Origin of the sequence: Mesorhizobium sp. B2-6-1 (assembly GCF_006440475.1) — a bacterium.
GTDB lineage: Bacteria > Pseudomonadota > Alphaproteobacteria > Rhizobiales > Rhizobiaceae > Mesorhizobium.
Genome location: NZ_VFUH01000002.1, coordinates 1 through 56,571, shown reverse-complemented (window position 1 = coordinate 56,571; position 56,571 = coordinate 1). Strand labels below are relative to the sequence as shown.

General features: G+C 63.5%; 51 protein-coding genes (1 of these 51 only partly in view). 26 read left to right on the top strand and 25 right to left on the bottom strand.

The window, feature by feature from the left end; all coding sequences use genetic code 11:
• The 6 genes from FJ443_RS05015 to FJ443_RS04985 all read right to left on the bottom strand — a co-directional run.
• A protein-coding gene (locus FJ443_RS05015) for a hypothetical protein (RefSeq protein WP_140663380.1) crosses the window boundary here: on the bottom strand, positions 1-8 show its 5' end (the start). Its footprint begins 1,024 nt before the window's first position; the window shows 8 of its 1,032 coding nt (coding positions 1-8); it begins with the start codon at positions 6-8; its stop codon lies off the left edge, out of view.
• A 450-nt stretch (positions 9-458) separates the two neighbouring features.
• On the bottom strand, positions 459-1,028 hold the full coding sequence (locus tag FJ443_RS05005; RefSeq protein ID WP_140658007.1) for a DUF1254 domain-containing protein: 570 nt from the start codon (positions 1,026-1,028) through the stop codon (positions 459-461).
• Positions 1,021-1,605 carry a DUF1214 domain-containing protein gene (locus FJ443_RS05000; RefSeq protein WP_140662978.1) on the bottom strand — a complete coding sequence of 195 codons (585 nt, stop codon included), beginning with the start codon at positions 1,603-1,605 and terminating at the stop codon, positions 1,021-1,023. The genes FJ443_RS05005 and FJ443_RS05000 overlap by 8 nt, the downstream gene beginning before the upstream one ends.
• A gap of 133 nt (positions 1,606-1,738) precedes the next feature.
• Positions 1,739-3,892 (bottom strand): penicillin-binding protein 1A, encoded by a 2,154-nt coding sequence (locus FJ443_RS04995; RefSeq protein ID WP_140662976.1) that lies wholly within the window; start codon positions 3,890-3,892, stop codon positions 1,739-1,741.
• 206 nt (positions 3,893-4,098) lie between these two features.
• A complete protein-coding gene (locus FJ443_RS04990) occupies positions 4,099-5,031 on the bottom strand; it encodes a dimethylarginine dimethylaminohydrolase family protein (protein WP_140517963.1) in 933 nt (310 codons plus the stop codon).
• A 28-nt stretch (positions 5,032-5,059) separates the two neighbouring features.
• Positions 5,060-6,649 (bottom strand): amidohydrolase, encoded by a 1,590-nt coding sequence (locus FJ443_RS04985; RefSeq protein WP_181167194.1) that lies wholly within the window; start codon positions 6,647-6,649, stop codon positions 5,060-5,062.
• A 75-nt stretch (positions 6,650-6,724) separates the two neighbouring features.
• Here FJ443_RS04985 and FJ443_RS04980 point away from each other — a divergent pair, with 75 nt between their 5' ends.
• The 5 genes from FJ443_RS04980 (at position 6,725) to FJ443_RS04960 (ending at position 11,717) form a co-directional block, all read left to right on the top strand.
• Complete coding sequence (locus FJ443_RS04980; RefSeq protein WP_140494716.1) at positions 6,725-7,621, top strand: LysR substrate-binding domain-containing protein; 897 nt, start codon at positions 6,725-6,727, stop codon at positions 7,619-7,621.
• Between the two features lie 159 nt (positions 7,622-7,780).
• On the top strand, positions 7,781-8,875 hold the full coding sequence (locus FJ443_RS04975; protein ID WP_140494713.1) for an ABC transporter ATP-binding protein: 1,095 nt from the start codon (positions 7,781-7,783) through the stop codon (positions 8,873-8,875).
• Between the two features lie 69 nt (positions 8,876-8,944).
• Positions 8,945-10,057, top strand: coding sequence for an ABC transporter substrate-binding protein (locus tag FJ443_RS04970; protein WP_140494711.1), 1,113 nt, complete (start codon positions 8,945-8,947; stop codon positions 10,055-10,057).
• A gap of 16 nt (positions 10,058-10,073) precedes the next feature.
• Positions 10,074-10,907 (top strand): ABC transporter permease, encoded by an 834-nt coding sequence (locus tag FJ443_RS04965; RefSeq protein ID WP_140517968.1) that lies wholly within the window; start codon positions 10,074-10,076, stop codon positions 10,905-10,907.
• 3 nt (positions 10,908-10,910) lie between these two features.
• Positions 10,911-11,717: an ABC transporter permease gene (locus FJ443_RS04960; RefSeq protein ID WP_140662972.1), complete on the top strand. Its 807-nt coding sequence runs from the start codon at positions 10,911-10,913 to the stop codon at positions 11,715-11,717.
• 45 nt (positions 11,718-11,762) lie between these two features.
• Here FJ443_RS04960 and FJ443_RS04955 read toward each other — a convergent pair whose 3' ends face one another.
• Positions 11,763-12,551, bottom strand: coding sequence for a fumarylacetoacetate hydrolase family protein (locus FJ443_RS04955; RefSeq protein ID WP_140517970.1), 789 nt, complete (start codon positions 12,549-12,551; stop codon positions 11,763-11,765).
• A 255-nt stretch (positions 12,552-12,806) separates the two neighbouring features.
• Here FJ443_RS04955 and FJ443_RS04950 point away from each other — a divergent pair, with 255 nt between their 5' ends.
• The 14 genes from FJ443_RS04950 (at position 12,807) to FJ443_RS04885 (ending at position 28,354) form a co-directional block, all read left to right on the top strand.
• Positions 12,807-13,214 (top strand): DUF3168 domain-containing protein, encoded by a 408-nt coding sequence (locus FJ443_RS04950; RefSeq protein WP_140494704.1) that lies wholly within the window; start codon positions 12,807-12,809, stop codon positions 13,212-13,214.
• A gap of 173 nt (positions 13,215-13,387) precedes the next feature.
• Positions 13,388-13,678, top strand: a complete 291-nt coding sequence (locus FJ443_RS04945) for a hypothetical protein (RefSeq protein ID WP_140494702.1) — start codon at positions 13,388-13,390, stop codon at positions 13,676-13,678.
• 71 nt (positions 13,679-13,749) lie between these two features.
• Positions 13,750-14,415 (top strand): response regulator transcription factor, encoded by a 666-nt coding sequence (locus FJ443_RS04940; protein WP_140494700.1) that lies wholly within the window; start codon positions 13,750-13,752, stop codon positions 14,413-14,415.
• 28 nt (positions 14,416-14,443) lie between these two features.
• Positions 14,444-15,832: an ATP-binding protein gene (locus FJ443_RS04935; RefSeq protein WP_281405523.1), complete on the top strand. Its 1,389-nt coding sequence runs from the start codon at positions 14,444-14,446 to the stop codon at positions 15,830-15,832.
• Positions 15,833-16,019: 187 nt separating this feature from the next.
• A complete protein-coding gene (locus tag FJ443_RS04930; protein WP_140520719.1) occupies positions 16,020-16,457 on the top strand; it encodes a hypothetical protein in 438 nt (145 codons plus the stop codon).
• A 127-nt stretch (positions 16,458-16,584) separates the two neighbouring features.
• Positions 16,585-17,739: a c-type cytochrome biogenesis protein CcmI gene (gene ccmI, locus FJ443_RS04925; protein WP_140567682.1), complete on the top strand. Its 1,155-nt coding sequence runs from the start codon at positions 16,585-16,587 to the stop codon at positions 17,737-17,739.
• 14 nt (positions 17,740-17,753) lie between these two features.
• Positions 17,754-18,197, top strand: coding sequence for a cytochrome c maturation protein CcmE (gene ccmE, locus FJ443_RS04920; protein WP_140494692.1), 444 nt, complete (start codon positions 17,754-17,756; stop codon positions 18,195-18,197).
• 29 nt (positions 18,198-18,226) lie between these two features.
• Complete coding sequence (locus FJ443_RS04915; protein ID WP_140520716.1) at positions 18,227-20,218, top strand: heme lyase CcmF/NrfE family subunit; 1,992 nt, start codon at positions 18,227-18,229, stop codon at positions 20,216-20,218.
• Entirely contained in the window at positions 20,215-20,682 is a 468-nt protein-coding gene (locus tag FJ443_RS04910; RefSeq protein WP_140517973.1) for a cytochrome c-type biogenesis protein, read from the top strand. Before FJ443_RS04915 ends, FJ443_RS04910 begins: the two co-directional genes overlap by 4 nt.
• Positions 20,683-20,817: 135 nt before the next feature.
• Positions 20,818-22,362, top strand: a complete 1,545-nt coding sequence (locus FJ443_RS04905; RefSeq protein WP_140517974.1) for a Do family serine endopeptidase — start codon at positions 20,818-20,820, stop codon at positions 22,360-22,362.
• 342 nt (positions 22,363-22,704) lie between these two features.
• On the top strand, positions 22,705-23,379 hold the full coding sequence (locus FJ443_RS04900) for a response regulator transcription factor (RefSeq protein ID WP_181175065.1): 675 nt from the start codon (positions 22,705-22,707) through the stop codon (positions 23,377-23,379).
• Positions 23,380-23,387: 8 nt separating this feature from the next.
• The gene (locus FJ443_RS04895; protein ID WP_140559439.1) at positions 23,388-24,863 is read left to right on the top strand and encodes an ATP-binding protein; all 1,476 of its coding nucleotides are present in this window, start codon (positions 23,388-23,390) and stop codon (positions 24,861-24,863) included.
• Positions 24,863-27,823: a bifunctional [glutamine synthetase] adenylyltransferase/[glutamine synthetase]-adenylyl-L-tyrosine phosphorylase gene (locus tag FJ443_RS04890; protein WP_140662966.1), complete on the top strand. Its 2,961-nt coding sequence runs from the start codon at positions 24,863-24,865 to the stop codon at positions 27,821-27,823. The genes FJ443_RS04895 and FJ443_RS04890 overlap by 1 nt, the downstream gene beginning before the upstream one ends.
• A 51-nt stretch (positions 27,824-27,874) precedes the next feature.
• Positions 27,875-28,354, top strand: a complete 480-nt coding sequence (locus FJ443_RS04885) for a DUF4179 domain-containing protein (protein WP_140567693.1) — start codon at positions 27,875-27,877, stop codon at positions 28,352-28,354.
• Between the two features lie 44 nt (positions 28,355-28,398).
• Here the strand turns inward: FJ443_RS04885 and FJ443_RS04880 are convergent, their stop codons facing one another.
• Positions 28,399-30,723, bottom strand: coding sequence for a PAS domain-containing sensor histidine kinase (locus tag FJ443_RS04880; RefSeq protein WP_140662964.1), 2,325 nt, complete (start codon positions 30,721-30,723; stop codon positions 28,399-28,401).
• Between the two features lie 243 nt (positions 30,724-30,966).
• Between FJ443_RS04880 and FJ443_RS04875 the strand changes: the two genes are divergently transcribed.
• The gene (locus tag FJ443_RS04875) at positions 30,967-31,380 is read left to right on the top strand and encodes a hypothetical protein (protein WP_140517978.1); all 414 of its coding nucleotides are present in this window, start codon (positions 30,967-30,969) and stop codon (positions 31,378-31,380) included.
• A gap of 101 nt (positions 31,381-31,481) precedes the next feature.
• On the opposite strand, the gene pepN is transcribed toward FJ443_RS04875, so the two are convergent.
• On the bottom strand, positions 31,482-34,127 hold the full coding sequence (gene pepN / locus FJ443_RS04870; RefSeq protein WP_140662962.1) for an aminopeptidase N: 2,646 nt from the start codon (positions 34,125-34,127) through the stop codon (positions 31,482-31,484).
• A 282-nt stretch (positions 34,128-34,409) separates the two neighbouring features.
• Here pepN and FJ443_RS04865 point away from each other — a divergent pair, with 282 nt between their 5' ends.
• On the top strand, positions 34,410-35,312 hold the full coding sequence (locus FJ443_RS04865; RefSeq protein WP_224617863.1) for a DMT family transporter: 903 nt from the start codon (positions 34,410-34,412) through the stop codon (positions 35,310-35,312).
• Positions 35,313-35,321: 9 nt separating this feature from the next.
• Here the strand turns inward: FJ443_RS04865 and FJ443_RS04860 are convergent, their stop codons facing one another.
• The 3 genes from FJ443_RS04860 to FJ443_RS04850 form a co-directional block, all read right to left on the bottom strand.
• Positions 35,322-36,125 carry a helix-turn-helix transcriptional regulator gene (locus tag FJ443_RS04860; protein ID WP_140662960.1) on the bottom strand — a complete coding sequence of 268 codons (804 nt, stop codon included), beginning with the start codon at positions 36,123-36,125 and terminating at the stop codon, positions 35,322-35,324.
• A gap of 48 nt (positions 36,126-36,173) precedes the next feature.
• Complete coding sequence (locus FJ443_RS04855) at positions 36,174-37,046, bottom strand: uracil-DNA glycosylase (RefSeq protein ID WP_140520708.1); 873 nt, start codon at positions 37,044-37,046, stop codon at positions 36,174-36,176.
• Between the two features lie 109 nt (positions 37,047-37,155).
• Complete coding sequence (locus FJ443_RS04850) at positions 37,156-37,800, bottom strand: hypothetical protein (protein WP_140517982.1); 645 nt, start codon at positions 37,798-37,800, stop codon at positions 37,156-37,158.
• Positions 37,801-38,020: 220 nt separating this feature from the next.
• On the opposite strand from FJ443_RS04850, the gene FJ443_RS04845 reads away from it, so the two are divergent.
• Positions 38,021-39,700 (top strand): electron transfer flavoprotein-ubiquinone oxidoreductase, encoded by a 1,680-nt coding sequence (locus FJ443_RS04845; RefSeq protein WP_140662958.1) that lies wholly within the window; start codon positions 38,021-38,023, stop codon positions 39,698-39,700.
• 139 nt (positions 39,701-39,839) lie between these two features.
• Positions 39,840-40,433 (top strand): DUF922 domain-containing protein, encoded by a 594-nt coding sequence (locus FJ443_RS04840; RefSeq protein WP_140662956.1) that lies wholly within the window; start codon positions 39,840-39,842, stop codon positions 40,431-40,433.
• Positions 40,434-40,446: 13 nt separating this feature from the next.
• On the opposite strand, the gene FJ443_RS04835 is transcribed toward FJ443_RS04840, so the two are convergent.
• From FJ443_RS04835 to FJ443_RS04820, 5 genes are all read right to left on the bottom strand, one after another.
• Complete coding sequence (locus tag FJ443_RS04835) at positions 40,447-41,457, bottom strand: endonuclease/exonuclease/phosphatase family protein (RefSeq protein ID WP_224680932.1); 1,011 nt, start codon at positions 41,455-41,457, stop codon at positions 40,447-40,449.
• 159 nt (positions 41,458-41,616) lie between these two features.
• Positions 41,617-43,077: an AMP nucleosidase gene (locus tag FJ443_RS04830; protein ID WP_224617604.1), complete on the bottom strand. Its 1,461-nt coding sequence runs from the start codon at positions 43,075-43,077 to the stop codon at positions 41,617-41,619.
• Positions 43,078-43,178: 101 nt separating this feature from the next.
• Entirely contained in the window at positions 43,179-43,373 is a 195-nt protein-coding gene (locus FJ443_RS04825) for a hypothetical protein (RefSeq protein ID WP_140494649.1), read from the bottom strand.
• 53 nt (positions 43,374-43,426) lie between these two features.
• Positions 43,427-43,585, bottom strand: coding sequence for a hypothetical protein (locus FJ443_RS31080; protein WP_181169517.1), 159 nt, complete (start codon positions 43,583-43,585; stop codon positions 43,427-43,429).
• A gap of 207 nt (positions 43,586-43,792) precedes the next feature.
• Entirely contained in the window at positions 43,793-44,134 is a 342-nt protein-coding gene (locus tag FJ443_RS04820) for a DUF2147 domain-containing protein (RefSeq protein WP_140494647.1), read from the bottom strand.
• Positions 44,135-44,579: 445 nt separating this feature from the next.
• On the opposite strand from FJ443_RS04820, the gene FJ443_RS04815 reads away from it, so the two are divergent.
• Positions 44,580-44,846, top strand: coding sequence for a sel1 repeat family protein (locus FJ443_RS04815; protein ID WP_010915070.1), 267 nt, complete (start codon positions 44,580-44,582; stop codon positions 44,844-44,846).
• 398 nt (positions 44,847-45,244) lie between these two features.
• Positions 45,245-46,366, top strand: coding sequence for a branched-chain amino acid ABC transporter substrate-binding protein (locus FJ443_RS04810; protein ID WP_140494645.1), 1,122 nt, complete (start codon positions 45,245-45,247; stop codon positions 46,364-46,366).
• 153 nt (positions 46,367-46,519) lie between these two features.
• Here the strand turns inward: FJ443_RS04810 and FJ443_RS04805 are convergent, their stop codons facing one another.
• The 6 genes from FJ443_RS04805 to FJ443_RS04780 all read right to left on the bottom strand — a co-directional run bounded on the left by FJ443_RS04805 (position 46,520) and on the right by FJ443_RS04780 (position 52,871).
• Positions 46,520-48,481: an acetyl/propionyl/methylcrotonyl-CoA carboxylase subunit alpha gene (locus tag FJ443_RS04805; protein WP_140662954.1), complete on the bottom strand. Its 1,962-nt coding sequence runs from the start codon at positions 48,479-48,481 to the stop codon at positions 46,520-46,522.
• A complete protein-coding gene (locus FJ443_RS04800; protein ID WP_140662952.1) occupies positions 48,463-49,026 on the bottom strand; it encodes an O-acetyl-ADP-ribose deacetylase in 564 nt (187 codons plus the stop codon). The genes FJ443_RS04805 and FJ443_RS04800 overlap by 19 nt, the downstream gene beginning before the upstream one ends.
• A 1-nt stretch (position 49,027) precedes the next feature.
• Positions 49,028-50,635 (bottom strand): carboxyl transferase domain-containing protein, encoded by a 1,608-nt coding sequence (locus FJ443_RS04795; protein ID WP_140517991.1) that lies wholly within the window; start codon positions 50,633-50,635, stop codon positions 49,028-49,030.
• Position 50,636: 1 nt separating this feature from the next.
• A complete protein-coding gene (locus tag FJ443_RS04790; RefSeq protein ID WP_140662950.1) occupies positions 50,637-51,800 on the bottom strand; it encodes an isovaleryl-CoA dehydrogenase in 1,164 nt (387 codons plus the stop codon).
• Between the two features lie 66 nt (positions 51,801-51,866).
• A complete protein-coding gene (locus FJ443_RS04785) occupies positions 51,867-52,517 on the bottom strand; it encodes a TetR/AcrR family transcriptional regulator (RefSeq protein WP_140520699.1) in 651 nt (216 codons plus the stop codon).
• A 69-nt stretch (positions 52,518-52,586) separates the two neighbouring features.
• Positions 52,587-52,871: an acylphosphatase gene (locus FJ443_RS04780; RefSeq protein ID WP_140494632.1), complete on the bottom strand. Its 285-nt coding sequence runs from the start codon at positions 52,869-52,871 to the stop codon at positions 52,587-52,589.
• 166 nt (positions 52,872-53,037) lie between these two features.
• Between FJ443_RS04780 and FJ443_RS04775 the strand changes: the two genes are divergently transcribed.
• A complete protein-coding gene (locus FJ443_RS04775) occupies positions 53,038-54,042 on the top strand; it encodes a bifunctional helix-turn-helix transcriptional regulator/GNAT family N-acetyltransferase (RefSeq protein WP_140520698.1) in 1,005 nt (334 codons plus the stop codon).
• Between the two features lie 36 nt (positions 54,043-54,078).
• Here FJ443_RS04775 and FJ443_RS04770 read toward each other — a convergent pair whose 3' ends face one another.
• On the bottom strand, positions 54,079-55,191 hold the full coding sequence (locus FJ443_RS04770) for a pyridoxal phosphate-dependent aminotransferase (protein ID WP_140520697.1): 1,113 nt from the start codon (positions 55,189-55,191) through the stop codon (positions 54,079-54,081).
• Between the two features lie 214 nt (positions 55,192-55,405).
• Entirely contained in the window at positions 55,406-56,554 is a 1,149-nt protein-coding gene (locus FJ443_RS04765) for a porin (RefSeq protein WP_140520696.1), read from the bottom strand.
• Positions 56,555-56,571: the final 17 nt, after the last annotated feature.

The window sequence follows — 56,571 nt, the reverse complement described above, 5'->3', positions numbered from 1 at the left end:
GATGACACGAGGGATACGCCCGATACTCTATACACGCTTGACCATGCTCGGAACCATGTCGGTTTCGCGATTGCCAAAAACAAAGATCAAGTTAGCTGGGATCCGTTAGCGCTCCGTTAACCCTCTGCCGGCCTTAATGATATTTGGAGGCGTTGCGTTGTGCTCCGGGGCAACCGAGAGGAATACGCGAACCATGGGCATGGTACTGTCTTTCGTGCCGAGAACGGCACCGACCAATCGAGCAAAGCAAACCACCGAAATACCGGCGGCGGTGATCATCTTTCCCGGTATCCGCTATGAGCGGTCCGCCGCGGGGGAAGCGCGGCCTGCCGGCCCTGACAAGCCGGGATCGCCACGCACGCCAGTGCCGCACCACTGAACGTTCTTGAGGCCGAGGCGGGAATCATCCCTGCGGCACCGCCCTTGATTGTTGTGATGCTGACTGTCCGGGCCGCGGTCTAAAAGTCCTGCAGCTCGCACGAACTCTGCTCCAGAAAGCGCGACACGATCGACTTCCAGCTGTCGTCCGGCACGAAGCTGCGGATGACGAATATGCCCTCGTCGATCGGCGCTTCGACGAAGATCGCTCCCTGAAGCTCCTCGGGAAGGTCCCTGCGTATGTCGATCATCTGCGCCGGCGTCAGCACCACGGCATCCAGCTTGCTCCCGGTCGCCGTGTGGTCGTTGAATGAATAGATGTTGTGGCCGTTGCGGTCATAGACCGACACCGACCAGAAGGGCACATTGCCCGGCGCTCTGATCCTCACCATTCCCTCCTCGAGGTCGAACCGGCAAGCCGTCGCATAAAACAACGGGTCGACCGATTTCACCACCGGCGCGCCGCCCGCCTCGGCATCGAGCCGGGTCATCCGGTACAGATCCGATGCCATCGACAGCCGCGACCAGGCATCGCGTTCCGAGAATTCAGGCACCAGAAGCAGCACGACGATATGCACGATACCGGCACCGACGAGGCCGAGAAGGACGGCATGCACAAGTCTGCGCGTCGCGGCGTAGACACTACGCATCGCAGCCGACCTTGGTGATCTTGGGCAGCGAAACATCCGACAGGCCGGTGCTGCTGGCGATCGGCGTGTCGTAGAATGTCAAGACGAAATACATCCTGCCGGAACCGTCGGTCAGCAGCCAATTGCCGGGCATCGGTTGATGGCCGACGGAAATGAGCACCGAATTGTCGGATCGGCGCAGCACGCCATAGGATTGAAGTGCGGCAAGCCGCGATTTGCCGGTCTCGACCACGCCGAGCGATTGGTCGGCGGCATAGAGGGTCCAGAATCGGGCGGTCGGAAATCCGCCTTCGATCGTGTAGGTACATTCGCGCCTGAGCTCTCCGCCAGCTGCGTCGTCCTCGGCGACAAAGGACAGCCCTTCGGCGCGGCCAAGCGCGAGCACGCCCTCGCGCGCCACGCGGGCCTTGGAATAGGGGTCGGCTGCGGGTGTACCGATGTCGGGAAAGGCGGTCCACTGGCCGATTCTGATCGCCCCGACGCCGTCCTGCATTTTCAGCGCATACCAGACGCTGGCGCCGCCGCCGCCGATGGCTATGGCAAGCGAAAGCAGCGTCAGGAAGGCGTTCTTGAGCATGAAAGGCCGGGCGCATGAAGAATTGCCGCTCGGGGATATCGCGGCGCGGGGTCGTGTGGCAAGCCGCAGGACGCGGATTCGCAAGGTGTGGCTTTTCCATCTTCCCGAAGACAGAAGGGAAGAGGCGCCGCGATCACAGCGCCGACAGCGTTTCGGGCGGAGCAGATGCACCGAGCCTGCGCGCCGTTTCGAACAGGTGGGTCATGTCCCTGAGCGTCTGTGTCGTCCGGCTGGACAGCACCGGCGGCCGTTCGGCGGCGGCATCGGCCGCTGCCTGTTCCTCGCTCTTCTTCTGCGCTTCCGCGGCCCTGGCCGCGATCTCCTCGTCGACGAAGGGCTTGTCGATGCCGGGGATAGGCTTGAGGTCGATGTTCTGATGCGCATAGACCATGAGCCGCTGCCACACCATCGCCGGCAGCGAGCCGCCTGTCATGTTCTTGGTCGGGGTGAAATCGTCATTGCCCAGCCAGACGGCCGCCGTGTAGTTGCCGGTGAAGCCGACGAACCAGGCATCGCGGTAGGATTGCGTCGTGCCGGTCTTGCCGGCGACGACGATGTTGGGGATCTGCGCGCGCCTGGCGGTACCCATCGCCGGTACCGCGACAAGCATGGTGTTCATCGATTTCAGCGCCTGCTCGGACAGCACGCGATGCGGCGGCGGCGCATCCTTGGCGAAATCGTAGACCACCTCGCCGGTGCGGGTGACGAGCTGCGTGATCCCATGCCTGGAGCCGACAAAGCCGTTCTGCGCGAACACGCTGTAGCCCGTCGCCTGGTCCATCACTGTCATGCCCGAGGTGCCGAGCACCATGGTCTTGTGCGCTTCGAGCGGCGATTCCACGCCGAACGATTCCGCCATCGCCTTGATCGGCCCGATACCGAGATAATCCTTGGCAAGCCGCACGGGCACGGTATTGATCGACTTGGCCATGGCCACGATGAGCGGAACCTTGCCCGCCGACTCGCCACCGTAATTGTGCGGCGACCAGTTGCCCCAGCTGATCGGCCCGCCTGATACGATCGAGTTCGGCGTAAAGCCGTGCTCCATAGCCGTTGCATAGACATAGGGCTTGAAGGAGGAACCGGTCTGGCGCAGCGCCTTGGTGGCGCGGTTGAACTGGCTGGCGCCATAGTCGCGGCCGCCGACGATCGCGCGCACCGCGCCGTTGGTCTCGATGACCACCACGGCCCCTTCGGTGACGTTGTACTCCTTGCCGAACTGGCGCAGGTGGAACTCCACCGACTCTTCTGCCGCCTTCTGGATGTTGGCGTCGAAGGTGGTGTGCGCCACCAGCGAGTGCTGCCCGGGCTTGGCGATCTTCTTAACCTCGTCGAAGGCCCAGTCGAGGAAATAGTCGGGGCTCTTCTGTTCGCCGCGGTCGACGACATCGGCCGGATGCAGCCTTGCCTGCAGCACCTGGCCCTCGGTCATGAAGCCGGAATCGACGAGATTGGACAGCACCACATTGGCGCGCGCGCGCGCCGCCGGCAGGTTGATGTGCGGCGCGTATTTGGTCGGCGCCTTGAACAGGCCTGCAAGCATCGCCGCCTCGGCGAGATTGAGGTCCTTGACGCTCTTGCCGAAATAGAAGTCCGCCGCCGCCTCGATGCCGAACGTGCCGCCGCCCATATAGGCGCGGTCGAGATAGAGCTGCAAGATTTCCTTCTTCGACAGATTGGCTTCGAGCCACAGCGACAGGAAGGCTTCCTTGATCTTGCGCTCGAAGGTGCGCTCATTGGTCAGGAACAGGTTCTTGGCCAGCTGCTGCGTGATGCTGGAGCCGCCCTGGACGACGGAGTTTGCCCGCACATTTTCGAAGATTGCGCGCGACAGGCCGAGAACGTCGATGCCGTAATGGTCGAAGAAACGCCGGTCCTCGGTGGCAAGCACCGCCTTGATGACGTGGTCCGGCATTTCGTCGACCGGCACGGAATCGCGCTGGATGATGCCGCGCTGGCCGATCTCGTCGCCATAACGGTCGAGGAAGGTAACGGCGAAGTCGCCCTGGGCGCGCCAGTCGCCGGCCGTGTCCTGGAAGGCGGGAATAGCCAGCGCCAGCATGACGACGATGCCGCCGGCGCCAAGCGTGAAACCTTCGCTCAACAGCTCGACGATGCCACGGCGCCAGCCGTTGACGCGAAAGCGCCGCGAGAAAATCGTCGCGCCCTCCCAGAACTGGCGCGCCTTGAACCCGATCTCGTAGAGAGAGGAATCGATCCATGCGTCGAGCGCCAGCAGCCGAGCGGCGATCGTACCTCTTCTCTTGCGTGGTTCAGGACTGACCATTCAAAAACCCGGACGGCTATGGCACGGCCTGAAAACCAAGCGGGCAGTTTCAGGGCGACGCCGCCCTGACTATTCATCCATTTGCGGACGCCCACAAGGGTGGCGAGGACACACCTGCGGGGTTTGTTGATGGGGGCGGTTACAAACCGCCATTCACCCGCCTGACGCTGATCAGGCCGGCGAAGATGGGGGTTGCCGTTCCGGGCTCAGGCCGCCTCGCGCTTCAGCGCCTGCGCCATGCAGTGGATGCCGCCGCCGGTCTTGGAGATCTCGCTCATGTCGACGGCCGCCACCTCGAAGCCGCGCGCCTTGAGTTGACCGATCAGCGACTGGCTGGATGTCGGCGCGATCACCCTGTCCTTGCCAAGCGACATGAAGTTGCAACCGAGCGCCATCGTGTCCTGGAACGGCACGTCGATGATCTCGTGCCCTTTGCCCTTCAGCCAGTCGACGATCCCCGGCTCGGTGCAGGCGAGGCAGACGGCGGTGAGTTTTTCGGCGATCGGCACCACCATCAGGTCGATATGGACATAGTACTCGTCGATGAAGGCGATGCGTGTTTCCCAACCTTCTTTTTCGAACCAGGCCTGCACCTGCCGGGCGCCTTCTTCCTGCGTGCGGGCGCCGCCGCAGCCGATCAGCACAACGCCGTCCTCGATGACGTTGAAATCGCCGCCCTCGAAGGTGCCTGCGGTGACCATGTCGTAGATCGGGATACCGAGTTTTTCATAGGTGCGGATGGCGGCGTAATTCTCGCCGCGCCGCCACCAATTGGCCATGGCGGTGATGATGGCGCCGTAGGGCGTCATTACGCTGGAATCGCGGGAGTAGACCTGCATCGGCAGCTCCGGCGTCGGCTCGTGCCAGTGGATGTTGACGCCGAAATGCTCGTAGGCCGCGACCAGATCCTTGTGTTGTGCCTGCGCGATCTGGATGTTGCAGGGCGCCTCGCGCAGGTGCTTGCGCGACAGGGAGCTGGTCGAGAGATGGCGCAGGAAATTGGGCGAGCCGAGCAGCACATCGGTCAAGACGTCGGTCTCGTTGGCGAAACCCCATGATGTCAGCGGCTTGGTGCCGCCGGCTGGGTTGCGGCGCTGCAGCGAAAACGGCTCGGCGATGATGCGGTCATGAACGGTCATGCGGTTCTCCTCGTATGGGCGTTTGCGGTCATTGCTTGCTTGGTATCCACCAGTCGCGGCCGCGCGGCGTGGTGACATATTCCGGCCAGCGGAAGTTGATGGGCGGATCGTAGTCGCAGAGCGGGGCGATCCAGGTCGAACCGCCAATGCCGCCGCCGGTTCGGGTGACGAACTCGTCCATCGCCATGTCGCGCGCGGCCTTGTCTTCCAGCAGGCGAAGGGCGGATAGCGCGACGGTCTTCGCCGCGCAGATGACCATCGGGTCGATGGTCGCCGGGATGCCACCCAGCGCGTTCATCGCCCAAGCTGGAAAAACATGACCGTTTGCCGAACGCAGGGCAGGGCGGGCGACATAGAAACGCGCCGTCGGCGTGTGCCAGCTCATGTCGGTGTAGTCGTCCGAGGTCGAGTTCACCTGCGACGGCGGCAGGTCGCGGCGCAGGATCGCCTCTGCCTCCTGTGGTGCAATCAGCCGCTCCAGCTCGTCGATGAAGGGGTTTTCGCTCGCCACCCCACCGGCATTGACCTGGATCTCGCGGGCGATCTTCTTCGCCGCCTCGTCCCAGCGGGGCGGGCCGACGCTCGCCAACGCCTCATAGGCGATCCCGGCCATGGCATGATTGGCCAGCCCCGGCCGCGACTTCGAAACCCAGTGCCGTTCGTAGCGGCAGCCGCTGATCGCGGCGGCGGCCGAGGCGTTTCGGTCGAGCACGGCGGTGACCTGCTCGGCCATGGCGATGGTCGGAACACGGATCATGTACTGGATCTCGGCAAGGCCTGCCGGCAGATTGTCGGCGGTGGCCTGGCCCGCCGTCAGGATCGCCTCGCTGATCGACCAGCCGCCCTGGTGCGGCAGCATGGAATCGCGCAGCGCCTTGGAGGCTATGTACATCGTCATCAGCGCGTCGTTGGCGCCGGGCGCGCGAACCGCCGAATGTGCCTGCGGGATCGGGGCGCCGTCGCCGGCGGCGCGTGCCCAATTCTCGGGCTCATCGCAGATGAAGCGATAGATCATCGCGTAGGCAGCGCCGCAATGGGTGTCCCAGCGCGCAGTGTTGCAGAGCGGCAGCATGTAGAAGGGATGGAAGGAGATCATGCCGGCAAGGCCGTCATAATAGCCTTTGGCTGCATGGATCGGTTTCGAGCCGCGCACCTTCTCCGCCGGCTCGCCGGTGAAGCGCAGCGTGCCTGCAATGCCGTGGCGCTGCATGGCGGCCTTTGTGGCGAGCAGACCGCCCAGGCTGGCCATGCCCAGGCCCGAGTGCGGATCGGTATGGCCGCCGGCTTCGGAGCCGAGCCCTGGGCGGGGCCGCTTCACCGTGGCAGCGTCCTGGCAGTTGCCGGGCACGGCGTCATATTCGGCATACATGCCGATGGTCGGACCGTCTCCATTGGTCCAGTGGGCGCAGAAGGCCGTCGGCATGCCCGCGGAGCCTTCCTCGACCGCAAACCCCTCGCGCTTCAGCCGATCGACATACCAATCTGCCGACTGGTACTCGCGCCAGGCGGTCTCGCCGAAGTCGAAGATGGTGCGCGTCCAGGCCGACAGCAGCGGCTGGATGCCGTCGAGGCAGGCAAGAGCGGTTTCTTGCGCCGATGTCGTCACCGGTTTTTCCATGCGCCAAAGAAAGCAGTGAAGCGGCTTGCCAAAAAGTGATATGTTTTCCCGGTTCGTGCAAATTCGGTTCACCTCTTGAGAATTCCATCGACGCAGGCGCTGCGCGCCCTCGACAGTTTCGCCCGTCATGGCAGCGTCTGGCGCGCCGCCGACGAATTGCACCTCACCCGCAGTGCGGTCAGCCATCAATTGCGCTTGCTCGAACGCGACCTCGGCTTCGATCTGCTGGAGCGCATCGGCAAGGGCGTGGCGCTGACGCCGCGCGGCCAGCGCTATGCCGCGGACGTGCGCAAGGCGCTGACCGTGCTCGGCGACGCGGTGGCGCAAAACGCCGGCACCGGGGTCGGCGGCTCCTTCGCAGTCTCATGCACACCAGGCTTCGCCTCGCTGTTCTTGTGCACCCATATCGGCGAGTTCCGGCAGATGTATCCTGATGTGGCGCTGAGCATACTGACGCCCCGGCGGCTCGACGACGTCAGCAATCCGGACGCCGACGCCTTCATTGCCTTTGGCGTCGGCAACTGGCCGAACCGCGTGGTGGAACTGCTGTGCGATATCTCGTTCACGCCGCTCTGCAGCCCGACGCTACTCAACAAAGTGGGCGGCTTTTCCAAGCCCGCCGACGTCCTGCGCGCCAACCTGCTGCATCTTGGCGATACGGAGGACTGGGCGCGCTGGCTGGCGCTGGCCAAGGTCGAGAACCCCGACACCGAGGGCGGCATCTTCTTTTCCGACATGAACCTCGTTTTCTCGGCGGCGATTGCCGGCCAGGGCATCGCCATGGGGGACGAGCTGACCAGCCGCCGGGCGCTGAGTGAGGGCCGGCTGGTCAAGCCGTTCGAGACCTCGATCCCGTCGCCGCGTTCCTATTTCCTGGTTTCCGAGCACGCCAAGGCGGGTCACCCTGTGCTGGAGGCGTTTGGGGGATGGTTGAGGTCGAAGCTATCGGAGAACAGGTTGCGGACATATTGAGATCAACTGATCTCCCCCAGGAGAGGTGAATTTCGCGGCTCCAGCGTCGCCGGCATTCGCCATAGATGAATCAAATTTGCCGATCAGGCGAAAACTATTCGGTTGCGGTGAGCCTTCGCGCTGCCTACGATTTCCCCCAGCCACCAAGGAAGAGGCAGGATGCAGCAACCCGGCCGGGCCGCAGAGATCAAGGCGAACGGGATCGGCAAGAGCTTCGGCTCGTTCCGTGCGCTGGACAATCTGACGCTCAATATCGGCCGCGGCGAGTTTTTGACGCTGCTCGGCCCCTCCGGCTCCGGCAAGACCACCTTCCTGATGATCCTGGCCGGCTTCCTGCAGCCCAGCGAGGGCCGCCTGTTCAGCGACGGCGTCGATATTACCGACCGGCCGGCCGAGCAGCGCGCCGCCGGCATGGTGTTCCAGGGCTATGCGCTCTTCCCGCATATGAGCGTCGAGCAAAACATCGCCTTTCCCCTCAAGGTTCGCAAGAAATCTGCCGCCGAGATCAAGCGTAGCGTCGGCGAGATGATAGAGCGCGTCGGTCTGCTCGGCCACGAGAAGAAGCTGCCGGCGCAGCTTTCCGGCGGCCAGCAACAACGCGTGGCGCTGGCCCGCGCGCTGGTGTTCGAGCCGGGCGTGCTTTTGCTCGACGAGCCGTTCTCGGCGCTGGACAAGAGCCTGCGCGGTCAGATGCAGGCCGAGATGAAGCGCCTGCACCAGGAGACCGGCACCACCTTCGTCTTCGTCACCCACGACCAGAGCGAGGCGCTGGCGCTGTCCTCGCGTGTCGCCATCTTCAACCATGGCAAATTGTTGCAGGTCGGAGCGCCTGACGAGGTCTATGACCGGCCCGCCAACCGCTTCGTCGCCGAGTTCCTGGGCGAGATCAATATGCTGCCGCTGAAGGGCGTGCGCGTCGCCGACCATGGCGCGACCGCGCTCTGCGAAGACCGGGCAATCAAGCTGCGCGGCAACGCCGAAGCAGTGGATGGCAATGCCATCCTGGCGATCCGGCCAGAACATATGTCGATAGCGCGCGAGGCGGCGGCAGGCGAGAACGGCATAGCTGCCACCGCGATCGGATCGACCTATCTGGGCGCGGCGACCAAACTCGACCTTACGACACGCCAAGGTGCGAAGGTGACCGTCTCTGTGCCGAACGAGGTCGCGGCCGCGGCACTCAGCAAAGGCAATTCCGTCTGGCTGACCTGGCCGGCGGAAAAGGGTTTCCTCCTTCCGGACGGAGGGCAATGAGCACCGGCGCGGCCTGAATTCGCCGCACCGGATTCCGGATTCGATCAACGAAAACAAAGGGGAACTAACATGAACGATACCAAAAAACAGGCCATCGAAACGCTCTCCGAAAGGACAAGGCGCGGTGAGATCTCGCGCCGGCAATTCACGCAACTTGCAGGCCTCGTGCTTGCCGGCACGCCGCTGCTGCTGCGCTCGACCAAGTCCTTCGCCGCCGCGAAGGAACTGGTGCTGGTCAACTGGGGCGGCGACGCCATCACGGCTTACGACGCCGCCTATGGCCAGGCTTTCACCAAGGACACCGGCATCACCGTCAAGATGGATGGCTCCGGCCCGACCGAAGGGGCCATCGCGGCACAATTTAAAAGCGGTGCGCCGACCTGGGATCTTGTCGACGTCGACCCGTTCTCGGCCATCACGCTTGGCGCGCAAGGCATGCTCGAGCCGATCGACTACACAATAGTCGACAAGAAGAAGATGCGGCCGGGTTTCGGCTGGGATTACGCCGCCTCGACCTATTTCTTCTCCTATGTGATCGCCTACGATTCGCAGAAATACGGCAGCAATGCCCCGACCGGCATGGCCGATTTCTTCGACGTGAAGAAATTCCCCGGCAAGCGCTCCCTCTACAAATGGGGCGTGTCGAGCTGGGAGGCGGCTCTTCTCGCCGACGGCATCGCGCCGGCGTCGCTCTATCCGCTCGACCTCAAGCGCGCGCATGACAAGATCGCCGCGTTCAAGGAGAACGTCGTCGCCTATTGGGGCGGCGGCGCGGAAAGCCAGAGCGTGTTGCTCAACGGCGAAGCCTCGATGGCGATCGTCTGGTCGACGCGAGCCTCGCTGATAGAGCAGGATTCGGGCGGTCAGATCAAGTTCATCTGGGACCAGGGCCTGATTTCGCCCGGCGCACTGGCCGTGTTGAAGAACAACCCCGGCGGCAAGGACGCGGCGATGAAGTTCATCGCCAGCGCGCAGGACCCTGCAAAGCAGCTTGTCATGTTCGACAAGCTCGGTCAGGGCCCGGCCAACCCGGCTGCCGACGCTCTGGTTCCCGCCGACAAGAAGCGCATCAACCCGGTCGATCCCGAGAACATGAAGAAGCAGATCCCGCTCGACATGGACTGGTACGCCAAGAATTACGGGGCGGCGCTGGACGAATATACCAAGATCATCTCCGCCTGACCGGCGCTGGGCTGACATGAGAGGCGTTCTCTCGGATAGGATGGGCGCGGCGCTGCTGATGGCGCCGCTGCTCCTGTTCCTTGGCCTCGCCTATGCCTGGCCGTTCCTCGGCGTGGTGAAGTGGAGCTTCACGCTGCCGACGCCGGGGCTTGGCCAGTACGGCGCGCTGATAACCGACCCGCTGGTACAGTCGGTGTTCGTCCGCACGCTGCGCATCGCGGCGATCGTCACCGTTGTATCGGTTGCCGCTGCCTACGCCATCACCGTGGTCTGGGTGCGCGGCAGCCCGGCGCAGCGGGTGCTGGCCGAATTCTGCATCCTGGTGCCGTTCTGGATATCGGTGCTGACGCGCGCCTTCGGCTGGGTGGCGCTTCTCTCCAACCGCGGCCTGATCAACACCTGGCTGCAGTCGATCGGCTTCATTGGCGAACCGCTGACGCTGGTGCGCAACGAATTCGGCGTCATCGTCGGCATGACGCACTTCCTCATTCCTTTCGCCGTCTTTCCGCTGGCGTCTTCCATGCGCAGCCTCGACGAGCGTGTGCTGCTCGCCGCGCGCGGGCTGGGTTCCAGCCGCATGCGCACCTTCTGGACGGTGTTCGTGCCGATGACGCGCTCCGGCATCATCGGCTCCGCGCTGATCGTCTTCGTCTTCTCGCTCGGCTTCTTCGTCACGCCGGCGATCCTTGGCGGTGGCCGCAGCGTCATGATCGCCGAACTGATCTATCTCCGCATCTTCCAGAGCCCGGACTGGGGGCTGGGTGCTGCCATCAGCGTGGTGCTGGTGTTGTTCGTCGGCATCCTGATGGCGCTGCTCTTCCGCTACGTCAGACCGAAGCAATTGGTGTAGCCTATGCCGACCTATCGCCCCGGTCCCGTCTCGCTGGCCCTCGCCGTCCTGGTGGCGCTGTTCCTGCTCCTGCCGCTGCTGGCCGTGATCCCGGTCTCGCTGACGCCCAGCCGCATGCTGGCGATGCCGACGGGCGAGTTGTCGCTGCGCCACTACCGCTCGCTGGTCGAGGATCCGCGCTGGCTCCAGTCCATCCTGCTCTCGATCAGGATCGGCATCGTCAGCAGTGTCATCTCGACGGTGCTGGCACTGTGCTTCAGCCTTGGCGTGTGGATGTTCAAGCCGCGCTTCACCGCGGCTCTGGTCGGCTTCGTGCTGTTGCCGATGATGGTGCCGCCGGTGGTCTCGGCGGTGACGCTCTATTTCCTGCTCACCTCGATCTCCGGCGTCAGTTCCTTTTTCGGCTACGACACCTGGCTGGGTGTGGCCATGGCGCATTCGGTGATGACGGTGCCCTTCGCCACGGTGCTGATCCTGGTCTCCCTCAGCCAGCTTGACCGCCGTATCGACCTCGCAGCGCGTGGCCTTGGCGCCAGCGTCTGGGAGCGCGCCACGCGCATCATCATGCCCAACATCAAATTCGGCATCGTCACCGCGGCACTGCTGTCCTTCGTGCTCTCCTGGGAGGAAATCGGCGTCACGCTGTTCATCACCTCGGTCAACGCCATCACGCTGCCCAGGTTGATGTGGATGGGTCTGCGCGACAATATCGACCCGGCGATCGCGGCACTTTCAGTGATCCTGATCGTCATCACAGTGCTGGTGCTTGCAGCGCGCAGCGTTGTGGTGCGGCTGCGTGGAGGACAATGACCGGGGGCCTGTCTGCCTCAGGGGATTGTCACAGGGGTAAAACTCCTAGCAGAAGCGCACCGAGACCCGGCCGAACCTGCCCAAATCGCCGATGACTTCGTCGCCGGCCTCGACATTTATCGGCGTCACGCAGGTGCCGGTTATCACCACTTGCCCCGGCTGGAGCGTTATGCCCAGCCCCGACAGTTCGTTGACGATCCAGGTCAGCGCAACACGCGGATCGCCCAACACGGCTGCTCCTGATCCGATATGCTGCGACTTTCCAGAGACAGAAGCGGCCACCGGGTGCTTCGCGAAATCTACGTCACGCCAATCGTCTTCCGCCGCCTCGCCGATGACGAACAGATTGGCACAAGCATTGTCGGCGATGAGCTGCGGCGCGCCGACAGCGCAGAAATCGTCATAGCGGGAGTCCGGTATTTCGATCGCCGGATGCAAACTCGCCACGGCGTCCACTACATCACCGATTTCATAAGGCGCCGGGCGAGGCGGCAACTGACGGCCGAACCGGAAGGCGAATTCGATCTCGGCGACACGCATCTTGCTTGTCGCCAGGGAAACGGAGCCACCGACCTCGACCGCCTTCTCGGCGAGGAGGCGCCCGGCCATCGGGCCGTCGACGTTGATATGCCGCTGGCCGGCCAGGCTGGTTGCCGCGATCTTCCAGCCGAAGAGCGGAGCCACTGAGCGATCCATGACGTGCGACTGGATGGCGTAGCCTTCGGCCCGCGTCTTCGGCCGCAATTCCTCGGGGATGGCGTCGAGGCGGGTGCCCTTGTCCCAATGGCCTACCAGGAGGCGCGACGCGGCCCTGGCCTTTTCTGGATCGAGCATGATCAGCTCCTGAAATTAGGAAATGCGGCGCTGCCGGGCGTTGCTGATGCTTGCGGTTCGCAAAGGGTACCCGCTATTCATCGTCGCTGACGAGATTGTCGGGAAGTCGTATTTTCGAGATCATCGACATTCATCATCGTGACAACGAATCGGCAATCGTGTTCGTTCAGTAAATGGCTATATACGGCAAAGCGTCTGGAGTGCGGAAGAGCTTCTGGCAAGCAGGGTCGGTACGCACCGGGTGAGGGAGAAACGATGACGGCGCCCGGCGATTTGCAACAGGCACTGTTTCTGAGGCTAAAAAGCGATCCGTCCCTGTCGGCTCTGCTGGGCGGCGCCGGACTGCGCGAACAACCAACCGACAACGTCGCCTTTCCCTATGTGACATGCGGCCAGACCTGCGCCTTTGACTGGGACACCGGCGCCGAGAACCGCGACGATCAACTTATTACGCTGCATGTCTGGTCGAAGGCCCATGGCGAAGCCGAAACGCGCGCCATCATGGATGCCATCGAGGCGCGCCTTGCCGACGCGGTGCTGGAGGTCGGCGCTCGCGGCCAGACACGCCTGTCGCTCGAATTCAGCGAGGCGCGCTATGACGAGGAACTGCTTGTCCATCACGGCCTGCTGCGTTTTCGGGCGCTGACCCAGGAAAACGCCTGACGCGCGCTTTCAATATGAACGAAACGGAGTCTAGACTGGAACTTCATGGGTTTCATCGGGTTGGGCGGTGAAATCTCAATTTGTTTGTCTCGCATTGCAGGGGTGGCGAGCATGGTTTCAGCGGCGATCACCGTTCATTTCACGTTCAGCGCCGATGCGTTACAACGCTGGCCATGAGAACGCTTCGCTCCCATTTCCGAACCGCGACCCTGGCGCTCTGCGCCGGGCTGCTTGCGGTGCCGGCAAGCGTTGCGCCGGCAGCCGCGCAGGATGAATCGATTGTCGTGGCGGCGGCCGACTGCTACGCGATCGGCCAGCAGGTGGCCGAGCAGAATGGCGGGACGCTTGCCAAGGCCTCGCAGTCGACGCGAGGCGGGCAGCCGGTCTGCGTCATCGTCGTGCTCGTTCCGGGCAAGAACGGGCAGCGTCCGCGCCGCTCCGAGATCGTCGTCCCGCAGAACTGACCCCGTCGTTTCCCAGGCCGGCGGAATCGGCCTATAGCTGAAGCAATCGGTCAACAGGCAGTGGTCTTCGCATGCGCGTACTGGTCGTCGAGGATGACAAGGATCTCAACCGGCAGATATCGGATGCGCTGGTCGACGCCGGCTATGTCGTCGACCGGGCATATGACGGCGAGGAGGGCCATTTTCTCGGTGACACCGAGCCCTACGACGCGGTCGTGCTCGACATCGGCCTGCCGCAGATGGACGGCATCAGCGTGGTCGAGCGCTGGCGGCGCGGCGGCCGCAAGATGCCGGTGCTGATCCTGACCGCCCGCGACCGCTGGAGCGACAAGGTCTCCGGCATCGACGCCGGCGCGGACGACTATGTCACCAAGCCGTTCCACATCGAGGAAGTCCTGGCGCGGGTCAGGGCGCTGATCCGCCGCGCCGCCGGCCACGCCTCATCCGAACTGACCTGCGGGCCGCTGCGCCTCGACACCAAGGCCTCGAAGGCCGATGTCGCCGGCGTGCCGTTGAAGCTGACATCGCATGAGTTCCGCCTGCTTGCCTACCTGATGCATCACATGGGCGAGGTCGTCTCGCGGACCGAACTGGTAGAGCATCTCTACGACCAGGATTTCGACCGCGATTCCAACACGATCGAGGTGTTTGTCGGACGGCTCCGTAAGAAAATGGGCATCGACATGATCGAAACCGTGCGCGGCATGGGTTATCGCATGCGTGAGCCGGAGGCGTAAGGCGGAACCGCTCCCTACCAACCCAACCGTGAGCAAGCGGCTCTCACTGCGCTTGTGGCCGCGCTCGCTGACGTTCCGCGTCATCGCCTTTTCCACGGTCTGGGCGATCCTGACCCTCATCGTCATTTTCACGCTCATTACCACGCTCTACCGCCAGGCCAGCGAGCGCGGTTTCGACAGCCTGCTTTCTGCGCATCTGTTCAACCTGATCGGCTCCATCGGCATTTCCGACACCGGCGCGCTCACCGGCGCTCCGGATCTCGGCGACCTCCGCTTCTCGGAACCGAATTCGGGCTGGTACTGGTCCGTCGAACCCGCCTCGGAAGGGGTGCACGGCAATCTCCACTCATCGTCGATGACCAGGACGATCCCGTCGCCCGATGTGGCGGACGTTCCCTTCAACGCCAATTTCCAGCGCAGCTACGCGGCGCAAGGCATCGATGGCGAGGAGTTGGTCGTGTTCGAGAGCGAATTCGTTCTCGATGCCAAGAACCGCGCCGCCCGCTTTCGCGTCATGGGCAACAAGACCGAACTGGAACAGGAGATCGCCACCTTCCAGCGCCGCCTCCTGACCTACCTTTCCCTGTTCGGCGTCGGCATGATCGCCATCAACGCCATCGCCATCCTGCTCGGCCTGCAACCGCTGCGAAGGGTCAGGAACGCGCTCGCCATGGTGCGCGAAGGCACCGCGCAAAGACTTGACGGCCAGTTTCCAGCCGAGATTGAACCGCTTGCCAACGAAACCAATGCCTTGATCGAGAACAACCGGCGTATCGTCGAGCGCTCGCGGACTCAGGTCGGCAATCTCGCCCATTCCCTGAAGACGCCGCTGGCGGTGCTGCTCAACGAGGGGCGGGCGCTTGGTGGCGCCAAGGGGCAACTTATCGCCGAGCAGGCCGCTTCCATGCAGAAGCAGGTCGATCACTATCTCCAGCGCGCCCGCGTCGCGGCGCAGCGCGACAGCGTCGTCTACCGCACGCCGATAACGCCGTTGGTGCAGCGCATGGTCAGGGTCTTGCAGAAGCTCAATCCGCAGACCAGCATGTCGTTGTCGCTGCCGCCGATCGAGATCGTCTTTGCTGGCGAGCGCGAGGACCTCGAGGAGTTGCTCGGCAATCTGCTCGAAAACGCGATGAAATGGGCGAAGAGCGCGGTTTCGGTTTCCGTCGTTCCCGTGGGTGACAAGGACGACAACATGTTCGAGATCGCCATCGAAGACAACGGGCCGGGCATACCCGAGGAAAAAGCGCGCGAAGCGTTGAAACGCGGACGACGCCTGGACGAGACCAAGCCGGGCACGGGTCTCGGCTTGGCCATTGTCGCCGACCTCGTCAACGAGTATGGAGGCATACTGCTGCTCGAACGGTCCGGCATGGGCGGATTGAAGGCGGTAGTGCGATTGCGGAGCCTTCAGTGATGCCTTTCCCCGGCCGATCGACATTGACGGACTGGGCATGTTATGGCGGCGCACCGATTGGCTCCGTAGCCGGCCCAACGGCCAAATTTCCGACAAATATCAACATTATAGGCTCGCCGACTTCTCCGATGACGCGGCCCCCGGCGCATCCATGACAGGCTCCAGCTCAAGAAAACCGGTTGTTGGCATGAAGATTCGCGTCGCACTTGTTTCCGCATTGATGGCCGTTTCCGGCTGCACCACCTTGGGCGGCAAGGCTCCCACCATCGCTGCGACGCCGGCCTCCACGCCACCCAGCAGCGGCAAAGTCGCCACGACGATCATTTCGGCGATGGGCGGCGGCCTCATCGGCGGGTCGGTCGGCAGCGGCCTTAGCGAAGCCGAGAAGCGCAGCGCGCTGGAGGCTGAATACAAGGCGCTCGAATACACCACGAGCGGCCAGAAGGTGACGTGGAAGGGCACCCAGGCGTCCCGCTATGGCGAAGTGGTTCCGGCTCAGCCCTACCGCGTCGGCTCACAGGACTGCCGCCAGTACACGCAGACCGTCTTTACCGGCGGGGCAGGCGTCACGGCGCGTGGAACGGCTTGCCGCAACGCCGATGGCAGTTGGACGCCGCTCACCTGACAGGCTAGCCGGTCCATTTCGGACCCGGCCGGTTGATGTCGATGAAGGATATGCGGCGCGCCCGCCGTCAAAGCGTCGCAGTATGCTTGTGTTGGCAGGGCAAGGCTCTGCCGTTATTGGAAGAACCATGCTGTTCTGGGTCATAGCCGCAATCCTAACGCTGGGCGCCAGCCTGGCGGTGCTGCTGCCGCTGGCCGGTGGCGCCAGAAGCGCGTCTTCGAGCGGCGAGCACGATCTGGAAGTTTATCGCGACCAACTGTCCGAACTCGACCGCGACGCCGCCCGTGGCCTGATCAAGCCTGCCGAAGCCGATGAGGCGCGCGCCGAGATCGCCCGGCGCATCCTTCGCCTCGACAATGCGGACCAGACCGGCAGCGCATCCGTCGGACGCACATCCGTCGCGACGCGGCTTGTCGCCACCGCGGCCGTGCTGGCGGTGCCGCTGGTCAGTTGGGGCCTCTACATCAACATAGGCTCGCCCGATCTGCCCTCGCAGCCGCTCAGCGAGCGGCTGGCCAAGAATCCGGCCGACAGCTCGGTCGACGAACTTGTGGCTCGCGCCGAAGCCCATCTTGCCGCCAATCCGTCCGACGGCAGGGGATGGGACGTGCTGGCGCCGGTCTATCTGCGCATGCAGCGCTTTTCCGACGCGGTCGCCGCCTATCGCAACGCCATTCGCCTCGACGGCGACAGCGCTGTTCGCCGGGCCGGTCTCGGCGAGGCGATCGCCAGCGCGGCCGGCGGCATCGTTTCGGCGGATGCCCAGGAGGCCTTCGAGGCGGCCCTGAAACTTGACCCGGCCAATGCCAAGGCCGGCTTCTACCTGGCTATGGCCTTGGCGCAGGAGGGCCGCAGCAAGGAGGCGGCCGCGGCCTGGCAGGCGATGCTGGGCACGCTGCCGAAGGATTCGCCATGGCGCGGCGCGATCGAGCAGGCGCTGGCCAAGTCCGATAGTTCCGGCGCCGGCAATGCAGGCGTCGCTTCGAGCGAGCCGGCAAACGGACCGACCGCGGGCGATATCGATGCCGCTTCATCGATGTCGCCGCAGGACAGGGAAGCCATGATCAACACCATGGTCGCCGGGCTCGACGAGAAGCTGCGGCAGAATCCGCGCGACCCGGAAGGATGGATGCGGCTCGTTCGTTCCTACATCGTGCTGGGCAAGGCCGACCAGGCGCGCGAGGCGCTGAGCCGAGCTATTGCCGTCTTTGGAGCCGACAGTGACGAAGCCAGGAAATTCACCGCTTTTGCCGCTTCGCTCGGCCTGACGGCGACGCAATAGGGCTGGACCGGACAATGACACGCAAACAGAAACGATTGTCGGTGATCGCGGGCGGCCTGGCCTTCCTCGGCGCCGCCACCGGCCTGACATTCTATGCGCTCGGCCAGAAGGCGTCCTATTTCTACATGCCCGCCGATCTGGCCACGGCGACGGTGCAGCCGGGCCAGCGCATCAGGCTGGGCGGCCTGGTGGAAAAAGGCACGATCCAGCGCGGGCAGGGGGCGACAGTGGCGTTTTCTGTGACCGACACCCATAAATCGGTCAAGGTCACCTATACAGGCATCCTGCCTGACCTATTTCGCGAGGAGCAGGGGGTCATCACCGAGGGCACGTTCGGCCCGGATGGCGTCTTTGTGGCCGACAGCGTTCTGGCCAAGCACGACGAGCGCTACATGCCCAAGGAAGTGGCCGATGGGCTGAAGGCCAAGGGCGTTTGGCAGGAGAGCAAGAGTGAATAGGCAGGCTCGATATAGCCGGGTTGGCGATCATGGTTGAGACCGGACATTTCGCGCTGGTCCTGGCCTTCGCGCTGGCGCTGGTGCAGACGGTGGTGCCGCTGTTTGGCGCCCGCACCAACAATCAGCGCCTGATGGCGGTCGGCGCTCCTGTCGCGATCACCGGCTTTGCCCTGACGGCGCTGTCCTTCGCCGCACTGCTCAGCGCCTATGCGAGTTCCGATTTCTCGGTCGCCAGCGTCTGGGAAAATTCCCATTCGCTGCAGCCGATGATCTATAAGATCACTGGAACCTGGGGCAATCACGAAGGCTCGATGCTGCTCTGGGTGCTGATCCTGACCTTTTTCGGTGCGCTGGTCGCCGCCTTCGGCTCCAACCTGCCGGCGACGCTACGCGCCAACGTGCTTGCCGTGCAGGGTGCGATCGGCGCGACATTCTTCCTGTTTATACTGGCAACATCCAATCCCTTCGCCAGGCTTTCACCGGCGCCCATCGAAGGGCGCGATCTCAATCCCATCCTGCAGGATCTCGGCCTCGCAGTGCACCCGCCACTGCTCTATCTCGGCTATGTCGGCTTCTCGATCTGTTTCTCCTTCTCGGTAGCCGCGCTCATCGACGGACGCATCGATGCGTCCTGGGCGCGATGGGTGCGGCCGTGGACCCTGGTCGCCTGGATGTTCCTGACCGGCGGCATCGCCATGGGCTCGTACTGGGCTTATTACGAGCTCGGCTGGGGCGGCTTCTGGTTCTGGGATCCGGTCGAGAACGCCTCCTTCATGCCGTGGCTGGCGGGCACCGCGCTGCTCCATTCGGCCATCGTCATGGAAAAGCGTTCGGCACTGAAGATCTGGACGCTGCTGCTCGCCATCCTGACCTTTTCACTGTCGTTACTCGGCACCTTCCTGGTGCGTTCGGGCGTCCTGACCTCGGTGCATGCCTTCGCCACCGATCCGACGCGCGGCATCTTCATCCTGTGCATACTGACGTTGTTCATCGGTGGATCATTGACGCTGTTTGCACTGCGTGCCTCGAGGCTGACGGCCGGCGGCCTCTTTCATCCGGTTTCGCGCGAAGGCGCGCTGGTGCTGAATAATTTGTTCCTGACCACGGCCACCGCCACCGTACTCGTCGGTACGCTCTATCCGTTGGCCGTCGAGGCCCTTTCGGCCGACAAGATTTCGGTCGGCGCGCCGTTCTTCGACCTCACCTTCGGACCGCTCATGGTGCCGTTGCTGGCCATGGTTCCGTTCGGGCCGCTGCTGGCCTGGAAGCGCGGCGACGTCTTCGCCGTCGCGCAGCGCCTGATGGCAGCTTTCGCGGCGGCGCTTCTGGCAACGCTGGTCACCGCCCTGTTCATCAACGGCGCTTCGGTATTCGCAGCCCTTGGCGTGGGTCTTGCCGTCTGGCTGATCCTCGGCGCTCTCACCGACCTCGCTGTCAAGGCGGGGTTCGGCAATGTGGCTGCGAGGGTCATGGTCAGGCGCCTGCTCGGCCTGCCGCGCTCGGTCTTCGGCACAGCGCTTGCCCACCTCGGTCTTGGCCTGACCACGCTTGGCATCGTCGGCACGCTTTGCTTCGGCACCGAGAAGATCCTGTCGATGCATGCCGGGCAAACCGTCGAATTGTCCGGCCACACTCTGCGTTTCGTCGGGCTCCATCCGGCGCAGGGACCGAATTACAGCGAGGATCGCGGTCGCTTCCAACTGATCGGCGTCGGCGGCAGTCCGGTTGGCGAAATCAGCTCGGCCAAGCGCTTCTATCCGGTACGCCAGACGACGACGACGGAATCAGGCATCAGGACGATGGGCCTTTCGCAGCTTTACATTTCGCTCGGCGACGAGGGCAATGACGGATCGGTCGTGGTGCGCCTGTGGTGGAAACCGCTGGTGACGCTGATCTGGGGCGGCGGCCTGGTCATGATGGTTGGTGCGGCCATGTCGCTGATGGACAGGCGCCTGCGCGTCGGCGCACCCTCGCGCCGCCGCAAGCAGGCCGGCGCCATGAGCCCCGCGGGCCTGCCATGAAGGCGAAGTTGTCCATCGCGTCGCTCGTGATGGTGCTGGCGCTGTCCTTTGCCGGCACGGCGCTGGCGGTGAAGCCCGACGAGATGCTTGCCGATCCGACGCTGGAAGCGAGGGCGCGAGCGCTGTCGGAAGGGCTGCGCTGCATGGTCTGCCAGAACCAGTCGATCGACGAATCCGATGCCGACCTTGCCCGTGACCTGCGCGTTCTGGTGCGCCAGCGCCTGGTCGCTGGCGATACCGACAAGCAGGTGATGGACTATGTGGTTTCGCGCTACGGCGAGTTCGTGCTGCTGAAGCCGCGCTTCGACCTGCGCAACGCTCTGCTTTGGGGCACGCCGGTGATCCTGCTTTTGGCCGGCGGCCTGTTCGTCGTGATCAGCGCGAGATCGCGTCGGACACTGGCGACAAAATCCCTCTCCGCCGACGAGCGGGCGGCACTGGAGGCGATCCTGCGCCGCGATTGAGCGCAGGCGGCGATCGTTCGCCAACATTACCAAAGTTTCATGCGTCGGAAATGGCGTCGTAATGTACGCCGCTCTAATTCTCTTCCTCAGGATGCCGACAAGGCGCGTCCCTTCGAAAAGAGGATACGAGACCCCATGAATATTGCTCCCAATTCATATTCCCGCACCCGCAAGCGTCTCCTGGCTGCCGTCGCTTCCGTCGCCGTTGCCGGCGCGATCGGCGTTGGTGCGTTGACCAGCGGAACCAGCCCCGTTCTGGCCGATGCCGTGCGCGTCGAGGCGCCGCAGGTCCCCAGCTTCGCCGATGTCGTCGAGCGCGTTTCGCCCGCCGTGGTCAGCGTCAAGGTCAAGGCCAAGGTCCAGCCCACCGCCGATGACGGCTCCGACGGCCAGGACGGTTTCGACAATTTGCCCAACAATCCGCAGCTGCGCCGCTTCTTCAAGGAATTCCGCGGCTTTGGCGATCAGGGCGGCCAGAACGACGATGGCCACCGCCGGTTCGGGCATCGTGACCGCGGTAATGGCGAGCCGCGCCCGGTGGCTCAAGGGTCGGGCTTCTTCATCTCCGAGGACGGCTATCTCGTCACCAACAACCATGTCGTCGAAGAGGGCACCGCCTTCACCGTGGTGACCAATGACGGCAAGGAACTCGACGCCAAGCTGGTCGGTACCGACCCGCGCACCGACCTCGCGGTGCTCAAGGTCGAGGGTGGCGGCAAATTTACCTATGTCGACTTCGCCGACGACTCCAAGGTTCGGGTCGGCGATTGGGTCGTGGCCGTCGGCAACCCCTTCGGTCTCGGCGGCACCGTCACCGCCGGCATTGTCTCGGCGCGGGGCCGTGACATCGGCGCCGGTCCCTATGATGATTTCATCCAGATCGACGCCTCGGTCAACCGCGGCAATTCTGGCGGCCCGACCTTCAACCTCAGCGGTCAGGTGGTCGGCATCAACACCGCTATCTTCTCGCCTTCCGGCGGCAGCGTCGGCATCGCCTTCGACATTCCTGCCTCGACCGCCAAGCAGGTCGTCGAGGATCTGATGAAGAGCGGTGCCGTGCAGCGCGGCTGGCTCGGCGTCGAGATCCAGCCGGTCACATCAGATATCGCCGAATCGCTCGGCCTGAAGTCCAACAACGGCGCACTGGTATCCAGCGCACAGGACGACGGCCCCGGCAAGAAGAGCGGCATCACCGCCGGTGACGTGATCACCCAGGTCGACGGCAAGGATGTTGCTTCGCCGAAGGAGCTCGCCCGCCTGATTGGCGCCTATTCGCCGGGCAAGTCGGTTGACGTCACGGTCTGGCGCGACGGCAAGAGCCAGAGCGTCAAGGTGGAGCTCGGCAAGCTGCCTTCAAGCGACAAGCAGGCCTCGGCCGACGACAAGCCTGCGGCTCCGGCCAAGGCCGATACGCTCGCCGATCTCGGTCTGACCGTCACCAAATCCGAGAACGGCAAGGGTTTGGTGGTGACCGATGTCGATCCCGACAGCGATGCCGCCGACCGTGGCATCCAGCCGGGCGACATCATCACCGCGGTCAATTCGATGGAAGTCAACGGCACCGACGACGTCACCAAGGCCATGGACGAAGCGGTGAAATCCGGGCGCAAGGCTGTCCTGATGCAGATTACCCGCGACGACAACAACCGCTTCGTGGCGCTGCCCGTCGCCAAGGGCTGACAACGACTTTTCCAGTGCGGCGGTTTCAAACACCCCCGAGCCGCCGCACGGGAAGTATGGAGCCGAGCACGTTAGTCAGTCATCGTGCTCCCCTCCGGCGGCAGCGGGCTTCCCATCGCCCGCTGCCGCACTCACCCCGCGGGCCATGCGCTCAGGCTGAGCGAACAAGCGGAGCGCTTTGGTGGCAACGGCATGCCGGCAGCATGCTGGGACAGTAACACCAGAGAACCAAGACTTTATCGCGCGCGGCCTGGATCATCTTGATCGCGATGCGCTTTGGCGAAGGCTAAAATGCAGATGCCGGCTACTCAATCTTCCAGCGAAATCGCGTATAACGGTCCTATGAAGATTCTCGTCATAGAAGACGATCGCGAGGCTGCGGATTATCTGCAGAAAGCCTTTACCGAGGCCGGGCACACCGCGCATGTCGCGGGTGACGGCGAGACCGGCTTCGCGCTCGCCGATGCCGGCGACTACGACGTGATGGTCATCGACCGGATGATGCCGCGCCGCGACGGCCTTTCGGTCATCGCCGGCCTGCGCTCCAGGGGGAACGCCACGCCGGTACTGATCCTGTCGGCGCTGGGCGAGGTCGACGATCGGGTCACCGGCCTACGCGCCGGCGGCGACGATTATCTGACCAAGCCCTATGCCTTTTCCGAGCTGCTCGCCCGCGTCGAGGTGCTGAACCGCCGGGCCAGCGCCAAGGAAGCCGAAACCGTCTACCGCGTCGGCGATCTCGAACTTGACCGGCTTTCGCATTCGGTCAGGCGCGGCGGACGCGAGATCACGCTGCAGCCACGCGAGTTCCGCCTGCTTGAATATCTGATGCGCCATGCCGGTCAGGTGGTGACGCGCACCATGCTGCTCGAAAATGTCTGGGATTATCATTTCGATCCGCAGACCAACGTCATCGACGTCCATGTCTCGCGACTGCGCGGCAAGATCGAAAAAGGCTTCGACAAGCCTATCCTGCATACGATTCGCGGCGCCGGCTACATGCTTAGGGCCGGTTAGGCGGCGGCATGGCCCTTTCCGTGCCTGCCATCATGAAGACGACGGCTGCGCGGCTCTCGGCGCTCTATCTCCTGCTCTTCGCACTCTGCGCCGTGCTGCTTGTCCTCTACATGACCTCGCTTTCGGCGCGCATGCTGACCGCGCAGACGCAGGAGACCATCAACGACGAGGTGCTCGGCCTTGCCCGCGCCTACCAGCGCGGCGGCCTGCCGGTCCTGGTGCGCGTGGTGGAGCAGCGCTCGCGCCAGCCCGGCGCCAATCTCTATTTGATCGCCGACGCCAACGGCCAGATCCTGACCGGCAACGTGCAGAGCCTGGAGCCGGGGGTGATCGAAACCGAAGGCTGGACGACCGAGCCGTTCTCCTACCGTCGTTTCGGCGAAGGCGAGCTCGACCGGCAGCGCAGCACACCTTCCGATCAGACCACGCCCCAAGCCGGCGATACGGCGGTCCGATCCGAAGGCGAGAAGGGCCACAATGCGATCGCCCTGGTGCTGCGCCTGCCGAACCAGATGATCATGCTGGTCGGCCGCGATCTGGGCGAACCTGAGCGGTTCCGCGCCGTCATCCGCCGCTCCCTGATGCTGGCGCTCGGCATGATGGGGCTGGGCGGGCTGTTGATCTGGTTTTTCGTCGGCCGCGCCGCGCTGAAGCGCATCGATGGCGTTTCGGAAGCCAGCCGCCGCATCATGGGCGGCGATCTTTCGGGCCGGCTGCCGGTGACCGGCGCCGGTGACGAATTCGACCGGCTTTCCGAGAACCTCAATGCCATGCTGGCCAGGATCGCCATGCTCAACGAGGGGCTGAAGCAGGTTTCCGACAACATCGCGCATGATCTGAAGACGCCGCTGACCCGGCTGCGCAACCGCGCCGAGGCGACGCTTTCGGGCAAGCACAAAACATCGGACTACCGCCAGGCGCTGGAAGGCACCATCGCCGAGTCCGACCAGCTCATTAAGACCTTCAACGCCATCCTGATGATCTCCCGGCTGGAGGCGGGTTATTCCTCCGAAAGCACCAGTCGCGTCGATCTGGCCGCAGCCGTGCGCGATGTCGTCGAACTCTACGAGCCGGTGGCGGAAGAGGCTGGCGTTTCGCTCGAAGCCGCGGTCAATGGCGCATTCCTTGTCGACGGCAACCGCGAGCTGATCGGCCAGGCGCTGTCTAACATCGTCGACAATGCGATCAAGTACTCGACCGATTCCACCTCCAAGCCGACTGTCCGCGTGACGCTCGAACGCACGCATGGCGAAATCAGGCTTGTCGTCGCCGACAATGGCCAGGGCATTCCGGACGATGCCGATCGCGCCCGGGCGACCGAACGGTTCGTGCGGCTCGAGAAGAGCCGTTCCCAGCCAGGTTCCGGGCTTGGCCTCAGCCTCGCAAAGGCGGTCATGACATTCCACTATGGCCGGCTTGATCTGTTGCCTGGTAATCCCGGATTATCCGTGGTCATGAGTTTTCCCGCGCGGGAGGATCATTGATGGCGGCGGCTGCAAAGCGGACGGCGAAGGACTGGCTGTTGAAGCCCGCGGCAAGGCTTGCTCCTCTGGACGACAGCCGGGCCCGGCAGGAGCTGGCCGAGATCGCCACCTTGGCACGCGAAGAAGGATTGACACGGCTGGCGAAATTCCTGGCTGGAACGGGTGAGGCGCAGGACTTCCTGGCCGCTGTCTTCGACCTGTCGCCGTTCCTGCGTGACATGGCGCGTCGCCGGCCGCAGATATTGGATGGGCTTTTCGACCAGCCGGTCGAGGCCCGGCTGAAGGCGATCATCGTGGCGATCGACCGGGCATCGTTCTCCGAGACGATCTCCGAATCCAGATTGATGATGGAACTGCGGCAATGGAAGGCCGATGCGCATTTCCTGATCGCGCTGGCCGATCTGGCCGCCGAGGCCGAGACCTCGCTTACGGTGCGGCGGTTGAGCGACCTTGCCGATGCGTGCACGCGCGCCGCCGTCGATTTTCTGCTGCGCGACGCGCATGGCCAGGGCAAGCTGAAGTTGCCGGATCCCGCCAATCCCTCGAACCGGTCGGGCTGGATCCTGCTCGGCATGGGCAAGCTTGGCGCGCATGAGCTCAATTTTTCCTCCGATATCGACCTCGTGGTCTTCTTCGACCCGGAAGCGTCGGCCGTCGTCGATCCGCTCGATGCGACGGAGCTGTTTTCGCGGCTGACGCGCCGTCTGGTGCGCATCCTGCAGGACCGCACCGAACATGGTTATGTCTTCCGCACCGACCTCAGGCTGCGTCCCGATCCCGGTTCGACCCCGCTGGCGATCCCGGTCGAGGCGGCGCTGCGCTACTACGAGGCGCGCGGCCAGAACTGGGAGCGCGCTGCCATGATCAAGGCGCGTCCTGTGGCCGGCGATCTGGACGCCGGCACCGCTTTCCTCAAGGAGCTCCAACCTTACATCTGGCGCAAATACATGGACTATGCCGCGATCGCCGACGTCCACTCGATCAAACGCCAGATCCACGCCCACAAGGGGCATGGCGAAATCGCGGTCAAGGGCCACAACGTCAAGCTCGGGCGCGGCGGCATCCGCGAGATCGAGTTCTTCGTCCAGACGCAGCAGCTCATCGCCGGCGGCCGCTTCCCGGAACTGCGAGGCCGCGAGACCGTGCCGATGCTCGGCCAGCTGGCCGCGCGCGGCTGGATCACCGCCGAGGCACGCGACGCACTGGCCCGGCAATATTGGTTCCTGCGCCGGGTCGAGCATGCCATCCAGATGGTGGCCGACGAGCAGACGCACACCCTGCCGGAGGATGATGAAGGGCTGGAGCGAATCGCGCGCATGCTGGGCTTTGCCGATGCGGCTGCTTTTTCCCTGGGCTTCCGCGCCTCGCTGCAGCAGGTCGAACGTCACTACGCGGCGCTGTTCGAAACCGCGCCGGAGCTTTCGGCAGGCATCGGCAATCTGGTCTTCACCGGCGACGTCGACGACCCCGATACGCTGCAGACGTTGCACGGTCTCGGCTTCCAGCGAACGAGCGACATCTGCCGCGTGATCCGTGGCTGGCATTTCGGTCGCTACCGCGTCACCCAGTCGGCTGAGGCGCGCGAGCGACTGACGGAACTGACGCCGGCGCTGCTCAAGGCTTTCGGCCAGACGCGTCGGGCCGATGAGGCGTTGATCCGTTTCGACGAGTTCCTCGCCGGCCTGCCTGCAGGCATCCAGCTCTTCTCGCTGCTCCAGTCCAATCCGGCGTTGCTGAAGCTTATGGCGACGATCATGGGCGCCGCGCCACGACTGGCCGCGATCATCACGCGCCGGCCACATGTGTTCGATGGCCTGCTCGATCCCGCTCTTCTCACCGAATTGCCGGATCGTGGCTATCTATCGGCACGGCTTACCGCTTTCCTCGAAGGCGACCGCGCCTATGAGGACGTTCTCGATCGTTTGCGCATCTTTGCCTCCGAGCAGAAATTCCTGATCGGCGTGCGGCTGCTCGCCGGCTCGATCGATCCGGCCCGCGCAGGCCGCGCCTTTTCTGACCTGGCCGACCTCACCATTGAGGCCGCGTTGCGCGCGGTTATGGCCGAATTCGAGGCGCGCCATGGTACAATCGCCGGCGGCGTGGTTTCGCTGCTCGGCATGGGTAAGCTCGGCAGCCGTGAATTGACGGCGGGGTCGGATGTCGACCTCATCCTGCTCTACGATCACGATGCGGACGCCGAGGAATCCGACGGTGAAAAACCGCTGGCGCCCTCGCATTACTACACCAGGATGACGCAGCGCCTCATCTCGGCCGTTTCCGCGCCGACCGCGGAAGGCGTGCTCTATGAACTCGACCTGCGGCTGCGGCCGTCCGGCAACAAGGGGCCGGTGGCCACCCACGTCGACGCCTTCAAGAAATACCAGCGCCAGGAGGCCTGGACCTGGGAGCACATGGCGCTGTCGCGGGCGCGCGCCATTGCCGGAGATGCCAGGCTCTGTGCTGAGGTCGAAGCCGACGTTGCGGCGGTGCTCGGGCAATCGCGCGACGCAGCAAAGGTGAAAGCGGAAGCGTCCGACATGCGCGCCATGATCGAAAAGGAAAAGCCGCCGCGCGACCTCTGGGACATCAAACTCATTGCCGGCGGCCTGATCGATCTCGAATTCATCGCCCAGGTGGCCGTCGTCACGGGCAATGTCGAGTCCGGCCGCAGGGTCACGGCAACCGCGGAGGTATTGTCGCGCCTTGCGCCACAATTCGCAGCCGCCGATGTCAGGGAGGAGCTTGGCGAGGCCTACCGCCTCTATCTGGCGCTGACCCAGATGATCAGGCTTTGCCTCACCGGCCAGTTCGAGCGGGACGATGTGCCGCCGGGGCTTTCGGATCTGCTTCTGGCGGTCACCGACTTGCCGGATTTCGGTGTGCTGGAAGCACATCTCAAGGAGACGTTGCGGAAGGTCAGGAAGGATTTCAACCTTCTGCTTCGTGCCGGGCGGCCGTGATCAACGGCCGTGCGGATCGCATCGGGGGTGACGATGCAACAGGAGAAGACCATGAGAAAGACAACCAAGCTCGCGTTCGCCTTCATCGCGTTGGCAGGAGCCGTCGGCACTGCGGCCTATGCCGAGAACATCGACAGCGCAAACATGCGTGAGCGCACGATGATGCGCCTCAACAAGGCGATGAAGGACAATGACGGCACCATCAGCTTCGACCAGTTCTCAAGCGTCATGGATTCGCGGTTGAAGAAGCTGGTCGCCGACAATGGTGGCAAGCTCACGGTGGAGCAGCTCGCCGCAGCGCTGGAAAAGGACCGCTTCGAGCACATGGCCAGGCGCATCATCGCGCGTTACGACAACAAGGGCGACGGTACGCTGACGACGGACGACATCGCCAGTCGCGACAAGAAGCTCTTTGCCCTGCTCGACAAGAACAACGACGGAAAGATCAAGAAGGGCGAACTGCCAAAGGGCGGCCGCTTTGGCTTACACCGTCAGTGGGATGACGAAGGCGACGACGGCAGCATGCAATAACGCCTTCCGGCACGGGCTTCGGCGACATCGCCGGAGCCCGTTGCTTAAGCCGCGACCTTGACCACGGGCGTCGCCTTCTTCACCGGAATGCGCACCGACACGATCGTGCCGACACCTTCGGTTGAGCGGATTTTCAGGGCACCGCCTTGCAGTTCGGCCAGAGAGCGCGAGATGGCGAGGCCGAGGCCGGACCCGGCATGGCTCTTGGAGAACTGGTTCTGCACCTGTTCGAAGGGCCGTCCGAGCTTGCCGAGCGCCTCCTTCGGGATGCCGCAGCCATTATCCTCGATCGTCAGCACCAGCGCCCCTGAGGTATTGCGGGCCCTGACCGATATGTGGCCGCCTTGGCCGGTGAATTTCACTGCGTTGGACAAAAGGTTGATGACGATCTGCTTGATCGCTCGGCGGTCGGCAAACAGCGTCAGCGCGTCGGCGATGCGGGTCTCCACGGTGATCGCCTTCTGTGCGGCCTGCAGCGAGACGACCCTGACCGTCTCGCTGATCAGCGGGCCGAGATCGATCTCTTCGCGGTCGAGCGAGAATTGGCCGGCCTCGATTTTCGACATGTCGAGAATGTCGTTGATGACGCCCAGGAGATATTTGCCACTGCTGTTGATGTCGGTGGCGTATTCCTCGTAGCGCTCCGATCCCAGCGGGCCGAACAGCCCCTGTTCCATCAACTCGGAGAAGCCGATGATGGCGTTCAAGGGCGTGCGCAGTTCATGCGACATGTTGGCCAGGAATTCGGACTTGGCCCGGTTCGCCGCTTCGGCGCGCTCGGTTTCCTTCATGTATTTGCGGTTGAGCTCGACCAGTTCGCGCGCGCGCTCCTCTTCGGCCCGGCGGGCGAGGCTGAGATCGTGTATGGTCGCCATCAGCCGGCGCTCGCTGTCGACCAGCTTTTCTTGATGCAGCTTGATCTGGGTGATGTCGGATCCAACCGAGACAATGCCGCCGTCGCGGGTTCTGAGTTCGTTGACCTGCAACCAGCGGCCGTCGGCCAGCTGCCGTTCGAACGTCGCGCCGCCCTGCGGTCCATTGCTGTTGGCAAGCCGCCGATCGGAAGCGAAAGCGAGCATGCGCTCTTCCAGCGTGGCGCGCACGGCGCCTGGCATCACGTCACGGTCCGAAAGGCCATTGTCCTTCTGGTATTTGGAATTGCACATGATCAGCCGCTCGGCGGCATCCCACAGCACGAAGGACTCGTTGATGTTCTCGATCGCCGTCCTCAGGCGCAAATCGGCTGCCTCGGAACGAAGCGCCAGGTGACGCTGCTCGGTGACGTCGACGGCGATGCCGATCAACTGGATTTCGGGTGCTTCCGGATCCATGACCTGCGCCCTTGCGCGCATCCATACCCACTGCCCGTCGGCATGCCGCATCCGGAACACCTGATCGATATGATCGATCTCGCGCGCGACGATCTTGTTGGCGAGCTGGAACAAGTCGCCATCATCGGGATGGATGATCTCGTCGACCTCGCCGAAGGACAGCATCGTGTCGCATGGCTCGTAGCCCAGCATGTCGTACATCGAGCGCGACCAATACATCTTGCCGCGCACCATGTCCCAGTCCCACAAGCCGCAGCGGCCGCGTACCAGCGCCATGTCGATGCGTTGATGCGCTTCGAGATAGATGCGGTCGGCCGCCTGCGCGCGCGCCGCCTGGCCGAAATAGGCATAGAGGATGATGATCAGCACGCCGGCCGTCAGTACGAACAGCGTCACATTCAGCGAGACTGTCTTGCGCCAGGCGTCAAAAACCGCGTCCTGCGGCACCAGCGCCGCTGCCGCGCCTTTGCGACCGTTCGTCAGGCTGACCGCTGCATACCAGTCCTGCCCGCCAATATCGACCTCCATCACTCCGGCGCGGTCGCCGAACATGAACAGAGGCTGGCCGCCCTGGACGAGGCTATCCAGCGAACGGCCTTGCCAGGACATCGAGCGCGGCGCCACCGCGGTGATCTTGAAGGCGCTGTCGGTGATGACAAGAACGTGGCCGCGGCTCATCGCGCCCTGGCGGCTGGTCGTTTCCAACAGGTCCTGGATGGCGCCCGGCGCGGTGTCGGACGTGGTGGCCAGCGAACTCGCCAGTTGACCGGACGCCAGCATCAGGATCGCCTTGGCGTTGCGCTCGATATCGTCGCGTTCGTTCATCAGCGACAGGACGCGCAGCGCCGCGATCGCGATCAGGAAGATGACGATGAGAGCCGGTATCGATCGGCGCAGCAATGGCTCCGCCGCCAGAAGCCGCTTGTAGGCCGGTTCGGCGATGAGCCGCGTATTCCCGGCAAGGCCGTCGCCTCGCGGCGTCTCGCGACGCGCAAAAGCTATCCCTCCGGGCGCGCCCCACGCGTCCGCCTTCGCCATAAATGGCACTCCCCGATTTGCCTATGCTTGATGATCCGGCAAACGCCGCACTTCCGAATCGCCATTAAAGAATCAAAGGTGATTCGCCTTGTCCAGTGGTCCGGCGAAAAAAGATTAAAAATCGACTAAAATAGCGGCTTTTCCGCCAACCGAGCAGAGGCATGCGATGGCGATTACCGTGGAAAGGGAATAATATTAGAAATCACGCATATTCCGTGCGGGATTGCACATTGGGAGGAAAGCATGAATCGCAGATCTGCAATTGCTCTCGGCGTGTCAGCGGCAGCGGTAACGCCTTTGTTCGCCCTGGCGGCGTCGGTAAAAACGAGGACATACGGCCCGAAGGAGGGCAAGGAGATTGCGCCCGGCATCAGAGTGGTGGAGGTAGGCACGGGAAACTCAGACATTCCTGCCTACAAAAGCATCTCAATCGTCGATGTCGTGTTTCAGCCCGGCACACATGCGCCGGCGATGGTGATGGACAACGACATGGTATGCACCATCACTGCGGGCGAATTCACGATCAAGAAGGCCGACAAGGAGTTCAAGCTCAAGGAAGGCGACATATACACTTGCGCCAAGGGCAAGACCGACGAGGCGACGAATACGAGCGCCGAGGTCGGCGTGCATCGCATCGCCATGTTGATACCCGCGTAGGGAGGCGGGAATCCGTTCGAGCAGCAGAAGCACAGCCTGACGGGCCGGTGGCGTTGCCTTGGCATTGCCGCCGACCACCATGGTGGCCGCTTGGGTCTGGCTCACGCCAGCGTACGCTCGACGATATCGCTTAAATCCGCCGACAGGTTTTCGGCATTGGCAATCGAAAGCAGCGCTTCCCTGGCCTTGGCCTGCCGGCCAGGTTCGAGCGAACGCCACGACCGGAGCGCCGTTGCCAATCTTGCCGCCACCTGCGGATTGCGTTTTTCGACCTCGAGCACGGTCTGCGTGAAGAATCGGTAGCCTTCGCCGTCGGCGCGGTGGAATCCGGTCTGGTTGGCACTGGAGAATGTGCCGATCAACGAGCGCACCCGGTTCGGATTGGCCATCGAGAAGGCCGGATGCGTGGTCAGGGCGCGAACCGTCTCCACCGCCTGCGGACCGGGTACGCTGGCCTGAATCTGGAACCATTTGTCCATCACAAGCGGGTCGGACGCATATGTCGCTTCGAAAGCCGCCAGTGCCTTGTTTGCCTCCGGCGAACCATGGTGGCGGTGCGCGAGCACGGTCAGTGCCGCCGCGCGGTCAGTCATATTGGTGGCCGACCGGAAGTGCTCCGCCGCAAGCCCGGCGCCATCTGACAGCAGCGAGAGATAATCGAGCATGACGTTGCGCAGCGCCCGCCGTCCGGCGGAAGCTGCGTCCGGGCTGAACGGGCCGGCGTCGGCAAGCCGCTCGTAGAGGCCGGCGAACGCGTCGCGGTTAGCCCTGGCGATTGCCAGCGCCAGCGCCTCGCGCGCAGCGAAGATGGCGTTGGGTTCGATGTTTTTGCCGATGTCGCGCGCTATGTCGGTCTCGCCCGGAAGCGAAAGCGCCAGCGCCCGGTAGGCCGGCTCCAGCGTGTCGTCGCTCGCGATCCTGCCGGCAAGCTCGGTCAGCCGCGCGGTGAAGCCAGGCTCGGCGCCGTCGAGAATCTGGCGGAAGGCCAAGATCAATGCATCCGTAAGCAGCGTGTTGAAGGTCTGCCAGCGCGAGAAGCTGTCGCTGTCGTGGCCGGCAAGGAAGAATTGGTCATCGGTCTTCTGCTCGACGGCAAGCGTTATCGGCGCCGAGAAGCCACGGTTCAGCGAAACCGCCGGACGCTCGGCGACGCCTGAGAAGCGCACCACATGCCGGCGCTTGCGGATGTGGATGATGCCGTCCTCGACGCTGGCGCCGTCGACCGTGTCATAGGCGACCGGCTCGCCACCGGCGCCAATCAGACCGAAGGCGAGCGGTATGTGCATCAGTCGTTTGCGGCTTTCCGACGGGGTCGGCGGCACCGATTGCTCGATTTCCAGAGTGAATTCCCGCTCCGCCCGGTTATAGGTCGAGCTCACCGCCAGGTTAGGGGTGCCGGCCTGATGGTACCAGAGCGCGAATTGCGACAAGTCGCGGCCGGACACCTCCTCGAACACTGCCAGGAAATCCTCGATCGTCGCCGCCGTGCCGTCGTGCCGCTCGAAATAGAGGTCCATGCCGGCGCGAAAGCTATCAGGCCCGAGGATGGTACGGATCATGCGCACCACCTCCGAGCCTTTTTCGTAGACGGTCGCCGTGTAGAAATTATTGATCTCGCGATAGCGGCGCGGCCTGACCGGATGCGCCAGCGGCCCCTGGTCCTCGGGGAATTGATGCGCGCGCAGCGTGCGTACCTCGGCGATGCGCTTGACCGCACGCGAACGTTGGTCGGCGGAGAATTCGTGGTCGCGATAAACGGTCAGCCCTTCCTTCAGGCAAAGCTGGAACCAGTCGCGGCAAGTGATTCTGTTGCCTGTCCAATTGTGGAAATACTCATGCGCGATGATCGCCTCGATATTGGCGAAATCGGCGTCCGTCGCGGTCTCCCGGTCGGCCAGCACATATTTGTCGTTGAAGACGTTGAGGCCTTTGTTCTCCATCGCCCCCATGTTGAAGTCGGACACGGCGACGATGTTGAAGACATCGAGGTCGTATTCGCGGCCGAATGCCTCCTCGTCCCATTGCATCGATCGCTTCAAGGCATCCATGGCGTAGCCGGCGAGCTTCTCCTTGCCGGGCTCGACATAGATGCCGAGCTCGACCGTGCGGCCGGACATGGTGACGAAACTGTCGGCGACCCGGCCGAGATTGCCGGCGACCAGCGCGAACAGATACGATGGCTTGGGGAAGGGATCGTGCCAAATGGCATAGTGCCAGCCATCGCCGAGATCGCCCTTGTCGACCCGGTTTCCGTTGGACAGAAGCAGCGGCGCCTCGTCGCGGCGGGCTTCGATCCGCACGGTGTAGACGGAAAGGATGTCGGGGCGGTCGAGGAAATAGGTGATGCGGCGGAAGCCCTCTGCTTCGCATTGCGTGCAATAGACGTTGCTTGAGCGGTAGAGGCCCATCAGCGCTTCATTGCCCGACGGCGCCAGCTCGGTCTCGATCGACAGCCGAAAGCGACGCGCCGCCGGGGGCCTGAGGATGGTCAGTCGGTCGGGCGTCACGGCAAAATCCGTCGGCTTGGCTTTCCTGCCGTCGATCTCGACGCGCCTGAGCGTCAGCCCGTCGCCATCCAGCACAAGCGGCGTAGAGGCCGCGACGCCATCCCGGCGCTCGACGGTCAAAATTGCCGTGACGATCGTCGCGCCTGGCGAAAGACGGAATTCAAGGTTCGTTTCCGGAATGAGATAGTCGCTGGGGCGATAGTCTTCGAGTTTGAAGACCTGGCCAGTGTCGGTGCGCATTCCGTGGTTCCTGTCTTTCCGGGCCTGTCCTGCCCGTCCAAAAATTTGAAGTCCGCGCTCTTTACACGAACCGGCGCCTCGACAAAACTGCGACAAGGTCTATTCAGACCCTCCTTTCCAGCATCGCGAGGCAGTCATGGCCGCCGTCTACGACGTCAGGCATATCGAGAGCCCGGCAACGCCGGCGCGCACCTGGGCAACCACGCGGGAAGCGGCGGGAGCGTGACAGCAGGCCGCGACAACAGTGACAATACCGTAGGGCACAACACGCTCACCGGCATTATGCTGAAGATCGTCTCGGTGGCGGTCTTCGTCGGCATGTCGACCTGCATCAAGGCGGCGGGCACTGTGCCGGCGGGACAGATCGTCTTCTTCCGCTCCTTCTTCGCTATCTTTCCGATCATTGCCTTTCTGGCTTTCAAGGGAAATCTCGGCACGGCTTTCAGTACAAGCCGTCCGTTCAACCACATCGCGCGCGGCGTCGTCGGCGTCTGCGCCATGGGGCTCGGCTTCTTCGCGCTGACGCGGTTGCCGCTGCCAGAAGCAATCACGCTGAATTACGCCCAGCCACTGTTGGTGGTGGTGTTCAGCTCGATTTTCCTCGGCGAAGCCATTCGTGTCTATCGCTGGAGCGCGGTCGCCGTCGGCCTCGTCGGTGTGCTGATCATCTCCTGGCCGGAGCTGACGCTCCTGAGTTCCGGCGAGGCGCTCGATGACCAGGAGGTGCTCGGCGTCATCGCCGCATTGATAGCGGCGGCGATTTCGGCCGTCGCCATGCTGCTCGTGCGCAATCTCGTGCAAAGCGAGCGCACCGCCACGATCGTGCTTTGGTTTTCGGTCACCGCGAGCGTCATGGCGCTGCTGTCGCTGCCGTTTGGGTGGCAGGCGCTGACGCCGGGGCAGGCGGTCCTTCTTGTCGCCGCCGGCTTCTGCGGCGGCCTTGGCCAGATCCTGATGACCTCGGCTTACCGCCATGCCGAGGCATCGGTGGTGGCGCCGTTCGAATACACCTCGATGATCCTCGGCGTCTTGGTCGGCTATCTCGTCTTCGGCGACGTCGCCACGCTGAACACGCTGACCGGCGGTCTGATCGTCGTTGCCGCCGGCATCTTCATCATCTGGCGCGAACGTCAACTCGGCCTGGAACGCACCCGCACGCGCAAGGCCGCCCCGCCGCAGGGGTGATCAGCACCGTTAGGCCCGCTCTTTCGCCAATCTTACCAGCGCCGTCCGCGTCTGCTCGTCGGCCGGAAAGAAGGACTCGATCGCCAGCTCCGACAGCGTCACGTCCAGCGGCGTGCCGAACACGGTGATGGTGCTGATGAACGACAGCACCTGATCCCCATGGGCAAGCCGCAGCGGATGCACGATGCCGCTCGGCTCGACCCGCGCCGGCCGCCCACTCTTCAGGCCGGAGGGACAACCGCGCAACTCACGCTCCAGTTCGATCAGCACCGGATCGCCTGACGCGTCGTTCTGGTGCTTCAGGCGTTCCAGCAGGTGCGCCCGCCACTCCGCGAGATTGACGATGCGCGGCGCGACACCTCCAGGGTGCAGGCTGAGCCGCAGCACGTTGACTGGCGGCTTGAGCAGCGAGGGCTCGGAAACGTCGGCCAGGAACGGCCCAATGGCAGTGTTTGCCGAAACGAGGTTCCAGTGCCGGTCCACCGCGAGCGCCGGGAACGGCTCGTGCCCTCGAAGCACCGTCTCGACCGCCGCCATGGCCGGTGCCAGCGAAATGTCGGTCAGCGGCCTTTCGCTGAAGCTCGGCGCAAATCCCGCCGCCAGCAAGAGCTGGTTGCGCTGGCGAAGCGGGATCGAAAGCTGCTCGGCCAGGTGTAGCACCATGTCGCGCGACGGCGCGGCCCGCCCGCTCTCGACGAAGCTCAGATGCCGCTGCGAGATATCGGCTTCCGTGGCGAGATCGAGCTGGCTCATCCGGCGTCGCGTGCGCCATTCACGGATGAGGCTGCCGGCGGAGGTTTGAGGGGATATCATGAGGGCATGGTTAGGGCGACGGCAGGCGCATTTCAATTACCCGCGAGGTCATGGAGAGGTGAGCGCTCTTAGCTTCGCCTTCACCTCGAGAAAATCCCGCCAAGCCAGCTTCTTGTGCGCCGGCGTCCTCAATAGATAGGCCGGGTGCAGCGTCGGCATCGCCGGAATAACGACGCCGGACGCTGTCGTGTGGGCGCGCCAGTTGCCGCGCAGCCGCAAGATGCCTTCGCTCGTATTCAGAAGGGTTTTGGCCGAGGGCCCGCCGAGATTGACCAGCACCTTCGGCTTGACCAGTTCGATCTGCCTTTCGATGAACGGCCGGCAGATCTCGGTTTCGTGCGGCGTCGGCGTGCGGTTTCCCGGCGGCCGCCAGGGGATGACATTGGCGATGTAGACGGATGTCCGGTCTAGCCCGATCGCGGCCAACATGCGGTCGAGCAGCCGGCCGGAGCGGCCGACGAAGGGCAGGCCTTCTATATCCTCGTCACGGCCGGGCGCCTCGCCGACCAGCATCACCGATGCATCCGGGTTGCCGTCGGCAAAGACCAGGTTCTTGGCGGTGAACTTCAGGTTGCAGCCGTCAAAAGTCGACATGTGCTGGCGAAGCTCGTCCAGTGTCGAGGCAGCCGAGGCCAATTCGCGTGCCAGCGCCGCCTGCGCCTCGTCGGGTACCGCCGAAATGGGCGGGCGCGCCGGCGGAGCGTTAGGCACGGCGCTCGCATCGAGACGCGGTTGGGCGGGCCGCTCCGGTGCCCTGCTATCGCTCGGCGCGGCAGCCGGCATCCGCTCCGCCGGCTTGGGCGCGGCTTCCGCGAAGCGGTTCACCGGCGCGTCCTCCAACGCCTCGTCGACGCCCGCGCTGGCATAGAAGGCGAGCAGCTCGGCGATATCAGGTCGGCTGTTTGGGGAAGCGGCAGTCATGGCGCCACCATCGTTCGACTGGTCGCATATTGCAAGTTGGTGATTGGGGACATTGGCACAACCGGGCAATGACGGCCTGTCTGTGGCAGCGTCATACGCTCACCGCAACCTAACCCGTCGGTATGCGCGGGTCCTGCACCAGATAAAAGGTCCAGCGCGGCGTATAGTCGGTGATCAGGAATTCGAACCTGGCGGTCTTTAGCGGGTCGACCTTGCCGTTCTTGAACAGCAGACGGTCATACGGTTCAAAATCGCGGTCGAAATCGGCAAAATTGCTCGACCAGATATTGTCAGGCGTCTTGTTGCGCTGGTCGAACGAAAGCCCGTCGCCGAAGACGCTCGGCTGATTCAGGACCTCCTGAAGCTCGAACTGGAATTCGATCCAGGCCTGGCCGCTGTTGTTGAGCACGTCCAAGCGCAAATACATGATGCCGTTGGCGAACTCGCCCGCCTTGCCGAACGCCTGGATCGGCTTGGTTGCACGGATGGTCAACGTCACCGGCGTCGCTGAATTCAGCTCTTCGGTGATGACGAGCGGATCGTCCTTGGTGCCGGTGCCGGAAGCGCCGGTGATTTCGAACCCGCCAAGCTCGTCGGAGAAGGAGTAGGCACCGGTGGCCCAGACCTTCACCTCGTCTGCAAAGGCATGGACCGGCGCCAGCAGGGGGAGGGCCGAAAGGAACGCCCGGCAGGCCCTGCCGGGCGTCGATGGGAAGCGCGTTGATGAGAAGCCGGCTGGCCCAGGAATGCGCATGGTGCGAAGTATGGCCGATAAGCAAGCCGTCGAACAATTAAAAACGTACGCGTTGCGGGCAGGCCGGCGCAAAACGGGTGTCCTTCGGCACGATGCGCGACTTTTTGGCCAAATCCGCGTTGTCACAGACGCGCCGGTTTCCTGTCGCGACTTGATGCGCTATGCAGCGCATGAGCCAGCAAGATACGCGCAATAGCGACAAGCCAGTGCGGAGGGGTTGATGAGCGATATCGAACGCGAAAGCATGGAATTCGACGTGGTGATCGTCGGTGCGGGCCCGGCCGGCCTCGCCGCCGCCATCCGCCTGAAGCAAGTCAATCCCGAGCTTTCCGTGGTCGTGCTGGAAAAGGGCGGTGAGGTTGGCGCCCACATCTTGTCAGGAGCCGTCGTCGATCCGATCGGCATCGACCGGTTGCTGCCGAGCTGGCGCGACGAACAAGACCATCCATTCAAAACGCCGGTCACGGCGGACCATTTCCTGGTGCTTGGCCCCGCCGGCTCTTTCCGCCTGCCCAACATGATGATGCCGCCTCTGATGAACAATCACGGCAACTACATCGTCTCGCTTGGCAATGTCTGCCGCTGGCTGGCGGCCAAGGCCGAGGCGCTCGGCGTGGAAATCTATCCGGGGTTCGCCGCGGCCGGCCTGCTCTATAACGAGGAAGGCGCCGTCACCGGTGTTGTCACCGGCGACATGGGCGTCGAAAAGGATGGCACACACGGCCCGGGTTTCGCGCCGGGCATGGCGCTGATGGGCAAATATGTGCTGATCGGAGAGGGCGCGCGCGGCTCGCTCGCCAAGCAGTTGATCGCCAGGTTCAGGCTTTCCGAGGGCCGCGAGCCGGGCAAATACGGCATCGGCCTCAAGGAACTGTGGCAGGTCAAGCCGGAGAAGCACAGGCCGGGTCTCGTCCAGCACTCCTTCGGCTGGCCGCTCGATCTCAAGACCGGCGGCGGCTCTTTCCTCTATCATCTGGACGACAATCAGGTGGCGGTGGGCTTCGTCGTCCACCTCAATTACAAGAACCCCTGGCTGTCGCCGTTCGAGGAGTTCCAGCGCTTCAAGACCCACCCGGCGATCAGCGGTACTTTCGAGGGCGCCAGGCGGTTGGGCTATGGCGCGCGCGCGATTACCGAAGGCGGCTGGCAGTCGGTGCCGAAACTGTGCTTCCCGGGTGGCGCGTTGATGGGCTGCGCCGCCGGCCTCGTAAACGTCCCGCGCATCAAGGGCTCGCACAATGCCGTGTTGTCGGGAATGCTGGCGGCCGAGCATGTCGCCGAGGCAATCGCCGCCGGCCGCGCCAATGACGAGCTCTCCGCTTACGAAGCCGCGTGGCGGGCGACAGACATCGGCAAGGATCTGAAGAAGGTGCGCAACGTCAAGCCGCTGTGGTCGCGCTTCGGCACCATCGCCGGCGTCGCCATTGGCGGGCTGGACATGTGGCTGAACACTTTGTTCGGCTTCTCGCCCTTCGGCACGCTGAAGCATGGCAAGGCCGACTATGCCACGCTAGAGCCTGCCGCGAAGCACAAGAAAATAGACTATCCCAAGGCCGATGGCGTGCTGACCTTCGACCGCTTGTCCTCGGTGTTCCTGTCCAACACCAACCACGAGGAAAACGAGCCGGTGCATCTGCTGGTCGCGGACATGGAACTGCAGAAGCGTTCCGAGCATGACGTCTTTGCCGGACCTTCGACGCGCTACTGCCCTGCAGGCGTCTACGAATGGGTCGACAAGGACGGCAATGCCGCTGCCGATCCGGCGGCCAAGGACGTGCGCTTCGTCATCAACGCGCAGAACTGCGTCCACTGCAAGACCTGCGACATCAAGGATCCGAACCAGAATATCGACTGGGTGCCGCCGCAAGGTGGCGAAGGCCCGGTCTATCAGAACATGTGAGCCGTGCCCGGCCAAGCCGTCACGAAGAACATGCGAGCGGCGGCGGACTTGTCTGTCGCCGGCGACCGCCTGCCTCGATCAAGCCCGTTGAAGCCTTCCGCCGAGTGTGGTCTGCTCGGCTCCGACAAAGGAGGCGGACATGCGCCTGACCAGCCCCACGATGCTCGCCATGGCCTTCATGCTGCTTTGCGCATCAGCCGCGTCGGCGGGCACAAAGCTCACCGTTCACATCCGCACCTATGATGTCGTTGGAAATACCGGAGCCGCCCTTGTCGAGGCAATGGACCGGCTGGGACCCAAGCACGGCTATATGGCGCGTGCCATCGCCGAAACCGGTTACGCCGTGCATTGGGATCTCGATATTGTCCGGAAGGATGGTGCCTGCCATCTGCGGCAGGCCAACGGGACGCTCAACCTGACCTACACTTTCCCGCGGCTCTCGTCGGCAAGCCCTGTCCTGCGCGAACGTTGGGACCGTTTCATGATCGGCGTTCGCAAGCACGAGCAGACGCATGGCGGTATCGCGAGGCGTATGATGCGGGCCACCGAGGCCGCGCTTGCCGGCCTGCGGCGCCCGGACAACTGGTTCTGCACCGGCACGCATCTCGAGGCGCGGCGCCGGATCAAGGCCATCTATGTCGAATACGAAGCCAGGCAGAACGCTTTCGATGCGCGCGAGCATCGCGGCGGCGGGCCTGTCGAGCACCTTGTCGAAGCGTTGACCAAACCCTGAGAATGCCGAAGCATCAACCGCGCGGATTGTTTTCAAGGTCGCTCGCCGCGAGCGCGCTCTCATGCTCGTCATGGGGCAGCCTGTCGTCGGGGCGAAGCGAGAACTCCACGAGTACGGGAAGATGGTCGGAGCCGGTATCTTCCAGTCGCGTTGACGACAGAATGGTCACGCCGCCCTTGCTGAACGCCTGGTCGATCGGGAGGCCTGCATAGCGGCGCAGGAAGTCGGGCAGCTTCCGGTGAATCCAGGTCGACCCGGCCGACGGCATGACCGTCAGTCCGCCGAGAGCGGCGACGCGCCGCACCGCGGCGCTCCATGGCACCGCGTTGCAATCGCCGGCCATGATGGCGGTTTGGCCGAGCGATGAAAGCTGCTCCGAGAGTTCGCCGATCTGCCAATACTGTTCCCGCGGCCACGGCCAGCTGAGATGGATGGCGGCGACGTCGGCGCTCCTGCCGCCGAAATCGATGGTCGCAACGGCCATTGCGCCCCGGCGCTCGCAATGTGGCGCGGTGCCGGCGAGAAAGGGCCGCCGCGAGAGCAGCGCGACGCCGAATACGCCGTTGGGATAGGGACAGAGGATCCGGTATGGATAGGCGCTGGCGATGTAGCCAAGCTCCGTCGCCCACATCGCCGACACCTCGTCCAGGGTGATGACGTCGGGATTGGTCCGGCCGATCAGTGACAGCACTTTTTTCGGCGTCGGGTTGTCGTAGCGCAGATTCATCTGCAGCAGGCTGTAGACTACCTGGTCGGTGGGTTTGGCGACCGCCTGAACCGGCCACGGCCGGGGCAAGGCGGTCGAAGCGGTGGCAAGAGCGGCCACGGCAAAAACCAGGGCCGCGGCCGCTTGCAGGCGAAACGATGTCGCCAGCAGCGGCAGCGCGCAAAGCGCCATCAGCACGGCGAGGTGAATGCGGAAATGCGAAAAGGAATCGAGCGCCGGGTGCAACGCGCCTAAGAAGCCGGCCACCAGCGCGACCGAGAGCGTCATCATCACGATGAATACCAGTGAAGCCGCCATGTCTCGACTGCGTTTCATCGGATCAGATCTGCATGAGTTGCCTGCGATGGTCCCCGCCCGGTTATCGGCAAAAATGCGGCTCAATCAAGATAGCGAATTGCCGGCAAGATGGCGAATCGCCGGCAAGACGGCGAATGGCTCTGGCGGCGCGCAGATCGGCTACTGGAAGGCCGTTTCCGAAAAACTTCTGAGCTTGCGCGAATGCAGCCGCTCCATCGGCATTTCCGAAAGCTTTTCCATCGCCCTGATGCCGATGGTGAGGTGCTGCGCCACCTGCCGCTTGTAGAATTCGGTCGCCATGCCGGGCAGCTTCAGTTCGCCATGCAGCGGCTTGTCGGAGACACACAAGAGCGTGCCGTAAGGCACGCGGAAGCGGAAGCCATTGGCCGCGATCGTTGCCGATTCCATGTCAAGTGCGATCGCCCTCGACTGCGAAAGCCGCTGCACCGGTCCGCGCTGGTCGCGCAGTTCCCAGTTGCGGTTGTCAATGGTGGCGACAGTGCCGGTGCGCATGATGCGCTTGAGATCGTACCCCGACAGGCCGGTGACTTCGGCCACCGCTTCCTGCAATGCCACCTGGATTTCGGCCAGCGGCGGGATCGGCACCCAGACTGGCAGGTCGTCGTCCAGCACGTGATCCTCGCGCACATAGGCATGCGCCAGCACATAATCGCCCAGCGCCTGCGTATTGCGCAGGCCCGCGCAGTGGCCGAGCATCACCCAAGCATGAGGCCTTAGCACAGCGATATGATCGGTGATCGTCTTGGCGTTGGAGGGTCCGACACCGATATTGACCATGGTGATCCCGCCATGGTTCGGCTTCTTCAAGTGGTAGGCCGGCATCTGCGGCAGGCGCTGCGGCGCCACCCCTTCGCTCGGGGCGCTCTGCCCGGCTTTGGTGACCACGTTGCCCGGTTCGATGAATTCGGCATATCCGCCGCCGCCATTCTCCATCAGGTCACGGGCGCGCGCCACGAACTCGTCGATATAGAACTGATAGTTGGTGAACAGCACGAAATTCTGGAAATGCTGCGGCGTGGTCGCGGTATAGTGCGACAGGCGGTGGAGCGAATAGTCGATCCGCTGCGCGGTGAAGGGCGCCAGCGGCCTTGGTTCTCCGAACGCCACTTCGAACGTGCCGTTGGCGATCTGGTCGTCTGTACCGTCGAGATCTGGCACGTCGAACAGGTCTCGGATAGGCCGCTGGATACGCTCGGCCGCGGTTCCGTCGACATGGGTGCCTTCGAGAAAGGCGAAATGCAGCGGGATCGGCGTTGTCGATTCCGAGACCGTGACCGCGACCCCGTGGTTGCGCATGATCAGACGCAATTGCTCGACCAGATAGCTTTCGAACAGGCTCGGCTGGGTGATGGTGGTGGAAAAATGCCCCGGCGTCGGCATGTGGCCATAGGCTTGGCGCGAATCGATCTGGGTGAACGAGTTGGTCGTGACGCCGATCTCCGGGTAGAAGGCGCGGTAGCGCTTGCTGCTGTCGCCGCCGGCGGCAAGCGCCGCGAAGGAGTCGCGCAGGAACTTGGTGTTGCGGTCATAAAGGGCTTGCAACGCCGCGACGGCCTTTTCTGCGGTGTCGAAGCTTTGCCGGCCAAAAGGCTCGGGCATGACGACAGATTCGATGGCTTGGGGATAGATTCGCTTTTCCATGGCTCAATATAGAGATTTGGAAAGGCGGTTGGGAGGGGTGTCCCGATCGAAGGCGCAATTTATCCGCGCTGCAGGCTGACCAGCAGCACGAAACCGACGCCCGACTTCTTCAGTGCTGGCGCGTCGATCGTGGAACCGGCATCGGCACGCATCATCGGTACGGCCAGGACCGGCGCGGCAAGAAACGCCAGGATGAGCGCCGCCCGCGGCAGAAGCCGAACGGTTTTGAAGAGGTTGGCGGCGATGCGGTTCATGGTCTTTGCTTTTCTTTCGAGGTCTTGGTTTGGTCAGGTCTTTGGTTTCTGTCTCAGGGGCGAAGGGTGGTCGGGCAGGCGAGGCGGCAGGTTCTGGAACTGGCCTCGTCCCAGGAACGGGCCGGACGGCCCGCTTCGGCGACGAGGATGGCGAAGAACATTCCAAACAGGCTCACCAGCAGGCAGACGATGGTGAAGCGGCGGGCGAGCATTGGTCGTGTCTCCTTCAATACGCAGGAGAATGCCCGGGCACGACTGAACCGGCTCTGATGCCGACGTTCATCTGCCGTTCAAATCGGTTGATGGATTTTGAGGCGGCGCTGGCCATAAGGAGCATGGCTGCCGGCACAGCATGCCAGGATCATGAAACGAAAACGGGGCCTGCCGGCCCCGTTTTCATGTCGCAAGGATGGGGTCGATCAGAGCTTGTGCCAGGTCTGGCTCTTGCAGATCAGCCCGCCGAGCACGCAACCGCTCATTTTCAGCGAGGTGCCCGATAGTGTCGCCTTGCCGGAGTAGGTCTTGTCGTTTGCCGGGTCGGTTATGTTGCCGGTGTATTTGTTGTCGCCGGACGCCTTGAGCGAACCGATGGTCTTGCCGGCATATTTGCCAGACTTCAGCGTGATGGAAAATGAACCCGAGCCCCCGATGGCCGCGGTATCGCCGGCCTGCGTCTTCCAGTTTCCCTCGATCGGATCGGCCCAGGCCAGACCGGTCAGGATCAAAGTGGCCGCCAGGGCCAGGCTTGCTTTTCGAAACATCTTTCCTCCCTTGGATACCGGCAGGAGGCTACGCCTCGCCGGTCTGCCGCTTACGCAAACGTAAGCTAATCCAGCTCCCTGCAAAACAAAAGCGGTGCCGCAGCGGAAGCTTTGGCAATTCAGATGCGCCGACGGAAGCAATGTCGGCAGGGAAATGAATGCATGCATGCGCGGCGTTTGTTTCGCGTGGTTAGCAGAGTGTTGATTCCGCCCGCGAAAATTGTCGTCAAATTTGGCGCTATCCGGCTGAATCGCTGGCTTTGTATCCTTAACGAATTTCCACGTTTACCTATTGTTTTAGCTTTGTTTTCCTCAAATTAAGCACGCCATTTAACGACGGATTCAAGCCTGAGCGGCATTCTCGAAAGCATCGAAAGAGCAGCCCGGGCAGACAAACGGAGGCAGCTCTCGGGAGCCAGACAGGGCCGGAAGAGAGGATTGAAAAATGGCACGTTTTGAAATGCTTGAAGCAGGCTTCGGCGCCATGGGGGCAACTGCCCAGGCCGACATTCTTTTCGAACTGGGGATGATGTATGCGACGGGCCGCGATTGCGAGACCGATGTCGTCGCCGCCCACAAATGGTTCAACATCGCCGCGATCAAGGGTTCGGCCCGCGCTGCGGAATTGCGTTCGGAACTGTCGGCTGCGATGTCGAAGGTCGAGATCGCCAAGGCGCTGCGCGAAGCCCGCGAATGGATGACGATGCACTGAATTTAGAGATAAGGCAGGGCGGCCTTCTGGTCCGCCAGGCAAGGACAAGGCCGCGGTAAGACGGCCACGTGACAAAACCAAGAACGCGGCACGCCCGACAGGGCCAGCGGCGCGGCGGCCATGATCCGGTTTCGGAAAGATCAGGGCCAGCAGGAAGACAGGGAAGGCGAGTTGGGTTCGAGTGCGGGGGCGCTTGAGAAACAGCTCGACAGGCAAAGCCGCGACCGGCCGGAACAAGGCCGGCGCGGCTTTTGCCTTTTTGCTCCAGAGATGCTCCGCAGGCCTAATCGAGCGCCGCCAATGCGCCTAGACAGGCCACACGAAGGATGAAATTGTCCGGCCTCTCTGGAAGAAGCGTGGCCGGGGCGGCCGCGCGTGAGTGGAGGAGTCATACCGCAATGAAAAAATTAAGTATTTTGAACGCGGCCATTTTCGGCCTGATGATGAGCGCGCCGGTCGCCTATGCCGACGACATCACCTTTTCGGTGGTCGGTCCGATGACCGGACAGCTCGCCACCATTGGCGATCAGTTCAAGCAGGGCGCGCAGGCTGCCGCCGACGCGATCAATGCTGCCGGCGGTGTCGACGGTCGCCAGATCAAGCTCGATATCGAGGATGACCAGTGCGACCCGAAGCAGGCGGTTTCGGTCGCCAACCGTATCGTCGCCAATGGCGTCAAGTTCATCGACGGCCACGCTTGCTCGGGTTCGAGCATTCCGGCTTCCGCCGTCTATGCCGAAGCCGGTGCCCTGATGATGAGCCCGGCCTCCTCGAACCCGGTGCTGACCGACGCCGCAGCGAAGGCCGGCTGGCCGACGATCATGCGCCTCTACACGCGTGACGATGCGCAGGGTGCCTTCATCGGCCCCTGGATCGCGAAGAAGTATGCCGGCAAGAACGTCGTCATCCTGCATGACAAGAGTGCCTACGGTCAGGGCGTTGCCGATGCGGTCAAGGCCACGATGAATGCCGGCGGCCTGAAGGAAGTGGACTATGAAGGCATCAATGCCGGCGAAAAGGACTATTCGGCGCTCGTCACCAAGCTCAAGGACCTCAAGGCCGACGTTGTCTATTTCGGCGGTTACCACCCGGAGGCTGGCCTGATCCTGCGCCAGTCGGCGGAACAGGGCATCAAGTTCCAGCTGATCATGCCGGATTCGATAGCGTCGCCGGAGTTCTGGCAGGTTGCCGGCCCGGCCGGCGAAGGGACCATGTTCGTCTTCCCGTCGGATCCTCAGGCAAAGCCGGAAGCCAAGGCAGCCGTCGAGAAGATCAAAGCCGGCGGTTTCGTGCCGGAAGGCTTCACGCTATTCTCCTACGCCACGATCCAGGCCTTTGCGGAAGGCATCAAGCGTGCCGGCAGCGATGATCCGGCCAAGGTCGCCGAGGCGCTGAAGAACGGGCAGCCAATCAGCACGGTTGTCGGCAATGTCACCTTCGACGAGAAGGGCGACCTCAAGAACGCCAGCTACGACATCAACCAGTGGCACGACGGCAAGTATGCGCCGATCCAGCCGTAATCGCTGCCTATATCGATGAAATGGCCGGGCTCGTCCCGGCCATTTCATTTCTGCCTGTGTGTCTTGCCATGGACATATAACGGCGGTCGACATTCTACGACGCCTCTCTCTGTCCGGCAGGACAGGGACGCTTGGCATCCGGCAGCGAGGCTGTCAGCCTTGCATATCCTCGAACCGCACCAGCACAGTGCCGTCGGTAATCTGCGCGCCCTCGGTGGCGATCTCGGCGATCACGCCATCATGCGGCGCGGCGATGGTATGCTCCATCTTCATCGCCTCGAGGATAAGCAGCGGTTGCCCCTTCATCACCGTATCGCCCTTTGCCGCCCGCACCAGCTTGACCACTCCCGGCATCGGCGCGCGCAAACTGCCTGAGGCCGCCGCCGCGTCATCGCTTCTGGCCAACGGGTCCGGTACCGCGAAGGTATAGCCGATCGCGCCTTCGAATATCGTGATGTGGCCTGGCCAGCGGGCGAGGCGAGGAGCGGCGCGAAAGTCATGCGAATTGGCGCTGTCATAGGGTGCATGGAGCGTCACCTGGGAACGCCGGTCTGGCCGTACCGAAACCGTTGCCAGAATATCGTCCTCGCCAAACTTCAGCCGGATCCGTCGTGCCATGCCATGGAAATGCGTGTAGCCGGCAAGCGACGACCATGGATCGTCCGATGGCGGCAGCGCGCCCGCCCCGGAGGCCGCTATGGCCGCGGCCGCGACCGTTTCGCCGCTCGGCGGCGCAATCTCGGTCAGCGCCTGCTGGTGGCGGCCTATCAGGCCGGTATCGACGTCGCCCGCCGAAAAGTCCGGATCGGTCACCAGCGCGGCGAGGAAGGCGGTATTGACGATCGAACCGGCGACTTCGGTTCGCGCAAGCGCCGCGCCGAGTGCCTCCAGCGCAGCCGGCCTGTCCCCGCCATGCACCACCAGCTTGGCGATCATCGGATCATAATAGGGAGAAATGGCGTCGCCGGCCCGCACCCCGGTTTCGACACGCATGGCGGCCCCTTGGGGAACCATGTCGGGAAATTTCAGATGATGCAGCGTGCCGGTCGCAGGCAAAAACTCCCTTGCGGCATCCTCGGCATAGAGGCGCGCCTCGAAGGCGTGGCCGGCTAGCTTTATCTCGCCTTGCGTTTTCGGCAGCTTCTCGCCGGATGCGACCCGCAACTGCCATTCTACCAGATCAGTGCCGGTGACCATCTCGGTGACCGGGTGCTCGACCTGCAACCTCGTGTTCATCTCCATGAACCAGAAGCGGTCAGGCGTCAGGCCTTGCGAGGCATCGACGATGAATTCGATGGTGCCGGCACCGCAGTAGCTGATCGCCTTGGCGGCCTTCACCGCCGCCTCGGTCATCGCCTTGCGTAACGCCTCCGTCATGCCGGGGGCGGGGGCTTCCTCGATAACCTTCTGATGGCGTCGCTGCACCGAGCAGTCGCGTTCGAACAGATGGACGGCATTGCCGAAATTGTCGCCGAAAACCTGCACCTCGATGTGGCGCGGTTTGTCGATATATTTTTCCACCAGTACACGGTCGTCGCCAAAAGCGGATTTCGCCTCGCGTCGTGCGCTCGACAGCGCTTCGGAAAACTCGTCGGGGTGCTCGACCCGGCGCATGCCCTTGCCACCGCCACCGGCCCGCGCCTTGATCAGCACGGGGTAGCCGATTTCGCGTGCCTTAGAGGCCAGGACCACGATCTCCTGTGCCTCGCCATGGTAGCCCGGGACGACGGGCACGCCGGCCTTTTCCATCAGCCGTTTGGCGGCATCCTTCAGCCCCATGGCGCGGATAGAGGCCGCCGACGGGCCGATGAAGGTGAGCCCCGCGGCCGCCACCTGGTCGACGAAATCAGGATTTTCCGACAGGAAGCCATAGCCGGGATGAACGGCTTGCGAGCCTGTCGCCAAGGCGGCCGCGACGATCTTGTCGCCGCGCAGATAGCTGTCGCTGACAGGCGAGGCACCGATATGTACCGCCTCGTCGGCCATCTCGACATGCAGGGATTTCGCATCGGCATCGGAATAGACGGCAACCGTGCGCACCCCCATCCTGCGCGCCGTGCGGATCACCCGGCATGCGATCTCGCCTCGGTTGGCGATCAGGATCTTTGTGAACATGAAACCTCCGTAGACTGCGTTCGCCTCGAGGAAGCAACGGCCTCACGGTATAGTTCGGCCATTTGTTCGTCGAAGCAGCAGAAGATGACGGTCTGCGGCGTCGTATTTCCGCTCAAGAAGCTATTTACGGCGCCGACTGCAATTGCTGCCGCCTCATCCCTCGGATAGCGGTAGATGCCCGTCGAGATCGCCGGAAAGGCGACCGAGCGGCATTCCTTCTCGGCGGCGATTTCGAGCGAACGCCGATAGCAGGAGGCGAGCAACTCCGCCTCGCCCTTGCCGCCGCCCTGCCAGACTGGACCGACCGTATGGATGACGTAGCGGGCCGGCAGCCGATAGCCCTTGGTCAACTTTGCATCGCCGGTCTTGCAGCCGTTGAGCGTGCGGCATTCGGCGAGGAGTTCCGGCCCCGCCGCCCGGTGAATGGCGCCGTCGACCCCGCCGCCGCCGAGCAGCGAGGAATTGGCCGCGTTGACAATGACGTCGACATCCAACTTGGTGATGTCGCCGACGTTAATGCGGATCCTGTCCTGCACCTCGCCCATTTCACATCCTGAACACGCCGAAGCGCGTTTCCTCGATCTCCGCGTTGAGCGCGGCCGAGAGGCTGAGCGCCAGCACCTCGCGCGTCTTGGCCGGATCGATGATGCCGTCGTCCCATAGCCTTGCGGAGGAATAGAGCGGGTGGCCTTCATGCTCGTATTTCATCAGGATCGGCTTCCTGAACTTCGCTTCTTCCTCAGCGCTCCATTCGCCGCCCTTGCGCTCGATACCCTCGCGCTTGACCATGGCCAGCACCGTCGCCGCCTGCTCGCCGCCCATCACCGAAATGCGGGCGTTCGGCCACATCCACAGGAAGCGGGGCGAGTAGGCGCGCCCGCACATGCCGTAGTTGCCGGCGCCGAACGAGCCGCCGATGATCACGGTGACCTTGGGCACGCGGGCGGTGGCGACTGCCATCACCAGCTTGGCGCCGTCCTTGGCGATGCCGCCTGCCTCATATTTGCGCCCCACCATGAAGCCGGTGATGTTCTGCAGGAACACCAGTGGAATCTTGCGTTGGCAGCACAGTTCGATGAAATGCGCGCCCTTCAGCGCGCTTTCGGAAAACAGCACGCCATTGTTGGCGATGATGCCGACCGGCATGCCGTGGAGATGGGCAAAGCCGGTGACGAGCGTGGTGCCGTAATTCTGCTTGAACTCATCGAACTCCGAACCGTCGACGAGGCGCGCGATCACCTCGCGCACGTCATAGGGCTGGCGCAGATCCGTCGGCACGATGCCGTAGATCTCATCTGCCGGATGAAGCGGCGGAATCGGTTTCTGGACGGCAAGGCTTACGGTCTTGTTCCGATTGAGGTTCTTGATGATGCGCCGGCAGATGGCCAGCGCATGCTCGTCGTCGAGCGCGTAGTGGTCGGCGACGCCGGAGAGCCGTGTATGGACGTCGGCGCCGCCGAGATCCTCGGCGCTGACGTCCTCGCCGGTGGCGGCCTTCACCAGCGGGGGACCGCCGAGGAAGATGGTCGCCTGGTTGCGCACCATGATCGTCTCGTCCGACATTGCCGGCACATAGGCGCCGCCCGCCGTGCACGAACCCATGACGCAGGCGATCTGCGGGATGCCTGAGGCGGACATGTTGGCCTGGTTGTAGAATATGCGCCCGAAATGCTCGCGGTCGGGAAACACCTCGTCCTGGTTGGGCAGGTTGGCGCCGCCGCTGTCGACCAGGTAGACGCAAGGCAGATTGTTCTGCAGCGCGATCTCCTGCGCGCGCAGATGCTTCTTCACCGTCAGCGGGTAATAGGTGCCGCCCTTCACCGTGGCGTCATTGACGACGACCATCACTTCCGTGCCTTCGACGCGCCCGATACCGGCGATGATGCCGGCGGAGGGAATGTCCTCGCCATACATCGACCATGCGGCGAACTGGCCGATCTCGAGAAAGGGCGACCCGGTGTCGAGTAATTGCGCCAGCCGCTCGCGCGGCAGCAGCTTGCCGCGCGCGACGTGTCGCTCGCGCGCCTCTTCCGAGCCACCGCGCTCGACGCTCGCGGCCTTTTCGGCGATATCGCCGACCAGCGCCCGCATGCGTTCGGCATTGGTGTGGAAGGTATCGGAGGAAGGGGAGATCTGGGTCCGGAGGACGGCCATGCTATACCCCCTCCGCCATGATCTCGCGGCCGATCAGCCATCGCCGGATTTCGCTGGTGCCGGCACCGATTTCGTAGAGCTTGGCGTCGCGTAGCAGCCGGCCGGTCGGATAGTCGTTGATGTATCCGTTGCCACCCAGAAGCTGGAGTGCGTCAAGCGTCATCTGCGTTGCTTTTTCGGCGGCAAACAGAATGCAGCCTGCGGCGTCCTTGCGACTGGTCTGGCCGCGGTCGCAGGCGGCGGCGACCGCGTAGACATAGGCGCGCGCGGCGGTCATCGTCGTGTACATGTCGGCGAGCTTGCCTTGCACCAGCTGGAATTCCCCGATCGCTTGGCCGAACTGCTTGCGCTCATGCACGTATGGGACCGCGACGTCGAGACAGGCGGCCATCAAGCCGATCGGGCCACCGGCCAGCACCGTGCGCTCATAGTCGAGACCAGACATCAGCACCTCGACGCCGCGCCCTTCCTCGTGCAGCACGTTGTCGAACGGCACCTCGACATTATCGAAAACCAGTTCGCCGGTGTTGGAGCCGCGCATGCCGAGCTTGTCGAGCTTTTGCGCAACCGAAAATCCGGCAAAAGCCTTTTCGACGATGAAGGCGGTGATACCGCGCGCATGACGCTCTGGATCGGTCTTGGCATAGACCACCAGCGTCTCGGCGTCCGGGCCGTTGGTGATCCACATCTTGGTGCCGTTGAGCACGTAGCGGTCATTGCGCTTTTCGGCACGCAGCTTGAGCGAGACAACGTCAGAACCGGCGCCGGGCTCCGACATTGCCAGCGCGCCGACGCGCTCGCCCGAGCAAAGCGGCGGCAGGAATTTCTCCTTCTGCGCCGGCGTTGCCCAGCGGTTGATCTGGTTGACGCAGAGATTGGAGTGGGCGCCGTAGGACAGGCCGACCGAGGCCGAGGCCCTTGATATCTCCTCAACGGCGATCACGTGCGCGAGATAGCCCATGCCACTGCCGCCGAACTCCGGATCGGCGGTGATGCCGAGGAGGCCGAGATTGCCGAGTTCCGCCCACAGATGCGCCGGGAATTCGTTCGAGCGGTCGATTTCCGCCGCGATCGGCGCGATCCTGTCCTGGGCGAAGCGCCGCACCAGCTCGCGCAATGCCTCGACATCCTCGTCATGCCCGAAGCTGAGCGTGTTCGTGTACATCCGGTTCCTCCTGCCGCATGACCCCCGAAAATCGACTTGGATTTTCGGAAAAGATCATGCGCGAAACTAAAATCCCACGGCGTCGTTTGCGCGTCCAAACGGACGTGCGGCGCTGTACGTGTCGATCCTCGCGCCGACGAGCCGCATCGTCATCGAAAGATATGTCGCCGTGACTTCTGCGATCGACAGCCGCTCGCCCGGCCGGAACCAGACGATGACACCGGTCATCATCTGGATCAGCGCCATGGCGGTGAGGCCGGTATCTTCGACGACGAACACGCCTGCCTCGGCGCCGTCACGCAGAATGGTGCGCAGTTCCTTCTCATAGGCCGTGCGCATCCGCAGTATCTGCGTCAGTCTTTCGGGCGACAGGCTGCGCAGCTCCATGTTCGAAACATGCGTCGCATGGCGGCGGGCGATGTGGAAGGCGATGTGGTTCTCGACATAGGCCGAAAGCCGGCTTGCCGGATCGGCGTCGGCGGGCCGTGCGGCGTTCCAGGCTGCGATCAACTCCTCCATGTGCTCGCGCATCAGCGTGAACAGCAAATCCTCCTTGGTCGGGAAATAGCGATAAAGCGCGGCCGCCTGCACGCCGACTTCGGCCGCCAGCTGGCGCATCGACATCGCCTCATAGCCGAGCCGCGCGATCAGGTTGACCGCCGCCTCGCGGGCTGCCGCCTCGGTCTTCCCGCCATCGGATCCTGTCGTGCGCGCCAAAAGAGCCTCCCTTGTTGCGAATTAATAAAACGAACGTTCAATTAATTCAAGAGGTATGCCGAAGCCGCATCAGGCATCGATCCGGAAGCCGGTAACAGGATTGCTGGATACCGCATCCTCGACGTCAACCCCGGAAACGGACGCTCCCGGCGGTCCTTTCCAAAGCCGGCCGATCATGGTCGAGACGGCTTCGCCTGTGCCGGCAATCTCAGCGGTCACCGAGCCATCCGCTTCATTGCGCACCCAGCCCGCAAGCCCAAGGCTGGCGGCCTGGCTTCGGACCCAGATCCTGTAGCCGACGCCTTGCACCTTGCCGTGGGCCCGCACACGCACTGCCTTGCGATCGTCAGCCATTGCGTCTCTCCCGAGGCTCGTCTGCTGGAATCTGGCGCAGGCGACGGGGAATGCAACAGGCCGGTCGAACGAGGATGGAGGGGGCCCGAGTCGAACTCGAATTTAATTGACTCAGTCCACTAAATTTCTAACACTGTGGCTATCATCACCCAAGGGCTGAACGCAGATGCTGGACCAACGCAGTGCTTTGGTGGCCGATATCAGGCACTTCAACCGTTTCTACACCCGCACTGTCGGCCTTCTCGACGAGACCTTGACGCAGAGCCCGTTCACGCTCACCGAGGCGCGCGTCCTGTTCGAGCTTGGTCATCGGGATCGCCCGGCGGCGGCGGAAATCGCCGGCGAGCGAGGCTTCCTTTCGGAGACATTCGACATCGATGTCGGCCCGGCCGCCTCCGACATCGCCAGGCAACTGCGTCTCGACGCGGCCTATCTGACGCGGATCCTGCGAAAATTCGCCGGCGAAGGCCTGACCGAGACCCGGACCGATCCGGTCGACCGGCGAAGGCGTATCCTGTCGCTGACGGCAAGGGGGCGGGACGCCCTTGCCGGTCTGCAGGCCGCGGCGGACCGCGACACTTCCCGGCTTATCGAGAACCTGCCCGACCACCGCTTGGCCGAACTCGGCGACGCCTTGCGCAAGGCAGCGGAGCTGCTGGGCGATCCGGCGGCTGAAGGCCAGGCGGCGCCCCCCGTCGTGACGTTGCGTCCGCATCGCGTCGGCGACATTGGCTGGGTGGTTCAGCGTCAGGCCCAGCTCTATGCCGAGGAATATGGCTGGAGCATCGAGTTCGAAGCCTTGGTTGCCGAAATCGGAGCCGACTTCATCCGCAATTTCAAGCCAGGGCGCGATTTCTGCTGGATCGCCGAACGCGCCGGCCTCCCGCTTGGCGCGGTGTTTCTGGTTCACCAGGACGACGAGGTCGCGAAACTGCGGCTGCTGCATGTTGAGGCTGCGGCGCGCGGGTTGGGCATCGGCAAGCGCCTGGTTGCGGAATGCGTGAACCAGGCGCGCGCCTGCGGCTACATCAAGCTCGTTCTGTGGACGAATGACATTCTGGTCGCCGCCCGCGCGATTTATGAGCGCGCCGGGTTCAGACTGGTTTCACAGGAGCGCCATCACAGTTTCGGCAAGGAACTCACCGGCCAGAACTGGGAGCTCGATCTCTAACCGGCCGGCAAGTGTCGCCGCGATGGCAACGCTCGTTTAGTTTCCACGGGCGGCGGCCAGTGCGCCGGGCAGTTCCTCGGCAAAAATGTCAAGCTCGTGGTCCAGTCCGACGCTGACGCGGATGCAACGATCGAGCCCCGGCGCCATCGGCTTGCGGATGAAGACGTCGCGCGACAACAGGCCTTGCAGGATCTTCAGCGCGAAAGCGCCGTCGCGGCAGCAATCGATGGTGACGAAATTGGTCGCCGACGGCAGGGGCGTCAGCCCGTTCTGTTCGGCTATCTGCGCGATGCGCCGGCGCCCTGCCGCCACCCGCGCCACCACTGAATCCAGATAATCCTGGTCGGCGAGCGCCTCGACGCCCGCCACCTGCGCCATGCGGCTGACGCCGTAGTGGTTGCGGATCTTCTCGAAATCGCTGATCACCTGGGCCTCGGCGACCGCATAGCCGCAGCGTATGCCGGCAAGCCCGTAAGCTTTCGAAAAGGTGCGCATGCGGATGACGTTCGGCCGCGAGACGTCGATGGGCGGCAGTGCGGAGGCCGGCCCCAATTCTCCATAGGCTTCATCGAGCACGAGCATGGTGGTTTCCGGCAGCGCTTCGATGAAGCGCGTCAGCTCGGCCGCTTCCCACCAGCTCCCCATGGGGTTGTCCGGATTGGACAGATAGACCAGCGGCGCTTTCTCCCTGGCGGCCGCAGCCAGCAGCCCTTCCAAATCCTCGTGGTCGTTCGCATAGGGCACGGTGACAAGCCTTCCGCCGACACCGGCAATGTGGAAGTTGAAGGTGGGATAGGCGCCGAGCGAGGTGACCACCGCATCGCCAGGCGCAACATACATGCGCGCCACCAGACCAAGCAGGCCATCGATGCCTTCGCCGACCACGACGTTCTCGACCTTGAGATTATGATGCGCTGCCGCGGCCACCTTCAGGTCGTGATTGTCCGGATCGCAATACATCCACATGTCGCGCGCGATCTCGGCCATCCGGGCGATGACGCGCGGCGACGGCCCGAAGCTGCTCTCATTGGCGCCGATGCGGGCGCGGAATGCACGCCCGCGCTCGCGCTCCTGCGCTTCGGGGCCGACAAACGGCACGGTCGACGGAAGCGCTGCAACGAGCGGCATAAGGGGAGGGCGCAGACGCATGGCAAAAGCTCGCGTGAGGGAAGGGGCTTCTTGCTAGCGCGGTCAGTAGGCGGGTGCAAGTTGCGCGCAATGAGCAATCGTTGCCGCCCGCCTGATCCAAACACCTGATGCATCCCAGAGCAATCATCGTCCGCTGCGGAATCGCGCAGTCGAAACTCCCAATGAAAAAACCCGGCGGTTGCCCGCCGGGTTTCTATATTCGAAGCGATAGCTGTTAGAACGAGCGCTGGAAGCGGAGCATGCCGCCGACGCTGTTCTTCTTATCGGCAGGCGTAAACGATGGGTTGACGAAGCCAGCATCGTCAAACCGGCCGGCATGGAGGTAGTCGACTTCGGCCGTGACGGTGAAGCCGGGAACGACGTCATAAGCAACGTTCGCCGCAACGCCGACGTTCTTCCAGTCGTCAGCAGACACTTGAAGGTTGAACGAGGTCTTCTCGTTGAACTTGTAGGTGCCGCCGCCCCAGACTGCCCAGTTGCCGCCCCACGCCTTGTAGAAGCCGCGGCCATGGGCTTCGACAAAATTGCCGGCGTCGTCGTTGAGGTTGTCATCGGTGCCGTAGCCGCCCATGATGAACAGCGACAGTGCGTCGCTGACATTGACGTCCAAGCGAACCTTGCCGGCAACTTCTTCGTAATTGCTGTCATAAGCGACGACGCCGGTGATGGCGCCCCAGCCCTGCGTGTACTTCACGCCGCCGACGACATGCGGAACATAGCTGTCGATCGTGTCGGTACCGGTGCCTTCTTCGAGCGAGACCACGGCCGAGAAGCCGTTGCCGGCATCGAAGTAGTACTGGACGACGTTGGTGTCGAAGTCACCATAAGGAACCAGCGTATCCTGGATGACGTTGCCGGCGTAGCCGACGAACGTATCGAAGGCCGATTCGTCCTTACCGACGCGCAGGCCACCGAGCTGGATCCAGGCGAAGTTCAGCGAGACGTCCCGGTTGTGGGCGGCGTTGATCGGCTCGTCGAAGGCATTGTCGTCGCCGAAGTTGAAGCGGGTCTCGGTGTAGGTCTTCAACGTGCCGAGTTCGGTTTCCTGGCCGGTCCAGGTCTTCAGCGTGAAGCGCGTGTTCTTGTAGTAGGTGTTGTGGTCGTCACCGTCCTGGTGATCCGCAGCCTTCGCACCATCGAACGAGCCGGTGTCGCCCACGCCGATGTCGTAACGGACATAGCCGCCGACGCGCAGGCAGGTCTCGGTGCCGGGGATGTAGAAGTAGCCAGCGCCGTAGACGTCGCAAATCTTGACGTATTCAGCGGGCTCCGGCTCGGCGACGACGACGGCGTCGGCGGCGCGCGCACCGGAAACTGCGATCAGGGCCGCAGCGGAGCCGAGAAGAAGGCTCTTGATGTTCATTTTCTGACCTCCAGTCA

Bases quoted from the DNA above. Each gene is read 5' to 3' on its own strand.
- FJ443_RS04770 (WP_140520697.1), bottom strand. From the start codon at position 55,191: ATGCGTCTGCGCCCTCCCCTTATGCCGCTCGTTGCAGCGCTTCCGTCG.
- FJ443_RS05000 (WP_140662978.1), bottom strand. From the start codon at position 1,605: ATGCTCAAGAACGCCTTCCTGACGCTGCTTTCGCTTGCCATAGCCATC.
- FJ443_RS04970 (WP_140494711.1), top strand. From the start codon at position 8,945: ATGAACGATACCAAAAAACAGGCCATCGAAACGCTCTCCGAAAGGACA.
- FJ443_RS04805 (WP_140662954.1), bottom strand. From the start codon at position 48,481: ATGTTCACAAAGATCCTGATCGCCAACCGAGGCGAGATCGCATGCCGG.
- FJ443_RS04780 (WP_140494632.1), bottom strand. From the start codon at position 52,871: ATGGCTGACGATCGCAAGGCAGTGCGTGTGCGGGCCCACGGCAAGGTG.
- FJ443_RS04775 (WP_140520698.1), top strand. From the start codon at position 53,038: ATGCTGGACCAACGCAGTGCTTTGGTGGCCGATATCAGGCACTTCAAC.
- FJ443_RS04890 (WP_140662966.1), top strand. From the start codon at position 24,863: ATGGCGGCGGCTGCAAAGCGGACGGCGAAGGACTGGCTGTTGAAGCCC.
- FJ443_RS04945 (WP_140494702.1), top strand. From the start codon at position 13,388: ATGAGAACGCTTCGCTCCCATTTCCGAACCGCGACCCTGGCGCTCTGC.
- FJ443_RS04790 (WP_140662950.1), bottom strand. From the start codon at position 51,800: ATGTACACGAACACGCTCAGCTTCGGGCATGACGAGGATGTCGAGGCA.
- FJ443_RS04940 (WP_140494700.1), top strand. From the start codon at position 13,750: ATGCGCGTACTGGTCGTCGAGGATGACAAGGATCTCAACCGGCAGATA.
- FJ443_RS05005 (WP_140658007.1), bottom strand. From the start codon at position 1,028: ATGCGTAGTGTCTACGCCGCGACGCGCAGACTTGTGCATGCCGTCCTT.
- FJ443_RS04860 (WP_140662960.1), bottom strand. From the start codon at position 36,125: ATGATATCCCCTCAAACCTCCGCCGGCAGCCTCATCCGTGAATGGCGC.
- FJ443_RS04840 (WP_140662956.1), top strand. From the start codon at position 39,840: ATGCGCCTGACCAGCCCCACGATGCTCGCCATGGCCTTCATGCTGCTT.
- FJ443_RS31080 (WP_181169517.1), bottom strand. From the start codon at position 43,585: ATGCTCGCCCGCCGCTTCACCATCGTCTGCCTGCTGGTGAGCCTGTTT.
- FJ443_RS04985 (WP_181167194.1), bottom strand. From the start codon at position 6,649: ATGGAAAAACCGGTGACGACATCGGCGCAAGAAACCGCTCTTGCCTGC.
- ccmE (WP_140494692.1), top strand. From the start codon at position 17,754: ATGACACGCAAACAGAAACGATTGTCGGTGATCGCGGGCGGCCTGGCC.
- FJ443_RS04900 (WP_181175065.1), top strand. From the start codon at position 22,705: ATGAAGATTCTCGTCATAGAAGACGATCGCGAGGCTGCGGATTATCTG.
- FJ443_RS04955 (WP_140517970.1), bottom strand. From the start codon at position 12,551: ATGCTCGATCCAGAAAAGGCCAGGGCCGCGTCGCGCCTCCTGGTAGGC.
- FJ443_RS04815 (WP_010915070.1), top strand. From the start codon at position 44,580: ATGGCACGTTTTGAAATGCTTGAAGCAGGCTTCGGCGCCATGGGGGCA.
- FJ443_RS04885 (WP_140567693.1), top strand. From the start codon at position 27,875: ATGAGAAAGACAACCAAGCTCGCGTTCGCCTTCATCGCGTTGGCAGGA.
- FJ443_RS04810 (WP_140494645.1), top strand. From the start codon at position 45,245: ATGAAAAAATTAAGTATTTTGAACGCGGCCATTTTCGGCCTGATGATG.
- FJ443_RS04845 (WP_140662958.1), top strand. From the start codon at position 38,021: ATGAGCGATATCGAACGCGAAAGCATGGAATTCGACGTGGTGATCGTC.
- FJ443_RS04855 (WP_140520708.1), bottom strand. From the start codon at position 37,046: ATGACTGCCGCTTCCCCAAACAGCCGACCTGATATCGCCGAGCTGCTC.
- FJ443_RS04910 (WP_140517973.1), top strand. From the start codon at position 20,215: ATGAAGGCGAAGTTGTCCATCGCGTCGCTCGTGATGGTGCTGGCGCTG.
- FJ443_RS04830 (WP_224617604.1), bottom strand. From the start codon at position 43,077: ATGCCCGAGCCTTTTGGCCGGCAAAGCTTCGACACCGCAGAAAAGGCC.
- FJ443_RS04835 (WP_224680932.1), bottom strand. From the start codon at position 41,457: ATGGCGGCTTCACTGGTATTCATCGTGATGATGACGCTCTCGGTCGCG.
- FJ443_RS04975 (WP_140494713.1), top strand. From the start codon at position 7,781: ATGCAGCAACCCGGCCGGGCCGCAGAGATCAAGGCGAACGGGATCGGC.
- FJ443_RS04875 (WP_140517978.1), top strand. From the start codon at position 30,967: ATGAATCGCAGATCTGCAATTGCTCTCGGCGTGTCAGCGGCAGCGGTA.
- pepN (WP_140662962.1), bottom strand. From the start codon at position 34,127: ATGCGCACCGACACTGGCCAGGTCTTCAAACTCGAAGACTATCGCCCC.
- FJ443_RS04850 (WP_140517982.1), bottom strand. From the start codon at position 37,800: ATGCGCATTCCTGGGCCAGCCGGCTTCTCATCAACGCGCTTCCCATCG.
- FJ443_RS04915 (WP_140520716.1), top strand. From the start codon at position 18,227: ATGGTTGAGACCGGACATTTCGCGCTGGTCCTGGCCTTCGCGCTGGCG.
- FJ443_RS04880 (WP_140662964.1), bottom strand. From the start codon at position 30,723: ATGGCGAAGGCGGACGCGTGGGGCGCGCCCGGAGGGATAGCTTTTGCG.
- ccmI (WP_140567682.1), top strand. From the start codon at position 16,585: ATGCTGTTCTGGGTCATAGCCGCAATCCTAACGCTGGGCGCCAGCCTG.
- FJ443_RS04765 (WP_140520696.1), bottom strand. From the start codon at position 56,554: ATGAACATCAAGAGCCTTCTTCTCGGCTCCGCTGCGGCCCTGATCGCA.
- FJ443_RS04965 (WP_140517968.1), top strand. From the start codon at position 10,074: ATGAGAGGCGTTCTCTCGGATAGGATGGGCGCGGCGCTGCTGATGGCG.
- FJ443_RS04990 (WP_140517963.1), bottom strand. From the start codon at position 5,031: ATGACCGTTCATGACCGCATCATCGCCGAGCCGTTTTCGCTGCAGCGC.
- FJ443_RS04895 (WP_140559439.1), top strand. From the start codon at position 23,388: ATGGCCCTTTCCGTGCCTGCCATCATGAAGACGACGGCTGCGCGGCTC.
- FJ443_RS04930 (WP_140520719.1), top strand. From the start codon at position 16,020: ATGAAGATTCGCGTCGCACTTGTTTCCGCATTGATGGCCGTTTCCGGC.
- FJ443_RS04795 (WP_140517991.1), bottom strand. From the start codon at position 50,635: ATGGCCGTCCTCCGGACCCAGATCTCCCCTTCCTCCGATACCTTCCAC.
- FJ443_RS04820 (WP_140494647.1), bottom strand. From the start codon at position 44,134: ATGTTTCGAAAAGCAAGCCTGGCCCTGGCGGCCACTTTGATCCTGACC.
- FJ443_RS04950 (WP_140494704.1), top strand. From the start codon at position 12,807: ATGACGGCGCCCGGCGATTTGCAACAGGCACTGTTTCTGAGGCTAAAA.
- FJ443_RS04905 (WP_140517974.1), top strand. From the start codon at position 20,818: ATGAATATTGCTCCCAATTCATATTCCCGCACCCGCAAGCGTCTCCTG.
- FJ443_RS04825 (WP_140494649.1), bottom strand. From the start codon at position 43,373: ATGAACCGCATCGCCGCCAACCTCTTCAAAACCGTTCGGCTTCTGCCG.
- FJ443_RS04960 (WP_140662972.1), top strand. From the start codon at position 10,911: ATGCCGACCTATCGCCCCGGTCCCGTCTCGCTGGCCCTCGCCGTCCTG.
- FJ443_RS04800 (WP_140662952.1), bottom strand. From the start codon at position 49,026: ATGGGCGAGGTGCAGGACAGGATCCGCATTAACGTCGGCGACATCACC.
- FJ443_RS04995 (WP_140662976.1), bottom strand. From the start codon at position 3,892: ATGGTCAGTCCTGAACCACGCAAGAGAAGAGGTACGATCGCCGCTCGG.
- FJ443_RS04865 (WP_224617863.1), top strand. From the start codon at position 34,410: ATGCTGAAGATCGTCTCGGTGGCGGTCTTCGTCGGCATGTCGACCTGC.